The sequence below is a fragment of the Streptomyces sp. NPDC032721 genome (genome assembly GCF_055579625.1).
Map to the genome: position 1 here is coordinate 55,635 of NZ_JBVIMX010000011.1, position 57,671 is coordinate 113,305.

Consider the following 57,671-nt stretch of genomic DNA (forward strand, 5'->3'; position numbering starts at 1 on the left):
CTCGTCCCGCAGGGCGACTGGGTGGGATTCGAGCGGCCGGACTGGCTCGACCCGCGCGGACCCGAGTTCCGAGCGGTCGCGGCCACCTTCTACCGGGTGCAGGAGGAACTGCTCGGCACCAGCACCATGTACAAGATCGACCTGCTGCACGAGGGCGGAAAGCCCGGCGACGTCCCGGTCGGCGAGGCAGCCAAAGCGGTCGAGACGGCCCTGCGCACCGCCCGCCCCGGCGCGATCTGGAACATCCTCGGCTGGCAGACCAACCCCCGCCGCGAGATCGTCGACGCCGTCGACAAGAGCCGCATGCTCATCGTCGACGGCCTCTCCGACCGCTTCCCGAACGTCACCGACCGCGAGGCGTCCTGGGCGGGCACCCCGTACGCCTTCGGCTCCATCTGGAACTTCGGCGGTCATACGACGATGGGCGCCAACACCCCCGACTGGGCCCGCCTCTACGAGCAGTGGCGCACCAAACCCGGCAGCACACTGGCCGGAATCGCCCTGATGCCCGAGGCCGCCGACAACAACCCGGCCGCCTTCGCCCTCTTCTCCGACCTCCCCTGGACCGAGGGCCCGCTCTCCCTGGAGAAGTGGTTCCGCCAGTGGTCGGTGCAGCGGTACGGGGCCAGGGACGCGCACGCCGCGAACGCCTGGGACATCCTGCGCCGCACCGCCTACGGCACCACCCGCGCGGACTCCTGGGCCGAAGGCCAGGACGGCCTCTTCGGCGCCCGCCCCTCACTCACCACGAAGTCGGCCGCCTCCTGGTCGCCGCAGCAACTGCGGTACGACGCCGCCGAGTTCGAGAAGGCACTCACCGAACTCCTCGCCGTGCCGGGTCGCTTGACCCGTTCGTCGGCGTACCGCTACGACCTCATGGACGTGAGCCGCCAGACGGTCTCCAACCGCTCCCGGCTCCTGCTCCCGCGCATCAAGGAGGCGTACGACGCCAAGGACCGCACCCGCTTCGGCGCGCTCACCGGGGAGTGGTTCGGGTGGATGCGGCTGCTGGAGAGGGTGGTGTCCACCGACGCCCGCCACCTCACCGGGCGCTGGATCGCCGACGCCCGCTCCTGGGGATCCGGCCAGAGCGAGAAGGACCGGCTCGCGCACGACGCCCTCTCGCTGCTCACCGTCTGGGGCCACCGCTCCGGCGCCGACGGCGGCGGACTGCGCGACTACGCCAACCGCGAGTGGGCGGGCCTGATCGGCGGGCTCTACACCCTGCGCTGGCAGACGTACTTCACGGAACTGGACGCGGCCCTCGCCGAGAACCGCGCCCCGAAGGCGATCGACTGGTACGCCCTGGAGGACCGCTGGGTGCGGACGCATCCGCCGTACCGGGCGACCCCCACCGGCGACATCGTGGCCCTCGCCAGGGAGGTCAGGCAGGCGCTGTGACGGAACGGCGCGAGGGCCCGCCCCCGTACGAGAAGACGTACGGGAACGGGCCCTCGGGCCGTGCGGGCGACGCGGATCAGAAGCGGCGCGTGATCAGCGCGCGCTTGACTTCCTGGATCGCCTTGGTGACCTCGATGCCACGCGGGCAGGCGTCCGTGCAGTTGAACGTGGTGCGGCAGCGCCACACACCGTCCTTGTCGTTGAGGATTTCGAGACGCTGCTCGCCACCCTCGTCACGGCTGTCGAAGATGAAGCGGTGCGCGTTGACGATCGCCGCCGGGCCGAAGTACTGGCCGTCGTTCCAGAACACCGGGCACGAGGACGTGCACGCGGCGCACAGGATGCACTTGGTGGTGTCGTCGAAACGCTCGCGGTCCTCGGCGGACTGCAGGCGCTCGCGGGTCGGCTCGTTGCCCTTGGTGATCAGGAAGGGCATCACGTCGCGGTAGGCCTGGAAGAACGGGTCCATGTCCACGACCAGGTCCTTGAGGACCGTCAGGCCCTTGATGGCCTCGACCGTGATCGGCTTCTGCGGGTTGATGTCCTTGATCAGCGTCTTGCAGGCGAGCCTGTTCTTGCCGTTGATCCGCATGGCGTCCGAACCGCAGATGCCGTGCGCGCAGGAGCGGCGGAACGTCAGCGTGCCGTCCTGGTCCCACTTGATCTTGTGGAGCGCGTCGAGAACACGCTCCTTCGGGTCCATCTCGACCTCGAAGTCCTGCCACTGGGCATCCTCGGAGATCTCCGGGTTGAAGCGGCGGATCCGGAAGGTGACCGTGATGTACGGAGAGTCGGCGAAGCCCGCCTCGGGCTTGCCGGCGGCCTCCGCCTTGTCCATCGTCGGGGTAGCCATCAGTACTTACGCTCCATCGGCTGGTAGCGGGTCTGGACGACCGGCTTGTAGTCGAGCCGGATCGACTCGGTGCCGTCGTCCGCGACCTCGCGGTACGCCATGGTGTGGCGCATGAAGTTGACGTCGTCGCGGGTCGGGAAGTCCTCGCGGTAGTGACCGCCGCGGGACTCCTTGCGTGCCAGCGCGGACACGGCCATGACCTCGGCCAGGTCGAGCAGGTTGCCCAGCTCGATGGCTTCGAGGAGGTCCGTGTTGAAGCGCTTGCCCTTGTCCTGGATGGACACGTTCTTGTAGCGCGCGCGCAGCTCGGCGATCTTCTCGACGGCCGACTTGATCGTCTGCTCGGTGCGGAACACCATCACGTTGGCGTCCATCGTCTCCTGGAGCTCCAGGCGGAGCGCGGCCACGCGCTCGGTGCCGGTGGAGTTGCGGAGGCGCTCGACCTGCTCCTCGACCAGCGAAGCCGGGTTCTCGGGCAGCTCGACGAAGTCGCTCTTGTGGCTGTACTCGGCAGCCGCGATGCCCGCACGACGCCCGAAGACGTTGATGTCGAGCAGCGAGTTGGTGCCGAGGCGGTTGGCGCCGTGCACGGAGACGCAGGCGACCTCACCGGCGGCGTACAGGCCCGGGACGACGGTGGTGTTGTCGCTCAGGACCTCACCCTCGACGTTGGTCGGGATGCCGCCCATGGCGTAGTGCGCGGTCGGCTGGATCGGGATCGGGTCCGTGTAGGGCTCGATGCCCAGGTACGTACGCGCGAACTCGGTGATGTCCGGCAGCTTGGCGTCGAGCTGCTCCGGCGGGAGGTGCGTGAGGTCGAGGTAGACGTGGTCGCCCTCGGGACCGCAGCCGCGGCCCTCACGGATCTCCGTGTAGATGGAGCGGGACACGACGTCACGGGACGCGAGGTCCTTCATGACCGGCGCGTACTTCTCCATGAAGCGCTCGCCGTCCTTGTTGCGGAGGATGCCGCCCTCACCACGGGCGCCCTCCGTCAGCAGGATGCCCATGCGCCAGATGCCCGTCGGGTGGAACTGGAAGAACTCCATGTCCTCCAGCGGCAGCCCGCGGCGGTAGCACGCGGCCTGGCCGTCACCGGTCAGGGTGTGCGCGTTGGAGGTCACCTTGAAGAACTTGCCGGTGCCGCCCGAGGCGTAGATGACCGACTTGGCCTGGAAGACGTGGATCTCACCGGTGGCCAGCTCGTAGGCGATGACGCCCGCGGACTTCTTGACGCCGTCGACCTCGACGATGAGCTGATCGAGGACGTAGAACTCGTTGAAGAACTCCACACCCTCCTTGATGCAGTTCTGGTAGAGGGTCTGGAGGATCATGTGGCCGGTGCGGTCGCCGGAGTAGCAGGCCCGGCGGACCGGGGCCTCGCCGTGGTTGCGGGAGTGACCGCCGAAACGGCGCTGGTCGATCTCACCCGCGGGCGTACGGCCGAACGGCAGGCCCATCTTCTCCAGGTCGAGGACCGCGTCGATGGCCTCCTTCGCCAGGATCTCGGCGGCGTCCTGGTCGACCAGGTAGTCGCCGCCCTTGATCGTGTCGAAGGTGTGCCACTCCCAGTTGTCCTCCTCCACGTTCGCCAGCGCGGCGGCCATGCCGCCCTGCGCGGCGCCCGTGTGGGACCTGGTGGGGTACAGCTTCGTCAGCACGGCGGTGCGGCTGCGCTTGGTCGACTCGATGGCCGCGCGCATGCCCGCGCCACCGGCGCCGACGATGACGGTGTCGTACTTGTGAATCTTCATGAGTGGTTGCCTCAGCCCCGGGCCTAGCGGATGTTCGGGTCGAAGGTGAAGATCACCAGCGTGCCCAGAAGGACGGTGAACACCGTGGCGGTGTACAGCAGGTTCTTCAGCCAGAAGCGCGTCTTGGGCTTCTCCGCGTAGTCGTTGATGACGGTACGCAGGCCGTTGGCGCCGTGCAGCATGGCCAGCCACAGCATGATCAGGTCCCAGGCCTGCCAGAACGGCGAGGCCCAGCGGCCCGCCACGAAGGCGAAGCCGATCTTGCTGACGCCACCGTCGAGCACCAGCTGGATCAGCAGGTGGCCGATGACCAGGACGACGAGCACGATGCCGGACAGGCGCATGAACAGCCAGCCGTACAGCTCGAAGTTGGTCCGGGTGGAGCGGGGCGTCTTCGAGGTGCGCTTGCGCGGCGGCTCGATGACGGGCGCCGGGTTGTCGGCGTCGTACAGGGTGACGCCCTCTACGGGGCCGACGCCTGCGGAAGTGGTCTCAGCGGACATGTTCTGACTCAGCTCCCGAAGACTTCGCGTACGGCGTGACCGAGCACGGGGTAAAGGGCGCCGACCATCAGGACGATCCAGACGCCCAGCACGGTCCAGAGCATCTGCTTCTGGTAGCGGGGGCCCTTGGACCAGAAGTCCACGGCGATGACCCGAAGGCCGTTCAGCGCGTGGAACAGGATGGCGGCGACAAGCCCGTACTCGAGCAGCGCTACGAGCGGGGTCTTGTAGGTGGCCACGACATCGTCGTACGCCTCGGGAGAGACGCGGACGAGAGCGGTGTCGAGGACGTGTACGAACAGGAAGAAGAAGATGAGGACGCCGGTGACTCGATGAGCCACCCAGGACCACATGCCTTCCCGGCCGCGATACAGCGTTCCAGCCGGCACGGAAATACCCTCCGGGAGCGGGGATTGGGGTCGGCCGGCTTGGTTATGTCGGTCTGACCCGGCCGGGTACGGTCCACCGGCCCCGGTCATCGTAGCGACGAGTTGTCGGTTCCCTCGCCCGGGGGCCTCCGGTGTGATCAAACAGGCAATCAAACAGCCTCGGACGGGCTACTCGGACCGCGCCCAGGGCGTGGCTGCCGGTTGCGCCGGGAATTCGGGTGCGGCCCCCAGTGCCCGGGCGAGCCGTCCCCGGGCGAGCCGGCGCAGTTCGTCGGCGGCCACGGCGCGCTCCTCGTCCGGCTCGTTGCCCAGCCGGAAGCGGATCTGGGCGAGGACCTGGTCGAGCCGCTCCTGTGGGGCGTGGGCGTCCAGGCAGATCACGAAGGCGTGTCCGAAGCGGCTCTCGTACGCGGCGTGCGCGGCGCGCAGGGCGGTGAGTGCGGCGCGCGGCGCGTCCGTTCCCGTCCCGGGCGAGTCCTCGCAGGCCAGCGCGTCCGCGATCTCACCGATCGAGAGGTCGTACGAGGCCTCGTCGGCGGCGGCGAACAGTGCGGCCGGATCGGGGTAGGGGCGGTGTGCGGCGAGCCGCTGGGCCCACCGGTGGCTGCGGCAGCAGGTGAGCAGGACGGCTTCGGCGAGGTGCGCCGGGGCCGTGTTGAACCGGTCCAGCGAGGTCGGTGACGACGGATCGGCGGGCGGGGACGACGGACCGCCACTGCCGCTCGTTGTCAGGGAGACGGAGGAGTGCAGCGTGCTTCCTTTGTTTGGGTGGGGGAGGTGGAGGCCGGGTGGAGGGACACCGGGTGGGGCCGGACCGCAGGGCCGCAAACGCTATCGAGAGGAGGAAGGAAGTGTCCGACGGATGCGCGAATTTCATCCGAACGGGATGTTTTGAGCGCGCGTGGTAGACGGATTTTGCGCCTAGACTCGTACTTTTTGCTGAGTTGGGTGCATAACGCGACAAAAGCGAAGATTGGGCACGGATGAGTAATTCCCAAGGGACGCAGGGGCCGACGCACGGGCAGGGGAGACGGCGGGCCCCCAAGCAGCGGGCGACGGTGTCGCGCGGAGTGCTGGTGGCCGGGGCCGCCGTCGCCATCGCCGCGGCGACCACGGTGACGGTCGCCGCCTGGCCGGATCCGGCGGGAGACGCGTCGTCCTCGTCCGCCGCGTCGTCCGAGTCGCCGGGCGCCTCCCGGGCCGGTGACGCCCCGGACAGCGGCCGCGACTCCAAGCCGCCCGCCCCGTCCACGCCCGCCGCGGAACCGACCAGGCCGGTGACCGGGCCGCCGCGCACGATCCCGTTCGTACGGGAGGTGGACGCGCCGCCGGGCAAGGACAAGGGCACCGGCTGGCGGCCCGCCGCCGGGACGCGCGTCGTGGTCGCCCGGGGCAGCGAGGCCGCGCTCGCCGACGAGGGCAGGCTCCTGGCGGGCGAGCTCAAGAAGGGGTACGCGCAGGGAGTGCCCGCCAGGACCGGCGACGTCGAGCTGGCGATGGGAGCGGCCGGGGCGCCCGAGTCGTACACCGTGACGACGCGCGGCGGCCGGGTCAGGATCACCGGCGCCGACCAGGCCGGGGTCTTCTACGGCACCCGCACCCTCAAGCAGGCGGTCGCCTCCGGCGGCGGGCTCGCGGACGGGGTGCTCAAGGACGCCCCGGCCAAGCCGCGCCGGGGCTTCGCGCTCGACACCGCCCGCAAGCACTTCGACGCGTCCTGGATCGAGGACCGCATCCGCGAGATGGGCGACCTCAAGCTCAACGAGTTCGGCCTGCACTTCTCCGACGACCAGGGCTTCCGGATCGCCTCCGACTCGCACCCGGAGATCGTCTCGAAGGACCACCTGACCAAGGCCGAGGTCCGCCGCATCGTCGCCCTCGCCGCCTCCCGGCACATCCGGGTGGTGCCCGAGATCGACTCCCCGGGACACCTGGGCGCGGTCATCGCCGCCCACCCCGCCCTCCAGCTCCGCAGCGTCTCCGGCAAGCCCTCGCGCGGCGCCGTCGACATCGCGAACCCCGCGTCGGCGAAGATCGTGGACGAGCTGCTGGCCGAGTACGCGGAGCTGTTCCCCGGCTCGTACTGGCACCTGGGCGGCGACGAGTACCGCGCACTGACGGTGAGCAGCCCGGAGGCCACGTACCCGAAGCTGGCGGCCGAGGCCCGGCGGAAGTACGGGGCGCGGGCCCGGGTGCAGGACCTGGCGACCGGCTGGCTCAACGACCGGGCCAAGGCCGTCGCCGAGCACGGCAAGACGGACATCCGGGCCTGGAACGACGGCTTCTTCGCGGGCGGCGTGGTCGACGCGCCCAAGTCCCGCGAGGTCGCGTACTGGACGGGCAAGGAGATCGGCGCCCGCGAGCCGCAGGAGTACCTGAAGGAGGGGCGCAAGGTGCTCAACCTGAACGACGAGTACCTCTACTACGTCCTCGGCGAGCCGAACACCTTCCAGTACCCGACGGGCCGGCGGATCTACGAGGAGTGGACGCCGAGGGTGCTGCGCCACAGCGAGTCGGTCCCGGCGCGCTACGACGCGCAGATCACGGGCGGGCAGCTGGCGGTGTGGTGCGACTACCACAACGCGCAGACCCAGGCCCAGGTGGCGAAGGGCGTACGGCTGCCGCTGCGCGCGGTGGCGCAGAAGCTGTGGGACGCGCGGCAGCCGTCGCTGGACTGGGAGGGCTTCAAGAAGCTGGCGGGGGCGGTGGAGCAGGGAAGCTGACGGACACGCGGGGGCCGGGAGCGGAAGGGGGATTCCGGTCACGACGGGCATGTGATTCGGACCGCACTCGGCATCCGTTGGCAATGACTCCCCGTCATGTGGGCACAATGTGCCAGGACTGTGGTGGATACGTGCGCAACTGGCCGATCGGGCTCAGTCCGGGTGAGGCTGGAGCCTCTTGAGGTCAACGCGTGGGGGGAGTGGAGCAAATGGGTTTCTGGGGTTACTTCGTCGTAGGGAAGAACACCGGGCCGCTCTCGGAGTTGGATGCATTGGCCGAGGTCAGGGACGACCTCGCGCTCTACGACGAGCGTGCGGGCGGCTGGCAGGTGTGGGAGCGGCCCAGTGAGCCGGAGGTCGGCGACATGGGTGCGCTGGCGCGCGGCGTGTGCCGGGACACCGGGGCGCCCGCACTGTTCGCGTTCGTCATGGGAAGCGACTGCGTGGTCGTGGAGGCCGCGGCGCCGGAGGGCGGCTCGTGGTTCGCCTGTCTGGGGCGTGAGGCGATGGCCGGTTACCTCCAGGCGGACGGACTGCTCCTGGAGGACCTCTTCCTGACGGCGCAGGAGGCGGCGGAGAAGGCCGTGTCCTGGGCCGCCGAGACGGGCCGGGACGTGGAGCTGGGCCCGCTGGTCGAGGTACTGAGGTCGGAGGCGGATCCGGTCGCGGAGGAGCTCTTCGGACAGTTCCTGGACGCGCTGGGGCTCGACAGGCAGTGACGTTTCGGCGACGGGTGGGGCCTTGAGTCGCGGAGGCTCCCCCGTGCGCTGCCTGTGACGTAATCCGGCGTCGGTACGCAGACGGAGACAGGGGTCCGCAACCGGCGGTCCCGACTGCCGCCGTGCGCCGTCGTGCGGGCAGCGTGCGGGACGTCGTCGTGTCGAGGAGTGCGCGTGAGTCCGACCTTGGGGGAACTGGCCGAGCGGATCGACCGCGCCGATGAACGAGGTCTCGCGGTGAGCGCGCTCGCCTGCCTGGACCGGTGCCTGCCACTGCTGGAGCCCGCGGTGGGCGTGGACACGGACGCCGCGCTCCGCCCGCTCTGGGAGGCCGCCGAGGGCGGCGACGCGTGGCTCGGCCGCCTGCGGGAAGCCGCCGCCGAAGTCCTCAAACTGCTCGACGGAACGGACCCGGGCGGCCCGCTGGAAGCACTGCGCCGGGCGGCCGACGTGCCCTGGGCGTACGAGAGGGCAGCCCTGCGCCCCTGGGCGAGGGAGTGCTCGGCCGCCGCCCTGGCGGTCCACCGCCACCTGGACGGCGACCGCGACGGCGGCCCCCTGACCACCGGCGAACTCCGCCGCCAGGAACGCCTGCTGGACCTGCTGGCGGCCGACGGGGACGGGCTGCGGGCGGTGCTGGTGCAGTCGGACGAGGGGAAGCGGGTGCTGAGGGCGGGGGTGGCGAGAAGGGCGAGGCGGGGGTAGGGGCGTGCGGGCCGGCGGGCGGTCGCTCGCGCCCGCGCGGCGGAGCCGCAAATCGACACAGCCCCGCGCCCCTGCGCGGCGGCGGTCACCCGCGCCCCTGGGGGGGCGGCGGTTCTCGGTTCTCGGTACGGAAGGACGACCGGGGCCGCCACCCCCAGCCGGAAGCACCAACTCAGGCCCTCGGACCAGGCGTTTTGCCGTCCAGGTCGAGGATCGCTCCTTCTGCCTGGTCCAGCCTCTACCTGGGTGTTTCTGCCTGTTCCTGGGGCCTGTTGGTCACGCGTTGGTCAGGTGCCCGGCCATCTGGCGCGCGGCCCGTGGGTGCGTCATGTGAAAACTCTGTGCTGGCGATACAGCCAGGAGAGGACCGGACTCGGCAGAGTCCGGTCCTCTCCCTGTACGGACGCGAAACCTGGTGGTGGCTTCTCAGCTGCTCCGTCGAGGTGTGAGCTTGTCGAGGTCGAGACTGACCTCGAAGGGAACCGGGCGCTGAAGCGATCCCCGGAAGATACCGGCGGGTGTATAGCTGCCTGTGGGTTCGTCGAGCTCATACACATGGACGGTGGGGGCGCCGTCTTCTTCCTCGATGCACCAGTAGTAGGGGATACCGGCTTCCGAGTATTTGCGGAGCTTGACCGTACGGACGCGATGGGCCGACTCGGGCGAGACGACTTCCACCACCAGCTTCACGTCTTCGGGGGCGTACCAGGTGCGATCCGGGTCGTAGGGCAGATCTGCCAGCAGGAGATCCGGCTCGGGGCGGTTCCGGTCATCGAGGCGGATCGTCACTTCCCGTTCGATCTCGACGCCGTTCGGGTCTTGTGCCACGAGCCTGTTGCACGCTGCGGGGCCGAGACGGTCGGGGGCGAGCGCACCGTCAGTTACCGAAGGCAACTGACGGTACCGCCAGGGTTACCAGGCGTGTGAAACTCGCTAAGTAGATCTGAACACGGGGGAGGGATGTTGACGAGCAGCCATTCCATCGCGGCCCGGCAGGACAGCGCTGCGGCCATGCGGATACTCAAAGCCATCGCCGTGGCTCACCTCCGCAACCAGCGGGCGCAGACGCTGAGCTTGGGAGTCTCGATCGCCTTGGCAGTCGCCGGCCTGCTGACCGGCCCGGGTTCGAGGTACGGCACCGCCGTCACCCTCGGTGGCGCTCTCTGGGCCGCGCTTTACATGGGAGTGATGGCCCCTTGGGCCGAGCGATATCTGCGGATCGCCGCGACTCTTCAGGAGATGTTCGACGCTGACGTACTCGGCCTGCCGTGGAACAGCGTGGCGGTCGGGAACCGGATCGGCAACGAAGAGGTGAGCCGACTCAGCCGGCGCTTTCGCGGTGGCGAGGACCGGGTGCGGGGCTACTATCTCGTGGTGGACGCCGCCGCGCCCTATGACGTGCTCTTCTGCCTGGAACAGAATCTGGCTTGGGGATCCCGGATTCGCCTTCGCTTCGCCCAACTGATGCTCGGTGTGCTGGTGTTGTGGTCCCTGGCGGGTGTCCTGCTTACCCTCGCCACCGGAGGGACGGTGAGTCGGCTGGTCACCGGATGGTTCGTTCCCTCGCTTGGCCTGCTGCTCCTGTGCCTGGAGATGTACCGCACGCAGATGGCGAGCATTCAGGAGAGGCTGCGCGTTCTCGGGCTGGTGCGTGCGGTCATCGACGACCCCACGTCACCAGTGGTCACCACGCCAGACGCGCTGACCCGCTTCTCCCGCCAGGTCCTGGACACGCTCTATCAGATGAGACGGCTCCAGCCGCGGCTGCCGGCCTGGTACTTCCGGCGCTACCACGACCAGGACAAGGGCGATTTCCAGATCAGGATGCGGGAGCTGGAGTCGAGGTTCCCTCGGTCATGACTGTCCTGGAGGAGCTGACCCGAGAGTTCGGAGACGCCGCCGTCGCATCGGCGATTATCGAGTCGTTGCTCGACAACGGCCTCAAAATCCGTAGCGGCACGATTGAGGAACGTAGTCGCGGCTTCACCGGGGCGCAGCTGGCGAAGGCGCAGGTGGAATACGCCACGGGGCGACCTCAACCGCGTTGGTGCATGATCAAGTTCTGTCCGTCGGTGCCGTCGATGCATCAGCGGGAGAGTCGACGGCATTCGGCGGCCCTGCGGGAGGCACCTAAGGAATTCGGCCAGCGGCATCTCGCCGAGATCGCCTTTCCAACGGTCAACTGTCCTCAGGATGCTTTCGTCGTCGGCCAGTTCATGGCCGAAGGCATTCCGCTGGGTAAGGTGGATCTCGGCCAACTCGCAGGCGCCTGCAAGACGATCTGGCGCAGGATGCTATCGGGCTGGACCGGCGACGAGTACGACAGCGACCAAGCGACGGTGGCTGAGTTGCTTACGTGCGAACTGGGCGACGGTTTCAATACCGACGGGTGGCTGCACGACTGGGCACGAAAGCGCGGCCTGCTCTCGCCCGACCTCCTGGAACTGCCGGGCGAGAGCGCGCCGTTGCCCAATCCGTGGCGGCTGTTTACCCAGAACACGCCCGCGACACAGAGGAAGATCCACTATCTGGTGGGCCGGACGCACGGCGACCTGCACGGGGACAACGTCCTCGTACCCCAGCACGACGGGATCGTTGCCGCGGACCGCTTCCGGCTGATTGACCTGGCCACGTATGACGCGCAGGCACCACTGAGTCGGGATCTCGCCACCCTGCTGATCTCGCTCTGCTGGCGGGAGATCGGGAAGTCCTCTCCGGACAGCCAGTCCACGTTTCTCGCCTATCTGGAGCGTGACAAGCGGGAAAAGCACCTCGATGACGGTATGCCGGGCAAGGTGCGAAAGATCATTGACGCGCTGCGGGAGCCCGCGCTCAAGTTCGTTCTCGACAAGCGCGGGGATCCGGAGCAGTGGCACAGGCAGCTGAAGGTCTCCCTGCTCGCCCAGGCGATGCTGCATTGCGCCTACGTGAGCGGTACGCCGGATGCCCGCCGTTGGTGTGCACGGCTGGCGGGGCGGCTTACCCAGGTTCTGCTCGGGCCGGTGGACCCGTCGGCAGCCAGGAGCGAGCTCTTCGACGCGGGAGAGGACCTCGGCACGACCGGCAGGGTAGCGACGCCGAAGGCCGGTCAGCCGAAGCGGGGCACATCAGTCTTCGTCGACCGCACGGATCCGTGCGGTGATCTTCGCGCGGCGCTGGACGACCGGGCCACCTCCGTCATTGTGGTCAGCGGGCCGGCCGGGATAGGCAAGACGGCACTGGTGCGCAAGGTGCTCGTGGGCCTCGGCTGGACGGGTCCGGACGATGAGTCCTCGGCGTTCCGCTGGCACGACGCCACACCGTACGGGGAGATCGGTGTGGCGACCCTGATTGAGGACATCGAACCACCCGGGTCGGGCCGTGCTGCCGGCCCCTACGCGCGGGCACGCCTGGAGATCGCCCTGGATAGCCTTGACGCAACCGGCGGCTTCCGGCGGGTGATTGTGATCGACTCGGCGGAGAACCTTCTCAGGGAAGGACACGTCCTGCGCGACTCGGAGCTCGACCTGGCACTGGAGACTGTGCAAGGTCGGCTGAACCCGCTTGTCAAGGTCGTTTTCGTGACGCAGCAAATACCCGAGGCGACGGCCGGAATGGCGTGGACGGAGAAGGCTGTCCGTATCAGCCTCAGTGGACTCGAACCACCGTCGCTGCGGGAGCATTTCGCCGTACTCGACCCGAGTGACACGCATGGACTGGCGGTTCTGCCGGAGAACGACCTGCGACGCGTTCACGGACGCCTGGCCGGCAACCCGCGTCTCGCCGAACTACTTTCGGGGGTCATCAGCAGCGATCGGCCGGGGCTACAAGTACACGAGATCGGAGCGTGGCTGTCCTCCGTGCCGGCGAGCGAGGTGCATCGGCGTCTGGTGCACAAGTTCGTCGAGCGCCTTCCCGCCGAACAGCAGCGGGTGGCTGAGGGGCTGGCGGCGCTCGGCATTCCGGCCGGTGCCGAATCCGTCATCGGCATCCTGGAACCGTATGTGCCGACGTCCCGGATCGAGCCGGCCCTGCGAGCGCTTGTGACGGCCGGTCTCGTCCTAGAGGGCCGGGACGGCCGCTGGCATCTGCGAAAGAGCGAGATCGAGGCGGTCCTCAGCCGCCTGGCCGCCGGTGATCGCCTGGCGGACGAGCGCGAGCGGCCGACCCGGCGTTCCCTCCTGCTGCGAGCGGCCGTGGTGTTGCAGGGCATGCAGAAGGACGACGACGATGTCCACGACATGGTCGACTTGCACGCGCACTTCGCGCGCATCGACGTCTGGCTCCGGGCTGGACTGTACGACTGCGCATACAGCGTCATCGAGTCGATGGAGGATCTGGTGGACCGCTGGGGCAGTGGGACCGAGCTGCAGGCCCAGCGGGAAGCCGTGCGTGACCGGCTCGGTGACGATCGGGAAGGCGAGATGGTGAACCTCGCCGCTCTGGGGGACATCTACTCGTACGGTGGCGACTTGCGCTCCGCCCGGTCGGCTTACGAGAACGCGCTCAGGATGGCCAAGGAGGACCAGAACCGCGAGGCGATACGCCGTATCCACATCGGCCTGGGCGCCATGTTCTGGGAACACGGCCACCTTGCGGACGCCGAAAAGCACTACATGTGGGCGCGGGGGCTGGCGGGAGAGGACGACGACGACGACGGCGACCGCGCCGCCGCGCTGACCGGACTGGCCGACTGCCGACAGCGGCAGGGCGACTACCGGCACGCGATCAACAACGCCCTCTCAGCTTTCGAAGCCGCCCACGAGAACGATCCCGAACTGGCGTCCGGCGCCGCGCTGCGGCTGGCCCGGTGGTACGCCGAGTTGAACGCGATCCCGGACGCGCGGATCATGCTGGCCAAGTGCGACGAACTGGTCACGGCCCGCCCCGATCCCACGCTCCAGGCGGACCTGCTCAGCGCGAGGGCCGAGCTGTACCTCTATCAGGACAGGTACGGCGAGGCGCGATGGGCGGTCGAGCAGGCGATCGGTATCGCACGCGACCACCGGGACCCGATCAACCTGCGGCGGTCGCTCACCGTACTGGCCCTCGCGCATGTGCACATGGGCGACCTGCCGGCGGCCAGAAGTGCGATCGAGGAGTCTGCCCGCTACCGGGTGGCTGGCAAGGAGACAGCGGAACTCGCGCTGCGGGGGGTCATCGCGCACCGCTCCGGGCTCCCGGGCACCGCGAGGGATCTCTTCCAGCAACTTCATGACGAGACCGGCCAGCGCACTGGGGCGGACGCGCACGATCTGGTCGCGTGGGACTTCACGGGTATCGCCCGGTGTTACTCGGTCCTCGCCGACGACGCGGAACCCGCGTCGGCGCTGGAGGCGTTCCGTCTGGCACGGCCTGAGCCGGCCGAGCGGACGCCCGGGCTGGACGACCGGCTGAGGTTCATGGTGGAGATCCTGGCCAACGGCGACCCGCGCCTCGAACCGGTACTCACGCAGCTCGCGAGCTTGCGGCCGGGTCGCGCCGGCTAGTTCTCGAACCAGCCCTTGTCATGCGCCAGCATGATGGCCTCCAGGCGGGTACTGACACCGATCCGCTGATAGAACGCTCGGAGCAGCCGGTACATCGCTCGCTCCGAATAGCCGGTGTCCGAGGCCAGCCGGGACACTGTCCAACCGTCGGAGAGCCGACGTAACCAGGCGATCTGCTCGGCGGAGGGAACCGAGCCGCGCGGGGCCCGGCCGCCCCGGCCGCTCACCAGGAGATCGGCCACCTCGATCGGCATCACCGCCTCGCCGTCGAGGGTCGCGGATACCGCCCGCTGCAACGCCGACACGGTCGCTTCGCGCGCCACCACCGACCGGGCACCGGCCCGCATGGCCCGTATGCCCATGGAGGCGTCGTTGGCGGAAGGCAGCGCGACGACGAGCGGGCGGGGCCGTAGGCGGCACAGAGCGGTCAGCAGGTCCAGGTCCTCTGCGGAGCGCAGGGTCATCAGCACTACCCCGCCCGGGCGCTCACGCAGCCAGGCTTCGGCGTTTGTGGGCTCCTCGACGAGGTGCCCCAGGCTCGACAACGACGCTGCGACGCCATGCCGGAATACCGGCAGGGGGTCCAGGACCGCGACATGAACGGTTGCCGTGATCTCTGTCCCTCCCTGTGATCGTCGCGCTACCGGTTGGAACGCAGCCGTCAGCCTAGGGCGGGTCAGGAACCTGCCAGCGGAGGGTCATGGATGCGCACGATCAGTCATGGACCTGCAACGCTCCGCTGCCCTAGCGTCGGATCATCCATCGACGCTTGGGGGAGGCGCGCGTGGTTTACTCCGACAACTCCGGTCGCCGAATCCGTCGGCGCGTCAAGCGCCGCAGGCAACCAGCCGGCAGTAAACCCGACGAGGCCAAGACCCGGTATATCCGCGAGGTCGCGGAGGAGAACCCGAGGTTCACGCCCGAAGAGGTGTACGCGGTGATCTATTACATCCGGGGCCGCCACGACATTCCCAAGGACATGGTGCGCAAGGTTCTCGGCGAGCCCCGCATCAGGATGCCGTGGTGGCCCTTCGGCCGTTGATGATGGCCTGAGGTCCGACGGCTTCCTGCGTGGAGTGGTAAACAACCCCAGGTTGATCAGGGCGAGCAGGGCCTGACGTGTGGCGGACAGCCGCCACTACCGTCTCCCGGCCTCCTGCTGCCGAGTGGGTTCGTTATTGCGTGGGTCAGCCCGACTCACGGTCGGTTACATCGGTTTGGAAAAGGCTCACCGGTCGGACCGTGCCAGGGTCCCGGGACGATTGGCGCCCAATCGAAGAGCCGCAGATCCTCATCTGGACGGTTCAGTGCCAGGAGCACACGAGGCGTTTGGCAGGTTGGTCACGCGTTGGTTACCGCTGCTGTGTATCTGACCAGGTCAGATGAGGTAAAACGGAAGGACGACCGGGGCCGCCACCCCCAGTCGCAGAGACCCTCTGACCTGCAAGTTTTCCGTCCAGGTGCGGGTTCCTGACTTCCGACTGCCTCGGTCTGGTCCGAGGTGTTTCTGTCGGTTCCTGGGCGCTGTTGGTCACGCGCTGGTCATGCGATACGCCCAGCTTGTCCGAGTGTCCGCCATGGTGGCGTCGACGCCCGTATCGATCACCTCGTGGCACGAGCGGCGGCCGAACTGGGGTTTGAGGAAGGCGGCCTCGACCCACCGATGTAGTCCAGCCGCCTCGATCGCATCAGCCTCACGTCGCCCAGCAGTTCTTGCCAGAGGTCGTTGGGAACGCCTACCCGCCTGTGCTCCCACTGGTAGATGTGACTGCGGTCGGCAGCAATACGAAGACCGCGGCGTTGCGCGGCCAGGTCCCTGTTGGTCACGCGCACCCCGTTGGGTTAATGCCGGGGCGAGCGGCCAGCTCCTGCGTTAACGCCTGGAGAGCGCAAGACGAGCGCGGCGCTGCAGCGATGGCGGGGCGACACTTCCGACTCGCGCTGGAAGGGCCTGGCTCTTGTCATCAGGAGCAGTGCCTGTCAGTCACCGGACGAGGAACTCGGGCGAGAGCATGGCGCAGCTGCTCTCCGATCTCGGGAACCGGCATTCCCAAATCTGATAGCCACCGTGTGATCTGTCCGAGATCCGCGTTCAACTTCGTGCTGCGAAGCAGTAGGCCTTGCCACGTGAGCTCATCACGTACGGACATATAGGTCTCGTCGTATTCCGATTCAACGAGGAGCTCGCGTGCGGTGGTTGCCGAAAGTCCGGCTGGCATATCCGGGCAGGAGACTGTGAGCCCGTAAGTCACCATGCGATCGGCGAGTTCGGCTGGTGACCGAAACAGGGACCGCGCAGCTACTACCAGATACGCGAAAGGCATCGTGTCACCAACGAAGAGGTCGAACCAGGAATATGGCCCGTAAATGGACAGAAGCTGCTCATCCAGCTCGTCAGGGCGATGCGGTGCTTTGAACGGCACATCGAAACCATATTCTCGGAACCTCTGGATCGTTGCTCCCAGGCGATGGACGCCCGGTGCCAGAAGCAACTCGTAGGGCAGTGGGCCTGGAGGCGCGAGGTGTAGCGCGTCGTCGAACCACTGGTTGTCGAGCAGCGCAAGGTCGTCGGTCGTAGCGTCATCGGGAAACGTGCTTGGCGGGTCGAATCCGAGATCGCGGTACCTGCGCAGCGCCTCGGTCGGCGTTATGTCCAACTTGCTTGCGGCATGGAGTAACTGGATGGGAGCCATCAGGTCTGTGCGAGCCAGCCAGGCTCCCTTGTCCCCGCATCCACTCCGCAAGATAATCGGCAGTAGATGATCCGGCCGTTCGGGCAGTGCAACTCGATCGGGGCGCAGGCCGTGAGTCTCGTATCGGGCACAGACCTCGCTGACGGTGATATCGAGGTCGAGGCAGGCTTGGGCGATACGACCGGGAGGGACTGTCTCTCCGGGCGAGAACCACTCTGTCGGATGCTGTGGGTCGTGCACCAGTAGTGCATTGCGCCATGCGGAATCGGCCAAGGCATCCACTCCACCGGGTACGTCGATCCCGAGGCCCCGCCACAATGCGACCACCTCATTTGGTTCTTTCCCGGTCTCGACGGCCTTGCTCACCAGTTCGCTGACAGTGACGTCCGTTGACCGTTGCAGAGGCTGCCCCGAGGCGTCGCAGAGCAGTCGGAGGTCCGGCCCCGACGCTTTCAGCACGGCGGAAATCCCTTCAGCTCGCAGATCGTGTAGCCCCAGCATCGCTGCACGGTGGAGTACGACATCCAGCGTCATCTCTCCGCGCGGATGTGTCGGCAGGAAATGCCCTCGGGAAGTGCGGCCCGTGGCCCAACTCCAGTAAGTCATGCCGTAAGGCCCTGGGGGTTCAGCCAGCAACAGCTGATCGGACGGCATAGCCGGGAGTACCGACTGCGGATCATCCAGTTCAGGGCAGAACGGTGTGAGTTTGCTCAGGATTCGCTCATCCTCATGCGCGAGAAGGCGCCACAGGTAAATGTGGCCCGGCGGTTCCCCGGAGAACTTCCAGGGGACATCGTCCCGGCCCGCCTCATGCCCACGAGGGGGGAGCGTATTCATGTCCGAAGGCAGTACCCCGCACCTCGCAACGTCAAGTACACCGCTCCCGTACGGAATGGGACGTCCCGCGCGGATCAGCGCGTTCGTCACGAGGTCGGCGAGTTCGGTGCTCCCTTGCGCGACGCGGCAGAGCCAGGCGAAGTCCGGTAGAGCCGGACAGTCGGCTGCGACAAACGCATCCACTGCCTGCACCAGAAGCTTGTGAAGAACCGGCCCGATGTCGTCGAGGACCTCGGCCCGCTCGGCGGAAAGCTGGGCAGGCGCATATGGGCCCGAGAGATTCACCACGACGCCGGTCAGTCCCGATGCGGTTGAGGATAGGACCCCCTTGTGCTGTGCGGGCTGCACCACCAACCCATCGACGAGCAAGGCGCCGCCGTGCTCGGTCCAGGTGAGCTGTACGCCTGGTGGCGCCTCCTGCCAGGCCGTCCGGACACCGTGTGCATCAAGGCCGAAGCGTTCACCATTCGGCTGCTTTCGTTCCTGCACCACGCCTGCTGTCCAGTGGGACCGACGCGACTCGTCCTGGGCAGAGGTGGCGAACTCCGCTGCACCAAGGAGACGTTCGAGTACATCGACACTCGCGAGTTTCCCGTCCTCACGCAGGTAGAGCCGTACCCGCGTCCCCGGCTCGACGCTCTGCTCGGTGGTGGTGACGATAGGGAAGAGATGGCCGGGGCCATGGATCGAAGCCCGCAGCACGGGTCCCGGCTTTCCGTCGAGGCCCATTCGGCACGTCGTGACGGTGAACTCGTCAGCCAGCATGAAATAGCTCAGCACTCCGATACCGAAGCGGCTGTTGGGGTGCATCTCCACTGCCGGGTCCACCTCACGCCATGCCGCGTGCTCAAGCTTGAAGTCGCTCTGCTCGGCGAACCGCGCGCCTGCCTGTGAGAAGACGCCGCGCAACTCGGCTTCGCCCATGCCGATGCCATTGTCACGGCATTCCAGATACGCACGCCCTTCGACGTCCCGTCCTTGCTCGAAATCGATCCGACCAGTGAAGGCGTAGGAGGCCCCGCCGCCGATCCGGTCCAGGTACTGGGCCCGCGCGCGGCGGTAGCGACAGGCGTCGAGCGCGTTCTGGTAGAGCTCTCGCACTGCCAAGTCCCGGTCCTTGTAGAGCTGGACTCCCATCAGCAGTTCTCGGACACGGCCTTCGTCCAGACGGAACCCTGCCCAACCGTCAAATGCGCCCTCGGCCGGGCGTACCTCGTCGGCCGAGAGGTTCGTGGGGAACCTCGGCATGGGTTGCGGCAGCCGGTCGCGTGCGGTTCGGTCGACGCTGTGCAGGACTTCGTTGGCGCGTGCGACGTACTGCCGTAGTCCTTCGATGACTGCTTCGTGGTGACAGCAGGCCCGCAGTGCAGGGTGGGTCGACTGACCGCCCCAGGTCGCCAGTTCGATAGTCTCGCGAAGCTGTCCGATATCGACGGGGTGAGGGATGCCGACATGCTCGACGACGACATCGGGCAGCGCTGCCATATCGAGGCAGGTTCCGTACGCGAGGGCCAGCAGGAGGGCGATTCTGCGGTCGTGTACCCGTTGCCGGGTCGGTACGGCAGGTACTCGAATCTGGTCCTCGCCACTCAGGCGGTCCAGGAATTCGGCGTTCGTCACATTCGGGCCGCGCCGTACCGCATGAAGAAGTGCGGTCACCCGCCCGGGTTCCAGAATCTCCCCGAGGTCCTGAACCAGATCCGGGTCCTTGATTTCATGTAGTAACTCCCGTACTGGGCCCGCCTCCGCGTGTTCCCCGCGTTCCAGCAGCCAACGGTGGAACAACCACCAGCCGATGGGGTATGCGGCATCGGGCCGCAGGGCCGCGCGCTTGACTAGTCGGCCGTGTCCCCCTGCGAACGCCTCGAAGGCGCGTCGGTCCTCGTCTGCATCGGGTAGAGGGCCGATCCGGTACGGTTCGACCCGTGCCCAGCCGGAGGCAGTCTGAGCCCTGTTGGCGCCGTACAGGAAAGGTACGAGGACCAGCAACGCCGCCTCTGCGGGGTAGAGGTCGAGTGGTTTCCCGTCGGTCGGTTCGCCCAGCAGCCATTCGACCCGATCGATGAATCTCACAGCAGTGCCCGGGTCCTGCCACGGATCCGTAGTGAGTGTGTTCTGTGCGGCATCGCGCACACACGCCAGTTTGGCGATGACGGAACACGCATGAGCCCTGAGTTTCTGTGCGCCTTGTTCATCGGTGACGTGGTTCCACACAGTGGACCGTTCCGCGGCTCGCACCCACCCGTCGCCGATGTTCTCTGTCGGCAGCGGGGCGGTCGGCGCCTCAGCCCCTACGTATACGTGGAAGGTCCCGCCCTGCATGACGGCGCTTTGTGTGCCCCCGGAAACCAGGTTGTGCACCTCGCCCACGGTATTCACGTCATCCATGTCCCGGAGCTTATGGGCGAAGGGCCAGGGCGGGGGGCGACTTCCTGACAGCCGTTGCCTCATGCGGAAGTACATGATGGCCAATCCGAGTACGACGGATCTTGCCGAAGTAGACTTAGACTCAATGTGACGAGGTTGATGTGCTGGGAGAGTGCATGAAGAGTCTGCTGGCCAAGCCGGACGACGTGGTCGACCGGAACCGGGAATGGGGCCTGCTCACGGAGTTCCTCACCGACCCGGACCCGGCCATGCGTCTCGGCATCGTGTCGGGGCGGCGTCGACACGGGAAGTCGTACCTTCTGCAGGCCCTGTCCGAGCAGGTCGACGGCCTGTACGTCACAGCGGTCAGGGAGGAGGGGCGGCTCCCCGCGATCCAGCGGTTCAGCGATGCGGTCGCCGCCCACGCGGGCCTGCGGCCGGGGAGCCTGCGTCTGAACGACTGGCGTGATGTCCTGTCCAACGCTCTTGATGTGACCGCCCGTTCGGCACGCCCGCTTCTGGTGATCGACGAGCTGCCGTACTTGCTGCAGCACTCGCCCGAAATCCCCGGGCTCCTGCAACAGCTCTACGACGAACGCCAGCGGGGCGCCCGGGCCGGTGACGCGCCGGGGCCGCGGCTGATTCTGTGCGGCTCCGCGATGAGCGTCATGCACGAACTGCTCTCGGGGACCAAGCCACTCCGCGGACGGGCCGTGATCGACCTACGGCTGGGTGCCTTCGACTACCGGGACAGCCGGGCCTTCTGGCAGATCGACGACCCGCTGACCGCGCTGAAGGTGCACTCGGTCCTGGGCGGGGCCCCCGGCTACCGGTCGGTGGCTGCCCGGCCGCACCCGGACGACGGTTTCGACACCTGGCTCACCCGGACGCTGCTCGACCCGGGGCGGGCGGTGTATTCACGTACCGAGACCGAGTACCTGTTGCGCGAGGACCCGAGGATCACGCAGCACACGTTGTACTACGACACCCTCACCGCGATCGCGCAGGGCGCCACCACCCCCAGCAAGATCAGTGCCGCCCTGGAACGCCCGCGCAATGCCGTCGCTCACCCGCTCGGAGTGCTGGAATCCACGGGCTACATCCAGCGGGAACAGGACATCCTCCGTTCCAGGCACCCCGTCATCACGCTTGCCGACCCCGTCATTCGCTTCAACCAGCTCATCACTCTCCCGCAGGCCGCCGCCGTGGAGCAGGGATTCGCCGAGCAGGTGTGGCGGCAGGCCGCTCCGACCTTCAACTCCAAGATCCTCGGGCCGCACTTCGAGGACTTGGCCCGCGACTTCACCCGCCGCTACGCCCACACCCTGTTGCCCGGTGGACTGCCCGGCCCGGTCGGTACCACCGAGGTCGCCGACCAGGCCGCCCGTACGAAGCATGAGGTCGATGTCATTGCCCTGGCTGCCGGCGAGCGCCCGCAGGCTCCCCGCGCGAGGATCGCGCTGCTGGGCGAGGCCAAGGCGACCGCCGCCCGCCGCGGCACCGGTGACCTGGAGAGGCTGGAACACATCCGTGCTCTGCTCGCGAATCAGGGCTACGACACCACAGCCGCCACTCTGGCCCTGTACTCCCTGCACGGCTTCTACCCCGATCTGATCGACCTGGCCAACAAGCGTGACGACCTCCTCCTCGTCGATCTGCCCACCCTTTACGGCAGCTGACACTGAGAGTCGCCCGACGGGGCTTGGGGAGGATCTGGCGAATGCCCGGCTCTGTTGGTCACGCGTTGGTCATGCAGAGACCGCGCGACCCGTGTTTTGCCTGTTCAGAAGGGGTGCTACGGAAGGACGACCGGGGCCGCCACCCCCCACAGGAGTGACCCCGGCCGTCTGTCCGCACGGGCTGTGCGACGAGCCCGTACTCCCTTCAGCGTCGCGAGTGCGTTTTCTGTCACACCTCGCTGGGTCAGCAGCTAGTTGCACGTTGTACTGGTCATGGACGAATCGCCCTTCGACGCCGTAGCGTGCACTTTCGCGCTGGGGTTGGGGCGCCAGGACAGACCAGCATCGACTGGGGACAGGTTGAGGTAGTGCTGGGGGACGACGCGGAGCTGACCGCCGCGGTGCTCGCCGCGCAGGACGGGAACGAGCAGGCCTTCCGGACTGTGTACCGCGCCGTGCACCCACGGCTGCTGGGCTACATACGCACGCTGGTCGGCGAACCCGAGGCCGAGGACGTCGCCTCCGAGGCGTGGTTGCAGATCGCTCGCGACCTGCACCGCTTCAGCGGCGACGCCGACCGCTTCCGGGGCTGGGCCGCCCGCATCGGCCGCAACCGCGCCCTCGACCACATACGGATGCGCGGCCGCCGTCCCGCCATCGGCGGCGACGACACCGAACTCACCGACAAACCCGCAGAATCGGACACCGTGGGCGAAGCCCTGGAGTCCCTGGCCACCGGCCACACCATGGCCCTCATCGCCCAGCTCCCCCAGGACCAGGCGGAAGCCGTGGTGCTGCGCGTCGTCGTCGGCCTGGACGCGAAGAGCGCGGCGCAGACCCTGGGCAAGCGCCCGGGTGCCGTACGCACGGCCGCCCACCGAGGCCTCAAGCGGCTCGCCGAACTCCTCGGCAGCCACCCCGACCCGGCCGGTCCCGCCGCCTCCGCCGGCCGGACGAACCCGCACCCGGCGGAACTGGACGGCGTACCTCCGCAGCGCGGCCGTCGGCCCGCCGCCGCCGGCGCGGCGCTCGGCCTCCACCGCCGAGACGGTGTGACGCAATCGCGCGCGCGGACGCAGAAGGAACTGTGATGGCCGACGAGCGCTACGAGTGGCTTGATGACGACGCGGCAGAACGGCTGCTGCGCGGCGACGCGGGCATGGACGGCGATGCCGAGCGGCTGGCCGCTGCCCTCGACGGCCTCCGGGCGGGTGTCGGGACCGGTCCCGACACCGGTGCTGTGAGTGCTGAACTGCCGGGTGAGAGTGCTGCGTTGGCTGCCTTCAGGCAGTCCAGGGCCGGTACCGCCCCGGCCCGCCGGCACTCCCGCTGGGGGCGCCCCATGCGCCTCGGACTCGTCACCGCCCTCGCCGCCGGTGCCCTCGGCGGAGTGGCCGTGGCCGCCGGTGCCGGTGTGCTGGCCACCCCCTTCCCGTTCGGGAAGTCCGGGCCCGAGCCCGCCGTCTCCGTCTCGGCCGCCGCCTCCCCGGAGGAGGAGATGGACGCCGACGGCGACCACTCCGACGCCCGCGCGGACTCCGACCCGGAACGCGTCGGCGACCCCGAAGAACCCTCGGACGGCCGCTCCCCGGGCACCGTCAAGGACGACCCCTCCGCCAGTACGGAGACGCCCGACGGCGGCAACCCCCGCGAGGGCCACGGTGCCGCGAACGCCGCGTCCGGCGGCTCGGGCGGCGACCACTCCGGTTCCTCCGGTACGTCGTCGGACCCCTCGGGCTCCGCCGACGCGGGCGGTTCCCCCGACACCTCCGAGAACTCCGGCAGCCAGGGCAAGCCCTCCGGCGACTGGCGCCGGCGCACCGTCCAGGCCTGCAAGGACTACCGCGTCAACCGCCTGCCCGACCACCTCAAGCGCTACCTGGAGACCCAGGCCAAGGGCGCGGACGAAGTGAACCGCTTCTGCGACCGGCTGCTGGGCGGCGGAAGCGGCGGCGGAAGCGGGAACGGGAACGGCGGTGGCAACGGCACCCGCCCCGACCCGAACCCGACCAAGGGCGGCGACGGCGGCAACGCCGATGGCGGCGGTGACGACGGCCAGGGCGGAAACGCACCCGGCAGCGGCGAGGGCCAGGCCGGGAACGGAGGCGGGAACGGCGGCGGGAACGGCCGCTCCGTCCGGAGCAGCAGCGGCCCCCACCATGCCCCCGCCACCGTCCGCGCCCCCCTCCACCGCAGCGTGCTGATCACACCGGCCACCCCCGCCACCCGGGCCGCGGAGCCCGTGTACGCCTAGGGCGGGGAATGCCCGCACCCCGTGTGACGTGCGGGGTGTGACGTTTTCCGAGGCGGTGGCGCTGAAGAGAGTGAGCCGACTGGTCATCGGCCGCGCACGAGCCGGGGTTCCCCCCGTACCTACGGCTCGGCGCAACTGGCGCGGGCGGGATTCGTTCCCCCGGTCCCGTCCGCGCCTCCCTCCTCCCGCGATTCCCTACCGGACCGTCCGGCCCGTGCTTGACGGTCGTCGCCGTGCCCGGTTCTAATGGCGGCGTGCAGCGGGACGTCGGCTACTGAGCAGTGGGCCGGCCGGCAGTTCAGCCAGCACCTTCACCGTGAGCCTCCGCCTGAGCGGAGCCGAGCAGTCTCACGCAGTGGCGTGTCCAGTCCACCGCCACCCCTCCCCCCCGCTTCTTCTTCGTCCTGCCGTCGCGCCCACCGACGCCCCGTGTCTGTCCCGGTGGCTGCCGGTGAGCGCCGCGCGCGGCCATTTCCGTACGGGAGACACCACCCACATGACCAACCCCTTCCCCTTCAACCAGTCCGTCATCGACGAGTTCCGCGCCAACGGCGGCCGGGTCGGCGGACCCTTCGAGGGCGGCGACCTGCTGCTCCTCACCACCACCGGCGCCAGGTCCGGCAAGCGGACCACCAGCCCTCTCGGGTACGTCCGCCACGGCGAGCACCTGATGGTCGTCGGCTCCGCCGGGGGCGCGGACCGGCACCCCGCCTGGTACCACAACCTCCTCGTCCGCCCCACGGTGACCGTGGAGATCGGCACCGAGGAGTACGAGGCGGTCGCCGTGCCCGCCGAGGGCGCCCGACGCGACGAACTCTTCGCCGTCATAGGGGAGTTGGAGCCCGGGTACGCCGAATATCAGCGCGGGACCGCCCGCACCCTTCCCGTCGTACTCCTCGAACGCGTCGACCACTTCCCGGAGTCGGGGCCGATCGCCGTCCGAACGATGGCCGACAAGGTCCTGGAGATCCACACCTGGCTGCGCGGCCAGCTGGAGCACGTCCGGGCGGAGGCGGCTGCCCACTTCGCGGCCCAACAGGCCCCAGGGGCGCCGACGTTGCCCGGGCTCGGGCTTCAGATCCGCCAGCACTGCCTGGCCTTCTGCGAGACCCTCGAATTCCATCACCGCAGCGAGGACGCGGGCCTCTTCCCCGGCATCGAGCAGTACCACCCGGAGCTGCGGGAGACCCTCGACAGGATGCGCGTGGAGCACGAGGAGATCGCCCGGCTGAAGGGCGAGCTGGTACTCCTCCTCGACGGCCACGCGCAGGCGGATCCGGCGCGCTTCCTCGCTGAACTGGGCCGCATGTCACGGGAGTTGACCGCACACCTCGACAGTGAGGAGGAGTGGCTGCTGCCGGTCCTGGCGGAGGTCCCGATGCCGGTGCCGGGCGGTGGGCCGGAGTAGCGGCGGGCGTCCGTGCTCAGTGGTGCCAGGCGTCGCCCCGCACGTTGTGGATCATCCGCTGGAGGACCTTCAGGGCGGCGACGTACTCCGCGTCCGTGATGCCCTCGTGGGTCTGCTCGCGCATCTCCACCTGGCGGGCCGCCGCCCTCGCGTACAGCTCCCCGCCCGCCTCGGTCCGCCGCAGGTGGCCGCTCGCGTCCTGGTCGGCGAGCCCGTTGGCGACCAGCCCGTCGATGTCGCCGGGCAGGTCGTCGCCCGGCGACGGGTAGTACGAGAGGAAGCGGATCAGCTCCTCGCGGTCGCGCCCCTCGGGGTGCTCGCTGAGCTGGTGCAGCGCCCACCAGGCCGGCTGGGTCAGGCCGAGGTCGGCGAGGGCGGTGCGGATGTTCTGGACGACTGCCTGTCCTGCCGCGTTGGCCCAGTAGCCGATGGGCTGGGTGGCGAGGGCGGCGTCGTCGTGGGAGGGGGCGAAGGTCTTGCTCGAAGTGGTCATGTGGAGAACGTAGAAGCTCAACTCCGCTTGAGGTCAAGCGTGCTCGGTGAAAGGGTTCTCAGCCGGTGAATCCCGGTACCACCAGGCCGGATTCGTATGCGATCACCACCGCGTGCGTCCGGTTCTGGGCGTGCAGTTTGGTCAGTACGTTCCCGACGTGGGTCTTCACCGTCTCCAGGGTGACCGTGAGCGACCTCGCGATCTCAGGGTTGGAGAGGCCGGTGGCCATCAGGCGCAGGACTTCTTCCTCGCGGCCCGTCAGCGCCGCCTTCGGCAGTGCGTCGGCGGAGTCGAGCGGGCGGGCCGCGACCATCCGGCGCAGCGCCGTCGGGAAGAGGATGGCCTCGCCCGCCGCCACCACCCGTACCGCTTCGGCGATTTCCCTGACCGGGCGCCGCTTGAGCACGAAACCGCTGGCTCCGGCGCTGAGGGCGGCGGTGACGTAGCTGTCGTTCTCGAAGGTGGTGATCACGACGACCTTGGGCGGATCCGCCAATCCCCGTGATTCGGCGAGGAGTTGGCGGGTCGCTTCGATGCCGTCGCGGCGGGGCATCCGTACGTCCATCAGGACCACGTCCGGCCGCAGCAGCATCGCCCGGTCGACCGCCTCGATCCCGTCGGCCGCCTCCCCGATCACCTCGATGCCCGGCTGGGCGCTGAGCAGCATGCGCAGACCACCCCGGGTCACCTCTTCGTCGTCGGCGATGAGGACGGTGAGGGGTGCGTCCGTGGCGGAGGGGGAGCCTGAGGGGGTGGCCGTCATGGGGACAAACGTACTGGCAGGCGGACCGCCAGCCGCCAGCGGTCGGGGCCGTCCGGGCCGGACTCGATCTCGCCGTGCAGGAGGTGTACGCGCTCGGCCAGGCCGGACAGTCCGCGGCCGGACTTGGGAAAGGGGGCCCCCGTTCCTGCGCCTGTCCTTGGTCCCGTTCGGTTGGTCACGGTCAGGTCCAGGCCGTCCGGAGCCGCCGCCACCCGGACCTCGACCGGGGCCTCGCCGCCCGCCCCGTGGCGCAGCGCGTTCGTCAGGCCCTCCTGGACGATGCGGTACGCCGCCCTTGACAGCGTGCCGTGCACCTGCGCCAGGTCGCCGGAGAGGTCCGGCTTCACCACCGCGCCCGCGTGCCGCATCCTGTCGAACAGTTCCGGCAGGTCGGCGAGGGTGCGGGTCGGGGCGGTGTCCGGTGCCGATGCGGATGCCGCTCCGGGCTTCGGCTGCGGCCTGTCCTCGCGCAGTGCGCCCAGTACGTAGTCCAGGTCCTCCAGCGCCGCCCTGGCCGACTCCTCGATGCTGCGCAGCGTGGCCCGTGCCGTCTCCGGGTCGGCGGTGAGGAGCTCGCCGGCCACCGCCGCCTGGATGGTGGTGGCGGTGAGGGTGTGGCCGATGGAGTCGTGCAACTCGTGGGCGAGGCGGTTGCGTTCGGCCAGTGCGCGTTCGCGTTCCGACGCCAGCGCGAGCCGTTCGGCGGCCGAGGGGCCGAGCAGGCGCGGGGCCAGCCGGCGCAGCGCACCCGTCACTCCCACGCACACCACCGCAGCCACCAGTACGCACCCGAACGCGACCGCCCAGCTCAGCCAGCCCCCGTTCACCCGTACCGACCAGTCGAACAGGACCAGCTCCGCCTCACTGTCCAGCCAGCCCCCCGGCAGCGTCAGCCCCGCGAGGAACAGCACCCCGCTCAGCAGCGCCGCCACCCACCCCAGCGCCACGTGCAGCAGGAGCCAGAGCGGGGTGCGCCAGCGGTCCGGCGCGCCCGTTGAACCTCGTACGCCAACGCCAACGCCAACGGCAACCGGATCCGGCAGCGCCACCCCCAGCAGCCGCCGGGCCACGGGGACCACCAGCTTCCGCGTCGCAGGGACGAACCCGGCCGCCCCGATCAGCACCGCCCACACCACCAGCGTCACGACCGCCTGCACCACGTAGGGAGCCGACCGCAGCGCCATCGTCGGCACCATCGCGAGCAGCAGCGGCGGGACGCTCGCCAGCGCACCGCCCAGGGCGAAGAGCGCCCCCGCATATGTGGAGCCGCGCAACAGCGGCCGAATTCCCCTGATGATCACAAACGGTAATTATGGGCGGGCTGCCCGGCCACGGCCTCCCCCGATCGGGGGAGCGACATCTCCCGCCTTTCCGCGATGTGCTCACGGGCCCCCGGAAACCATGATCGAGTCCTGCCCGGTCGACGGAGAGCCGACCGAAAACGGAAGGACGGCAGCAGATGGAGATGGTCACGACGGGATCGCCGTATCCCAGCCGGACGGGCCCCACCGGGACGGAAAAGAAGAACGGTCCGGCCGTCGCCGCCCTGGCCCTGGGCGTCATCGGCCTCCTCTGTTCGCTCGTCCTCGTCGGCGGCGTACTCGGCGCCATCGGCCTGGCCCTGGGCTGCATCGCCCTGCGCACCGCCAAGCGGAACGGGGTCGGCCTCGCCATGGCGGTCACCGGAATGGTGACGTCCGTCCTCGCGATCGTCGTCTCCGTGCTGCTCGTCCTCTTCCTCGCCTGGTACGCGGACAACACGCAGGAGTGCTATAGGCCGGACAGCCTCCAGCAGTACGTGCAGTGCGTTCAGCAGCAGCTCAACAGCAAATGAATTTCCGCCGATTCCAAAGGAGTTGACCCATGTTTGAGCAGCAGCAACAACAGCAAAAGCAAAAGCAACAGCAACGGCGTTCCTGGCGAGCCGCCACCGCCGCAGTCACCGGTGCGGTCGCCGTGCTGACCGTCGGCTTCCTGGCGATGGGCACCCTCGCCCCGCCCGCCACGGCCACCGCGCCCGCCGCATCCGCCACCACCGCCAAACCCGACCCCGTACAGCAGAGCCTGAACGGCCTCGTCCGTACCTACGGCCTGCCCGCCGCCCTCGCCACCGTCAAGGACCGCGACGGCCGCACCCGTACCTACACCGCCGGGGTCGGCGACCTGACCACCGGCGCCAAGGTGCCCAAGGACGGCCAGGTGCGCATCGGCAGCAACACCAAGGCCTTCACGGCGGTGGTCGTGCTGCAGCTCGTCGCCGAGGGCAAGGTCCGCCTCGACGCCCCGGTCGACGCCTACCTCCCCGGTCTGGTGCGCGGCAAGGGGATCGACGGCCGCCGCATCACCGTCCGCCAGCTCCTCCAGCACACCAGCGGCCTGCCCGACTACGGCAACGCGGTCGACGACGACGTCATCCAGCACCGCTACTTCGAGCCCCGCGACCTCCTCGACAGCGCCCTCACCCGCAAGGCCGATTTCAAGCCCGGCACCAAGTGGGCGTACAGCAACACCAATTACATCGTGGCCGGCCTCCTCATCCAGAAAGTCACCGGCCGCCCGTACGCCGAGGAACTCGACCGCCGCATCATCAAGCCCCTCGGCCTGCGCCACACCTACTTCCCCGCAGCCGGTGACCGCACCATCCGCGAACCCCACCCCAAGGGTTACCGCCAGGACTCAAAGGGCGGCCCGTTCCGCGAGGTCACCAGGATCGACCCCTCCGGCGGAGGGGCCGCCGGCCAGCTGATCTCCACCAACACCGACGTCAACCACTTCTACGGCGCCCTCCTCGGCGGACGCCTCCTCCCGGCCGCCCAGCTCGCCGAAATGCGCACCACCGTCCCCATGGGCAACACCGGTGCGCGGTACGGACTGGGGCTCGTCAGCCGCCCCCTGTCGTGCGGCGGCGTCTCCTGGGGGCACGGCGGCGACATCCTCGGCTACGAGACCCGGGGCGGCGTCACCGAAGACGGCCGCGCCGCCAACATCGCGGTGACCGCGGTCCCGGGCGACCCGGCCACCACCGAACGCGTCCAGAAGGCCGTGGACACGGCACTGTGCCGGGCGGGCGGCCAGGGGAAATCCTGATCGGTCAGTCGGTCTCCGCGAACACCGCCGGATCGTAGGCGCGCACGCCCTCCTCCGGCGTCCACACCGCCGCCAGCGGCATCAGGTCCTTGATCCAGACGCTTCGTACGCCCTCGGGCGTGGGCAGCAGGACCCGGATGTCCGGGTGGTAGTCGAAAAGGATCTGCCGGTCCCGGCCGCACGGGCCGACCGGGCCGCGCCCGCCGTCCCCGACCGCGACGATCGTCGTCAGCTCGCGGGCGCCGGACGCGCGGGCGTGGCCGAGGGCGACCAGTTCGGCGCAGGGACCGCCGAGGAAGTGGAAGAGGTTGATGCCCGCGTACATCCGCCCGTCGGCGGCGCGTACCGCCGCACCCATGGTGTGGATGCCGTCGCCGTTCTCGTCGGCGTCGGTGTGGGTGTCGACGGTCTCACGGGCGAGTTCGATGAGGGCGTGGTCGTCGGGGGTGAGGGGGCGCAGTTCCATGGGGTGGAGCGTACGACGCCGGGTCAGACGGCCCCGATCCCCATTCCGCGCAGGGTACTTACCGGACCCGTACTCCGTACAAGCGCGCTACGTCCGTCCCGGTGCCGGTGCCGGGGTCGCGGTGTCGGTGATGGGCCGTGGTGAGGGCGACTCCAGGGCTTGCAGCATCGGTATTTGCAGGGCCAGCGCGATGACGGCGGCGATCAGGTGTCGTCGGGGGACGTACGTGGACATGGTGGAGCTCCCCTCGCTGATAGCGGTGCGGTGCGGTGCGATGGCGGCAGTGGTGCTTGTGGTGCTGCTGGTGGGCGTTTTCCGGTACGTCGAAGGTAGGGCGGCGAGGGGGGTCCTGGCGTCACACCACGGGGTCAACTCCCTTGCCATACTTGAGTAGCAGGGCGGCTACGGAGATGGGGTGACTCGCCGGTACGGCGATACCTTGGGCGCGACGGCCCGGCCGCGGGCGGTCGAGGGAGGCGATTTCCCGTGCCCCGATTCCCCTCGCGAGGGTCCTCCGACCCGGACCATGAGCCCCGCAGCAGCCCCACCCCCAAGCCCCGCCCCGGACTCTTCCTCGCCGGACTCGCCCGTCAGCGCAGCGTCCAGCTCACCGTCGGCGGTGCGGCTCTCCTCGTCGCGCTGCTGTTGCTGCTCGCGCGGGACGCGCTGCCCTTCGACTGGCCTGCTCCCGGGGCGTCCCGCACCGTTTCCGGGCGGCTCGGGGACGCGGCGCTGGCGTTCGTCGAGTTCGTGCTGCTCAGCCTCGTCGTGTACGCGCTGACCCGGAAGCGCGAGATTCCCGGCATCGCCGCCCGCGCCCCCGAGCGGGACCTGGCCCGCCGCGAGACCCTGCTTCTCCTCGCGTACGGCGCTCTCGGACTCGCCCTCGGGTACGGGCTCGCCAAGGTCCTCGGCTGGCACGCCTTCGGGTTCCACCTCGCCGGGTCCATCTACGGCACCCACGAGCACGTCGCCGTCGGCGAGGCCATCGGCTGGGCCGCGTACAACCTCGTCGTGTACGCGGTCCTGCCGCTGCTGTACTTCGGCCGCAGGTACACCGCCGAGCAGCTCAACCTACGGTCCAGCAACCGCCGTTCGGACGTCACCGTCATCCTCGTCGTGCTCGTGCTGGAGACCGTCGTGCAGGTCGCCGCGCTCAAGCCGGAGATCTTCGACCTGAGTGGACGGCAGCTGCTGCTCGGCGTGCCGCTCACCTTCGTGCTGTATCTGGCGGGGGCCGTCCTGCCCGCGATGGTCTTCGTCTACGCGATCCTCGTGCCGCGCTTCCTCAGGCTCACCGGATCGGCCGCGACCACCGTCATCCTCGGCGGGCTGACGTACACCGCCCTGCATCTGTGGGACGCCTGGACACTCTTCGACTCGCCCGGCGACGCCCTCCTCTCGCTGGCGTTCCTGCTGGTCACGTACTTCGTACCGGGAATGTTCAAGACCGTACTGACGCTGCGGACCGGCAATGCGTGGGTGCACGTGTGGGCGTACCACGCACTCGCCCCACACACCCTCGCCGATACGCCGAGCATCGTGCACATCTTCGGCATCAAGCCCTGAGGGCCGGGTGACGAGGGTCAGGCCGTGAGTCTGCGCACGCGTCGTGCCATCCTCCGCACCGTCGCATTGCGCGGTACGAACGCGAGGCGGCGGGGCAGGCCGCCCGGCAGGGCCAGAGCGGTCAGGCGGCGGCGTTTGAAGTAGCGGCGGGGGGAGTGGGTGCGCAAGTAGCTTTCCGCGTGCGGGCGTTGGGAAGCGAGGATCTGGGACTGCATGGCGTAGCCGACCGCCAGGACCAGGGGCTCCGGGTCGACGGGGGGCGGGGCCGGGGAGGTCGACTCCAGGTCCGGGAGGAGGGCGTCGGCCAGGGTGACGGGGATGCGGTTGCTGTTCTCGTACGGGGTGAGGCGTTCGAGGAGGAGTTCCGTGCCCACCCGGGCCACCGGAATCCCGTAGAACGCGTGTGCCGTGAAGAGTGCCGTCGAGAAGCAGCCGACCACCAGGGCCGGGCGGAGCCGGCGGTACAGCACTTCGGCGAGCAACGGGGCGTCGTAGACCGAGAGTTGGGCGCCGAGGAGGTGTGCCTCGCGCTCCAGGAGGTGCGACCAGCGGGCCGGGGCGGAGGGGTGCGGCTTGAAGATGACGCGCCGATGGCCCCGGGCCACCGCACCCCGCAGCATGCGGACGTGCAGCTCCTCCTCTTCCTCCGGGGTGAGGATCGAGAGGGCCGAGAGGTACTGGCCGAGGAGCAGGACGGGGGGCTCGGACGGCTCCACCAGGTCGGCGCTCTCGTCGGTGAGTTCGGTGAGGACCTTGAGGAAGCTGGCGGTGGGGACGATGTCCGGCTCCACGTCGAACTCGCGCAGCAGGAGCGGGCGCAGGCCGGGGACCAGGTCCAGGTGGAGGAGGCGGCGCACCCGGCCGCCGATGAGGGGGTCCAGCTTGTTGCGGGTGGGGCCGTAGCTCATCAGGCCGTCCGCGTAGACGTGGATCGGGGCGTCCGGGAAGAGCTGGGCGATCGCCTGGGCCGGGGCGACCTGGAGGGATTCCAGGACCAGGGTGAGGTGCTCGTCGGGAGCCAGGCCCCATTCGCGCCTCAACTGGCGTTCCCAGAGCGGGACGTCGTCGGGGCGGGGGGTCCAGCCGACCGGGTGCATCGGGGCGATCGTCGCGTTCCAGTCGCGTACGTCGTCGAAACGGGTGCGCAGCCGGTCGAAGCCGGGGGAGTCGGTCAGGGGCGGGGTGGTCTCAGGCGTGGCCGCGTTGTTGCTGGTCAGGAGGATGCGGCGGTCGGCGGGCGGGAAGCTGCCGCTGTCGATGGCGGCGGCGAGGGTGGCCGTGCCGTACGGGGTGGAGGCCAGGAAGATCTGAGTGGTGGTGGCGGTAGCGGTGATGGTGGTGGTGGTCGTCGTCGTCATCAGGCGGCCGTCCTCGTTGCCGTTTCCGTTCCCGTCCCCGTCCTCGTGCCCGTACCTGCCCCGGTTCCCGCCAGGCCCCTGCGCAGTCTGCGCAGGCGGCTCGCCCGGTCCGTGTCCATCGAGTTCAGGGCGTCCGCCAGGATTTCCTGGGGCATTCGCCGCAGTGCCGCCGCGCTCATCGCCCGCAATTTCCGCGCGACCGCCGGTTCGAATCGTTTCGAATCCTCCGCGTTGGCCACATGGTGGGAAATGATCGCGCAGTAGGTGCGTACCGCCTTCGGAAGAAGGGAACTGGCATCCGCATCCCGTGCGGTTTCCTCCAGTACCTGATCGAAAGCGCGGATGAAATCCAGTTGTCGTACGTCCCCGATCTGGGTGAGCGAAGAGGAAATTCCCCGGCGGTAGAAAACTCCGAGGAGCCCCACGACGGCGAAGGATTCCGCCTCCCTGTGCAGCCGCCAGATCCACGGCCGGTCCTCCGCCGTGCGCAGCCCGTCCGTGAAGTGGAGCAGCCCCCGGTTCAGGAGCCGGCGGTGGTAGATGCCCGCCCAGGCGTACGCGTAGTCGACCGCCGTGGAGCGGGTGGCCGGCAGGATCGCCTCGCGCGGCGACATCGACTCGCCCCGCCTGCCGTGCGGCACCCGCTGCACCGTGCGCGCGCGGCCGGTGCACACGACGTGGTCGGTGCGGACGAAATCGCAGCCCAACTTCTCGATGGTGTCCACCAGTTGGGTGTAATAGCCGGGGGCCAGCCAGTCGTCCCCGTCCAGGAAGGTGAGGTACTCGCCGCGCGCCGCGTCGAGTCCTGTGTTGCGGGCCGTCGCCAGTCCGCCGTTGCGCTCGTTTCTGAGCAGGACCGCACCCGGCAGTTCACGTTCCGCGCGGCGCAGGAGCTCCGGGGTCTCGTCCGTCGAACAGTCGTCGACGAGAAGGAATTCGAAGTCGTCGCGCGCGTTGGCGCGCAGACTTCGCAGGGCATCTGGGGCGTATGTCTGCACGTTGTAGAACGGCACGACGACGGAGAGCTTGACCACCCGCCGGACATTAGGGCGCGGGGACGGATCAGGGGTGAACTGCTCATGACCCGAAGGTGAATCACCTCGTGGAAATCCCCTTCACTTTCCCGTCGGAGCGGGCTGTCGATTGCTGTTAACCCGCTGTTGCTGCCGAGTTGGGCCGAGAACCGGAACCGTTCCCTAGTTTTCTCGTCGTGCAAGCCAGAACAAGAAGCGGTAATTCGCTGCGAGTTGCCGTACTCGCGGATTCGGACACCCGTTGGAAATGGGGTGCGCTCACTGCCCGGAGGACAGTCGGTGACGACCCCGGGGCATCCATCACCGGTTTCCTGCTGCGCGGCCGGGCAACCCCCACCGCGCGCCAGCTCACCGAAGTGGCCAGTGGGGTGGAGGCGCCGCACGAGGTGACCGGCACCGAGTTCATCGACCGCGTGCGCACCGACCCGTACGCCTTCGACGTGATCGTCCTCGCCCTGGTCGGCGGCTCGGTGCAGGCACTGCTGCACGGACTCGCCCGCCTCTGGCCGCACCCCGCCCGCCGCCCGGTCCTGATGACCGGATACGTCGGAGTCGTCTACGAGAAGCTCGCCGACGGGCTCCTGCTGCGGCACGGCGCGGACCTCGTGCTCGCCAACTCCCCGTACGACGCGGACAGGTTCAGGGAGGTGTACGACGGCGTAGGTGCCGACTCCGGCTGTGTCACCGAGGCCGCCCTGCCCTTCCTGGGCGGCACCCCGTACGGCGGCGTCGCCGACGCGGTCGTCTTCGCGGCGCAGCCCTCCGTGCCCGAGAAGCGGGCCGACCGCGCGTACCTGCTGCGCCGGCTGGTCGGCCACGCCCGGCAGCACCCCGGCCGCGAGGTCGTCCTCAAACTGCGCAGCAAGCCGGGCGAACACACCACGCACATCGAGGAGCTGCCCTACCAGCGGCTCGTCCGCGACCTCGCGCCGCCGCCCAACTTCCGGCTCGCGTACGGCCACATGGGCGAGGTGCTCGACCGGACCGGGCTGCTGGTCACGGTCAGCTCCACCGCCGCGCTGGAGTCGATGCACCGGGGCATCCCGACGGCCGTACTGACCGACCTGGGCGTCCGCGAACCCCTCGGCAACCACTACTTCCTCGGCTCCGGCTGCCTCACCTCCTGGGACCGCCTCGACGCGGGCCACCGCCCGGCCGCCGACCCCGGCTGGCTGCACCGGCACGGAGTGGCGCCGCGACCCGACCCGTACGACGCCGTGCGCGACAGGATCACCGGCCTGCTCGCCCGGCCCCAACTCCCGCCCCCCGCCCCCTACTACACCCCCGCGACGGCCACCGGCTACCTCCCCGGCATCCTCGCCCGCCACCGCCTCGACGAGGCCCCGCCGGAGCAGCTGACCGGGATGCGCAGGGTCGTCCGCGACGCACTGCGGGACGCGGCCAGGGGCGCCTACCGGCACGGGGTGCAGCGGGTGGCCCCCGTAATCCGACGCATGGGAGAGCTATGAGTACCCGAGTCCTGGCCGTGATCCCCGCCCGGGGCGGCTCCAAGGGCGTCCCCGGCAAGAACCTGGCCGCCGTCGGGGGAGTGCCCCTGCTGGTCCGCGCGGTACGGGCCTGCCTGGCCGCCCGCCAGGTCACCGAGGTCGTGGTCTCGACCGACGACGACCGCATCGCGGAACTCGCCCTGTCCGCGGGGGCGCAGGTGGTGCGCCGCCCCGCGCTGCTGGCCGGGGACACCGCGACCACCGAGGCGGCGGTGCTGCACGCACTGGACGCACGCGAGGGCGTCCACGAACTCCCGTACGAAGTCGTGCTGTTCGCGCAGTGCACGAGCCCCTTCCTGTCCCGCGAGGACGTGGAGGGGGTCGCCGGAGCGGTCCTGGAGGGCGCGGACACGGCGGTGACGGTGGCGCCGTTCCACGGCTTCGTGTGGCGGGAGGCGGGCGCCCCGGACGCGACGGACACCGCGTCCGCCGCCCCCGCCTCGTACGGCGTCAACCACGACAAGACCACCCGCCCCCGCCGCCAGGACCGCCCCCAGGACTTCCTGGAGACCGGCGCCGCCTACGCCCTGCGCGTCGACGGGTTCCGGGAGCACGGGCACCGGTTCTTCGGACGCACCGCACTCGTCCGCACCGACCCCGCCCGCGTCCTGGAGGTCGACGACCCCTGCGACCTCGACCGGGCGCGCGCCCTCGCACCCCTCCTCGACCCTCCCGCGCACCCCACCCGCGCCGACGTCGACGCCGTCGTCATGGACTTCGACGGTACGCAGACCGACGACCGCGTCCTGGTCGACGCCGACGGACGCGAGACCGTCGCCGTGCACCGGGGCGACGGGCTCGGCATCGCGGCCCTCCGGAAGGCCGGGCTGCCACTGCTCACGCTCTCCACCGAGCGCAACCCGGTCGTCGCCGCCCGCGCCCACAAGCTCCGCATCCCGGTCCTGCACGGCATCGACCGCAAGGACCTCGCACTCAAGCAGTGGTGCGAGGAGCAGGGCGTCGACCCCGCCCGGGTCCTCTACGTCGGCAACGACGTCAACGACCTGGCCTGCTTCGCCCTCGCGGGCTGGCCCGTCGCCGTCGCGAACGCCCACGACAGCGTCCGGGCCGCCGCCCGCGCCGTGACCACCACCCCGGGCGGCAGCGGAGCCATCCGCGAAATCGCCACCTGGCTCCTCGGCCCCACCCTCCAAGCCACAGCCCCACAGCCCCCGGACCCACAGACCCCGACCCGACTCCACACCCCGCCCGACACCTCTCTCCACACCCCGCTCAGCACCCCCACACCCCCCAACCCCCTCTAAGGACGCCCCACATGAGCAACACCGGCAACGCCACCACCGCCCGCCTCCGCACCCTCGGCGGCAAGACCGCGGGGCCCGGGCAGCCCGTCTACATCACCGGTGAGATCGGCATCAACCACAACGGTGACCTCGACAAGGCCCTCGCCCTGATCGACGCCGCCGCCGAGGCCGGCTGTGACGCCGTGAAGTTCCAGAAGCGCACCCCGGAGATCTGCACCCCGCGCGACCAGTGGGACATCGAGCGCGACACCCCCTGGGGCCGCATGACCTACATCGACTACCGCCACCGCGTCGAGTTCGGCGAGGACGAGTACCGCAGCATCGACGCGCACTGCAAGAAGCGCGGCATCGACTGGTTCGCGTCCCCGTGGGACACCGAGGCCGTCGCCTTCCTGGAGAAGTTCGACGTCCCCGCCCACAAGGTGGCTTCCGCCTCGCTCACCGACGACGAGCTGCTGCGCGAGCTGCGCGCCACCGGCCGCACCGTCATCCTCTCCACCGGCATGTCCACCCCGGCCCAGATCCGGCACGCCGTCGAGGTGCTCGGCAGCGCCAACATCCTCCTCTGCCACGCCACTTCGACCTACCCGGCCGTCGCCGACGAGCTCAACCTGCGGGTCATCAACACCCTCCAGGCCGAGTACCCCAACGTGCCCATCGGCTACAGCGGCCACGAGACCGGCCTCCAGACCACCCTGGCCGCCGTAGCCCTCGGCGCCGCCTTCGTCGAGCGGCACATCACCCTCGACCGCGCCATGTGGGGCTCCGACCAGGCCGCCTCCGTCGAGCCCGGCGGCCTCACCCGCCTCGTCCGCGACATCCGCACCATCGAGGCGTCCCTCGGTGACGGGGTGAAGCGGGTGTACGAGTCGGAGCTCGCGCCGATGCGCAAGCTGCGCCGCGTCCCCGGCGTGGTCGCCCAGTCCGCCGACACAGAGCCCGTGGGGGTCTGACTGCCATGACCACCCGCAGCGGAGCCCCCCGCCCCCCACGCGCCTCCCGCTCCACCGGCACCGGCACCCTCGCCTTCGTCGAGAGCCCCGTCCAGCTGCTCAACGTGCTGGAGTGGGCCCACACCGCGACGTACGACATGACGGAAGTGACCGTCGTGGTGCTGTCGCCCACCGACCCCATGTCGCGCGGCCAGCTCCGCCGGATGGCCGAGCTGGCGCGCGACGAGGGGTGCGCGGTGCGCTGGGAGGACGCCAGGGACGGGGCGGGGGCGCCGCTGCGCACCGTCGGCGGCCTCGCGGGCGCCCTGCGCAGGGCGGAGCGCGTCGTCATCGGCGACCCGTTCTCCCGCTACGTACAGCTGCTGCTGACCCTGGTCAGGGCGCCGTCACTGGTGGTCGTCGACGACGGCACGGCCACCATGGAGTTCGCGGGCCAACTCGCACGCGGCGAGCGCCTGGTGCGCTGGCACCGGCGCGGCGGCCGGCCGGGGGCGCGCGAGCTGCTGCTCGCCCCCGTCACCACCTCCGCGCGCCGCCGCCTCGCCCCCGGCCCCCGGCGCACCGTGGAACTCTTCACCGCGATGCCCGTCGCGGAGTTCGCGGACTCCCTGCCCGGCATCACCGTCACCGCCAACGACCTGGCCTGGACCCGCGCCAGGTTCGGCCCGCCCCGCCTCACCCGCACCGCCGACCTGGTCGGTACGTCGCTGGTGGAGACGGGCGTCGTCGACCCGGACCACTACCTCCGCGCGGTCCGCTCGCTCACCCGCAGCCACGGAGCCACCCGCTACTTCGCACACCGTCGGGAGAGCGCGGACAAACTGCACCGGCTGGCCGTGGAGACCGGGCTCGAAATCGTCCGCCCGGACCTCCCCCTGGAACTCATCGCCCGGCGCGGTCCCATCGGACGTACGATCCTGAGCTTCCCGTCCACCGTCGTACACACGCTCCCCAGGGCGCTCGTCGGGACCGATGTGAAGGTCGCCGTGTGCGACATCGACCCCGAGTGGCTGTCGGCCAATGCCTCTCCGCGCGCCCGCGGATTTCTCTCAGGGGTGGCGGAAACCGCCCGTGACGTGCGCAAACTTCGGGTGCTGCCGGTGACGTAAGGGACCAGTGGAAGAACCACGGGGCACAGAGCAAACCCCTTTTCTACCCGTCTCACATCGTGGGCACACCTCACTCCGTCATTTTTCTTACGCCTATCGGGCTGAAGTTTTGTTGATGGGTAGGCAGTTGGGGGTGAAGTGGGCCTACCGTTGACGGGGTGAACCAGTTGATCTCCCTCGTGTCCGAAGCCGGTCCCGACGCCGGAGACGATCTCCCCGGCACGCTGCCCGAGGCGCTGCGTGCCGAACTGATCGCATTCCGGCGGGACTTGCACATGCACCCCGAGCTGGGCAACCAGGAGTTCCGCACCACCGCCGCGATCAAGGCCCGTCTGGAGCAGGCGGGCCTCGCCCCGCGCGTGCTCGACTCCGGCACCGGTCTCGTCTGCGACATCGGTGAGTGGGACGGCGTGACGCCGATGCTCGCGCTGCGCGCCGACATCGACGCGCTGCCCATTCCGGACGCCAAGGTCGGTGTGCCGTACCGCTCGACCGTCCCGGACCGGGCGCACGCCTGCGGGCACGACGTGCACACCACCGTCGTCCTCGGTGCCGGACTGGTCCTGGCCGAGCTGCACAGCAAGGGTCAACTGCCGCGTGCGGTACGGCTGCTGTTCCAGCCCGCCGAGGAGGTCCTGCCGGGCGGTGCGGCGGACGCGATCAAGTGCGGGGTGCTCAAGGGCGTCGGACGCATGATCGCCGTGCACTGCGACCCCAAGGTCGACGCGGGACGTATCGGCCTCCGTACGGGACCGATCACGTCGGCCTGCGACCGGCTGGAAATCGCCCTTGACGGGCCCGGCGGCCACACGGCCCGCCCGCACCTCACGACCGACCTCGTGACGGCGGTGGCGAAGGTGGCCACCGAGGTGCCCGCGGTGATCTCCCGCCGGGTCGACGCCCGCACCGGCCTCTCCATCACCTGGGGCCGCATCGAGTCCGGCCACGCCTGCAATGTGATCCCGATGCACGCCGAACTGGCCGGCACGGTCCGCTGCCTGGACCTGGAGACCTGGCGCGACGCCCCCGACCTGATCCACGCGGCCGTCGCCGACATCGCCGACCTGCACGGCGCCAAGTCGCAGATCAACTACATCCGCGGCGTCCCCCCGGTGGTGAACGACGGCAACGTGGTCGACCTCCTGGTGAGCGCGATGGCCGCCCGCCGCGGCCCGTACTCCATCGAGGACACCGAACAGAGCCTGGGCGGCGAGGACTTCTCCTGGTACCTCGAACACGTCCCCGGCGCGATGGCCCGCCTGGGCGTCCGCACCCCCGGTGACACGGTCAAGCGCGACCTGCACCGGGGCGACTTCGACGCGGACGAGCACGCGATCACGGTCGGCGTCGAACTGTTCACCGCGGCGGCATTGATGGACGCACGACCCTAGCCCTACCAGCGGAGATGTGGGAGAAGTAGGGGAGCGAGAGACCGGACGAAGAGCGTCCCCGGTGACCGGAAGGCATCGGGGGTGCCCCCTTGCTGCCGTTTGTAGCTTCCTCCAAGACGGGTGGCTATGTCCGTTGTGAGTATGTACATTGCTTATGTACGACACACCCTGGTGATTCGAACGCGCGTCGATCCGGTAACGACTGATGAACAGGTCTTTACGCGACATCTACGCGCGTTACGATCGCCGCGAAACCAGCGCCGTTCAGAGGCGCTTCGGTCAGGTTGAAGGAGCGTCCCGTGCGCCGGGTATCCAAGATCGCTGCTGCGAGCATCGCCTCTGCGGCCCTCGCATTCACCGCCACCGCGTGTGGCGAGTCCTCCACCGGGAGCTCCAGCTCCTCCAGTGAGGGCGGCAAGCTCAAGGTCGGCATGGCCTACGACGTCGGTGGCCGGGGCGACAACTCGTTCAACGACTCCGCCGCGCGCGGCCTGGACAAGGCCAAGAAGGAGCTCGGGGCGGAGACCAAGGAGCTCACGGCCAAGGCCAGCGAGACCCCGGCCGACCGCGAGGCCCGCCTCGCGTCCCTCGCCGAGGGCGGTTTCAACCCGGTCGTCGCCGTCGGCTTCGCGTACAAGGACGCGGTCGACAAGGTCGCCAAGAAGCACCCCAAGGTGACCTTCGGTCTGGTCGACTCGATCTCCGACATGAAGAACGTCAACAACATCGTCTTCACCGAGGAGCAGGGCTCCTACCTCGCGGGTGTCGCCGCGGCGCTGAAGTCCAAGTCCGGCGAGGTCGGCTTCATCGGCGCGGTGGACACCCCGCTGATCAAGAAGTTCGCCGCCGGCTTCCAGCAGGGCGTCAAGGAGACGAAGCCGTCCGCCAAGGTGCAGATCCAGTACCTGGGCACCGGCTCCGACATCACCGGCTTCGGCAGCCCCGACAAGGGCAAGCAGGCCGCCAAGGGCATGCTCGACAAGGGCATGGACGTCATCTACACCGCCGCGGGCGGCTCCGGCGCCGGCGCCATCGAGGCCGTCGCGGGCAAGCCGGGCAGCTGGGCGATCGGCGTCGACTCCGACCAGGCGCTCGACCCGTCGCTGTCGAAGTACAAGTCGTCGATCCTCACCTCCGTCGTGAAGAACGTCGACGTCGGTGTCTTCGAGCTCGCCAAGTCCATCAAGGACGGCAAGCCGCGCACCGGCACCACCACCTTCTCCCTGGCCGAGAACGGCGTCACCCTGACCACCACGGGCGACCACATCAAGGACATCCAGGCCAAGCTGGACGAGGCGAAGGCCAAGATCGCCGCCGGCACCATCAAGGTCAAGTCCACGCTCTGACCGACCCCTTGCAGTGAACGGGGCCCGTAGACGCAGCTTCGGCTGCGCTCCGGGCCCCGCTTCTGCGCCCTCGCTGCTTCACTTTTGGGCCTGGCTGTTCCACAATTTGGCGGAGCTACGCGCGTAGCTCATGCGGCGCGCGGTAACTTTCCGCCACACGCCCGGAATCGTCCCGGAACCGCCCCGGCACCCGCCAGGCCCAGCCCCTCCGCCTCAGCTCCTCCGCCTCCTGCCTAGGAGAGTGCGCCATCAAAGCGTCCAGCAGTCCCCATGCCGCAGACAGCCCCGCTGTAGAACTGCACGGCATCACCAAGCGATTCCCCGGTGTCGTGGCCAACCACGACATCGCCATCACCGTGCGCCGCGGCACCGTGCACGCCCTCGTCGGCGAGAACGGCGCGGGCAAGTCCACCCTGATGAAGATCCTCTACGGCATGCAGAAGCCGGACGAGGGCACCATCGCCATCAACGGTGAACAGGTCACCTTCAACAGCCCCGGCGACGCCATCGTGCGCGGCATCGGCATGGTGCACCAGCACTTCATGCTCGCGGACTACCTCACGGTCCTCGAAAACGTCGTGCTCGGCTCGGAGAAGCTGTACGGCATCGGGGACAGGGCGCGCGCGAAGATCAAGGAGATCTCGGACGCGTACGGGCTGAACGTCCGCCCGGACGCCGTCGTCGAGGACCTCGGGGTCGCCGACCGCCAGCGCGTGGAGATCCTCAAGGTCCTCTACCGGGGCGCCCGCATCCTCATCCTCGACGAGCCGACCGCCGTGCTCGTACCGCAGGAGGTCGACGCGCTCTTCGCGAACCTGCGCGAGCTCAAGGCCGAGGGCCTCACCGTCATCTTCATCTCGCACAAGCTCGGCGAGGTCCTCTCCGTCGCCGACGACATCACCGTCATCCGGCGCGGCACCACCGTCGGCACCGCAGACCCGGCGAACACCACGCCCAAGCAGCTCGCCGAGCTGATGGTCGGCAGCGAGCTCCCCTCCCCGGAGACCCGGGAGTCCACCGTCACCACCGTGCCGATGCTGACCGTCTCGGACCTGCGCCTGAGCGCCACCGACCCGGACGGCGTGGTCCGCTCCGTGCTCGACGACATCGCCTTCACCATCCACAAGGGCGAGGTCCTGGGCATCGCCGGCGTCGAGGGCAACGGCCAGGCCGAGCTCGTCGAGGCCATCATGGGCATGCGCGCCCCGGACGCCGGAGCGCTCACCCTCGACGGCGCCGACATCTCCGCCACGCCCACCCGCAAGCGGCGCGAGGGCGGCATCGGGTACATCCCCGAGGACCGCCACAAGCACGGCCTCCTCCTGGAGTCCCCGCTGTGGGAGAACCGCATCCTGGGCCACGTCACCGAGAAGCCCAACAGCGGCAAGGGCATCCTCGACCTCAAGGCCGCCCGCGCCGACACCCAGCGCATCGTCCGCGAGTACGACGTCCGCACCCCCGGCATCGACGTCACCGCGGCCTCCCTCTCCGGCGGCAACCAGCAGAAGCTGATCGTCGGCCGCGAGATGAGCCACACGCCCAAGCTGCTCATCGCCGCCCACCCCACCCGCGGTGTGGACGTCGGCGCGCAGGCGCAGATCTGGGACCAGATCCGCGAGGCCCGCCGCGAAGGACTGGCGGTCCTCCTCATCTCCGCCGACCTCGACGAACTGATCGGCCTCTCGGACACCCTGCGGGTGATGTACCGGGGCCGCCTGGTCGCCGACGCCGACCCCGCCACCGTCACCCCGGAGGAGCTGGGCTCGGCCATGACCGGCGCGGCCTCCGGCCACCTGGAGGCAAGCGCCGAGGAACTGGCGCAGGCCCAGGCGGACGCCGCCGCCGGCACCGTCGCCGCCCCCGCCGCCGGACGCCAGGACGCCCCCGGCGCCCCGGCAGCCAACGATCCGGCCGACACCCACCCCCGGAACGGGGGAGAGGACCGATGAAGAAGTTCGACAAGGAGCGCCTGCTCCTGGGCATCGCGGCCCCGCTGCTCGCGATCGTGGCCGCATTCCTGGTCACCGCCGTGGTGCTGCTCGCCACCGGCAAGGAGCCGTTCAGCGCCTTCGGCATCATGTTCGACTACGGCACCAAGTCGGACAGCCAGGTCTACATCCTGAACAAGGCCACCACGTACTACCTCGCAGGTCTCGCGGTCGCCATCGGCTTCCGGATGAACCTCTTCAACATCGGCGTCGACGGCCAGTACCGCCTGGCGGCCTTCTTCGCCGCCGCCGTCGGCGGCGCGCTGACGCTCCCCGGCTTCCTGCAGATCCCGCTGATCATCCTCACCGCGATGATCGTCGGCGCCATGTGGGCCGGTATCGCCGGTGTCCTCAAGGTCACCCGGGGCGTCTCCGAGGTCGTCTCGACGATCATGCTCAACATGATCGCCACCGCGATCATCGGCTACCTCCTCCAGCAGGGCCGCCTCGGCCACCTGGACAGCGCGGGCACCAAGGTCGCCACCAAGCCGATCCCGGAGTCCTCGCACTTCTTCTCGATCCCGACCCAGCCGGACGCCGACCCCATCTGGGGCTTCATCGTGATCGCCGCGATCGCGGGCGTCGCGTACTGGTACATCCTGTCGCGCACCCGCTTCGGCTTCGACCTGCGCACCGTCGGCCAGTCCGAGTCGGCGGCCGAGGCGAGCGGCGTCAACGTCAAGAAGATGGTCGTCACCTCGATGGTGATCTCCGGCCTCGTCGCGGGCCTGGTCGGCATGCCGACCCTGCTCAACGACTCCTACGAGTACGGCGGCGACTTCCCCACCGGCATCGGCTTCACCGGCATCGCCATCGCCCTCCTGGGCCGCAACCACCCCGTCGGCATCGCACTCGGCGCCATCCTCTGGGGCTTCCTGGAGCGAGGCAGCGGCAAGCTCGAATTCGAGGGGTACGACAAGGAGATCGTCGGCGTCATCCAGGGCGTCATCGTCCTGTGCGTCGTCATCGCGTACGAAGTCGTCCGCCGCTACGGGCTCAAGCGCCAGCAGCGCCAGGTGGGCGAGAAGCTCGCCGCCCAGGCCAACAACTCCCAGAAGCAGGAGGTGTCGGCGTGAGTACGGCGACTTCCACCCCGGCGGCCCCCAAGGCCTCCCGGGGCAAGAAGACGGGCAAGTCCCGTCTCTCGCTCCCCGTCGTCCTGCTGATCGTCGCGGGCGCCCTCATCGCGCTCTCGGCGGTACGCGCCATCACCGGCGCGCAGGACATCACCGCGGCCGGACAGATCGGCGCCGCGCTCTCCATGGCCGTCCCGATCGGCCTCGCCGGACTCGGCGGCCTGTGGGCCGAGCGCGCGGGCGTCGTCAACATCGGCCTCGAAGGCATGATGATCCTCGGCACCTTCTTCGGTGCCTGGGCAGGCTGGCAGACCAACCCCTGGATCGGCGTGCTCGCCGGTGTCGTGGGCGGCATGTTCGGCGGTCTGCTGCACGCCGTCGCCACCGTCACCTTCGGCGTCGACCACATCATCTCCGGCATCGCGATCAACATCCTGGCGCTCGGCGTCACCACGTACTTCGCGAAGCTCTGGTTCAACAGCGGTGAGGCGGCGGCCAAGGGCGGCAGCCCCAAGCAGTCCCCGCCGGTCGACGACATCGCCACCGTGACCCTGCCCGGGGTCTCGGACTGGCTCTCCTCGATCGAGAAGCACCACTGGTTCCTCGTCTCGGACGTCGCGGGCATCCTCGGCGGCCTGGTCAGCAACGTCTCGCTGCTGACGATCGTCGCCGTCCTCCTCTTCGCCCTGACCTTCTGGGTGCTCTGGAAGACCTCGTTCGGCCTGCGCCTGCGCTCCTGCGGCGAGAACCCGATCGCGGCCGAGTCGCTCGGCGTCAACGTCTACAAGTACAAGTACATCGCAGTGATCGTCTCGGGCGGCATGGCCGGCCTCGGCGGCGCCTTCCTCTCCCTGGTCACCTCGCACATCTACAACGAGGGCCAGACCGGCGGACGCGGCTACATCGGCCTCGCGGCGATGATCTTCGGCAACTGGCGGCCCGGCGGCCTCGCCATGGGCGCGGGCCTCTTCGGCTTCGCCGACGCGCTCCAGCTCCGCAACGGCGGCTCCTCCGTCCACGCCCTTCTCCTGCTCCTCGTCGTCCTCCTGGTGGGCCTGGCGCTGTGGAAGGCGTACAAGAAGGCGTACATCGCGGCCGCCATCTCCGCGGTCATCGCCGCGGGCATGCTGGTCTGGTACCTCGGCACCGACACCGTGCCCAACGAGTTCGTGAGCGCCACCCCGTACATCGTGACGCTCCTCGTCCTCTCCCTGTCCGCACAGCGGCTGCGGATGCCCAAGGCCGACGGCATGCGCTACCGCAAGGGGCAGGGCAAGTGACGGCCGCCCCGGTCGACTGGGAAGCGCTGCGGGTCGCGGCCCGGGACGCGATGTCCCGTGCGTACGTCCCCTACTCGGGCTTCCCGGTCGGTGCGGCGGCACTCGTCGACGACGGCCGCACCGTCTCCGGCTGCAACGTCGAGAACGCCTCGTACGGCCTCTCGCTGTGCGCGGAGTGCGGCCTGGTCTCCGCACTCCACGCCACCGGCGGCGGCCGCCTGACGCACTTCACCTGCGTCGACGGCCAGGGCCAGAACCTGATGCCGTGCGGGCGCTGCCGCCAGCTGCTGTACGAGTTCGGCGGGCCCGAACTCCTGCTGGAGACCTCGACGGGGGTACACACCCTCGGCGAGATGCTGCCGGACGCCTTCGGTCCGCAGCACCTGGGCTGACAGCCGGAGAACAGACGAACGACGTGAACCGTCCCCCACCCAGGTGGGCCGGACGGTTCACGTCGTTCGTCGTTTCCCGTAGTGGTCCCGTGGCTGTCCGAAAGCGCGGCCTGTTGTGGTGGCGTCGGCGTCGTTACGGTGGTCGGCGGCCGACTTGCCGTGAGCCGACGCGGCGGACTGGAGGACGGGTGGACGCGCGGAACGCTCAGGGCGGCGTCGCAGGCCCGGGGGAAGGCCGCGGCGAAGCGGTGCGTCCGGTACGGCAGCTGAAGGCGACCGGGATCGGAGCGGTCGCCGTCCTGCTGTGGGCGTCGCTGGCGCTCTTCACCACGCTCACCGGGCGGATACCGCCGTTCCAGCTCACCGCGATGGCGTTCGCGGTCGGCGCCGTCATCGGGCTGCCCCGGGCCCTCCTCGGAGGCAAGGCACTCCTGCGCGGACTGCCCGTCGGTGCCTGGGTGCTCGGGATCGGCGGACTGTTCGGCTACCACTTCTTCTACTTCCTGGCCCTGCGCAACGCCCCGGCGGTCGACGCCGGTCTCATCGCCTACCTGTGGCCGCTGCTGATCGTCGTGTTCTCCGCGCTGCTGCCGGGCGAGCGCCTGCGCTGGTGGCACACGGTGGGCGCGGTGCTCGGGCTCGGCGGCACCTTCCTGCTGGTCACCGGCGGGCAGGGGGTGCAGCTGCGCGGTGAGTTCCTGCTCGGGTACGCGGCAGCCGTCGTCTGCGCGCTGGTGTGGTCGGCGTACTCGGTGGCCAACCGCCGGTACCCGCAGGTCCCCACGGACGTGGTCGCCGTCTTCTGCCTGGCCACCGCCGTGCTCGCGGCCGTCTGCCACCTGCTGTTCGAAACCACGGTCCGGCCCGACGGATGGCAGTGGCTCGCCGTCCTCGTGCTGGGCCTCGGCCCGGTGGGCGGCGCCTTCTACGTCTGGGACCACGGCACCAAGCACGGCGACATCCGGCTGCTGGGCACCCTCTCGTACTTCGCGCCGCTGCTGTCCACCGTGCTGCTGGTCGCGACCGGGCGGGCTGCCGCGAGCTGGCCCGTCGCCGCCGCCACCGTGCTGATCGCCGGGGGCGCCATGATCGCCTCGGTGGACGCCCTGCGCTCGCCGCGCCGCGCAGGGGCCGAGCCCGGCCGCCGCGCAGGGGCCGAGCCCGGCCGCCGCGCAGGGGCCGAGCCCGGCCGCCGCGCAGGGGCCGAGCCCGGCCACCACGACTGAGAGCCTGTGTCCGGCCGCTCCCGGCCCTGTCAGGCGTCCACCGGCCAGGTTCCCCGGCGGACCATTTCGGTCACCTTGTCGGCGCCGTTGGCGCGCACCAGAAGCTCCAGGCGCATCCGTCGCAGCGTCTTGTCGGCGGAGCCGCCCACAGGGCCTGCGGTGCAGGACACGTATTCCGTGCCGACGGGGTCCGCCACCGCTGGTCGCTGGTCGGGGAGGCGGTCACTCGATCGGGTGATCGCCCGCAGGGTGCCTGCGGGCTGTGTGGCGGGTGGCTATGTTCGGTTTCGTGAAGCTGGTGGTGCAGGTCAAGCTGATGCCGGATGCCGTGCAGGCACCGGCGTTCGAGCGGACCCTGCCCGCCCTGAACGAGGCTGCCACTTGGGTGTCGGAGGTTTCCTTCGAACACTTCGCCCTGCGGGGCGGGGTGCGGGAGCTGCGGAAGCGCTGTTACGGCGAGCTGAGGGTGCGGGGGTTCGGGGCGCAGGCCGCCCAGCACCTCATCAAACGCGTCGCCGACAGCTACGCCACCCTGCGGGCCGCCATCCGGGCCGGAACCCTCGGCACGGCCACGTCGAAGCGCCGCCAGAAAGCGGAGTCGAAACCGGTCGCCTTCCGCCCGCACGCCGCCCACACGTTTGACGACCGCAATCTGTCGTGGAACTACGACGCCCAGACGGTAAGCATCTGGACATTGAACGGCCGGGTCCGGGGCGTCCGCTTCGTCTGCTCACCGAAGGCCCTCAAGCAGCTCACCGAGTACCGGCGGGGCGAGTCCGACCTTGTCTTCCGGGACGGGAAGTGGTTTCTGTACGCCACCATCGACGTCCCGGACCCGGAGGTCTACGAACCGGCCGACTGGATCGGGGTGGACCGGGGCATCGTCAATCTCGCCACCACCTCGGACGGCACCAACCACCAAGGCCGCCGCCTGGGCCGTTACCGCCGCTGGCAGGCGAGCAAACGCGCCGAACTCCAGGCCAGGAAGACCCGCTCCGCCACCCAGCGTCTGAAGAAGCGGGCGAAGAAGGAAGCCCGGCACGCCACCCACCTCAACCACAGGATTTCCAGAACAGTCGTTGCGGTCGCCCAACGCACCGGACGCGGAATCGCCCTCGAAGAACTGAGGGGTATTCGCGACCGGGTCACGGTTCCCCGCGACCAGCGCGCACGACTGTCCTCCTGGCCCTTTCACCAGCTCGGGGCGTTCATCGCCTACAAGTGCCGACGCGGCGGGGTGCCGTTCGTCGAGGTGGACCCGGCTTACACCTCGCAGCACTGCCCGCGCTGCGGCCACACCGAGCGCGCCAACCGCCGTACTCGGGATCACTTTGAATGTCGTCGGTGCGGCCTCGCTGGGCCCGCCGACCACGTCGCCGGGGTCAACGTGCGCAACCGCGCACGCTCGGCGTGGGTATTCGTCAACATGCCCGACCCCGCCCCGGCCTAACAGGCCACGCGGGTAGATGTGCCCCGTGACCGCCCTGCCGTAGGGGGCAGTCGGGAGCATAAACAAAGCCGTACCGACTGAGTCAGCAAGCTCAGTCGTTTTACGGCCGAGTAGTTGACAGCGTTGCCCAGTTCCCGCCTTCCGGCCAGACCTCCGCGACTCAATGGCGTGAACCACCGCATGACGCCGTCAGTGGATGCCGCCCCGGGGAAGCCCGGCGAGGAACGCCGTGCAGGCCTCGGCCCGTACGACGAAGGAGGGGCGGCGGCACACCTGGGAGCCGCCGGAGCGCCGCTCGGCGCAGGACGGGGCATCGGGGCCGGCCCCCGGGCAACCTCCCGCCCGGGGAAGGGCGCTGGAGGTGGCACCGCCGCTCCCCGCGAGACCCGCACGAGGCCGCGTTCCCGTGGCTGCGGCGACCCGCGCCGGAAGCGCTGCCCGGTGGCTTCGTCGGGGGCGGTGGCGGATTCGTTATCCGCGCCGTCCTCGTACTCCGCGTGACGCGCGTAGATTTACGCCTACAGCCGTACGGCCGGACCCAGGACCACCGGGAGGAACCCCCATGGACGTCATCTCCGTCATCCGCACCAAGCGCGACCGAGGCGAGCTCAGCCCCGAGCAGATCGACTGGGTCATCGACGCGTACACGCGCGGTGCGGTCGCCGACGAGCAGATGTCCGCGCTGGCCATGGCGATCCTGCTGAACGGCATGAACCGCGCCGAGATCGCCCGCTGGACCGCCGCGATGATCGCCTCCGGCGAGCGGATGAACTTCGACCAGCTCTCCCGCCCGACCGCGGACAAGCACTCCACCGGCGGCGTCGGCGACAAGATCACGCTGCCGCTGGCGCCGCTGGTCGCCGCGTGCGGCGCGGCCGTACCGCAGCTCTCCGGCCGGGGTCTCGGCCACACCGGCGGCACGCTCGACAAGCTGGAGTCGATCCCGGGCTGGCGCGCGCTGCTCTCCAACGCCGAGATGCTGGACGTACTGGAGTCGACGGGTGCCGTGATCTGCGCGGCCGGTGACGGTCTCGCGCCCGCCGACAAGAAGCTCTACGCGCTGCGCGACGTGACGGGGACCGTCGAGGCCATCCCGCTGATCGCGTCGTCGATCATGTCGAAGAAGATCGCGGAGGGGACGGGGTCGCTCGTCCTGGACGTCAAGGTCGGCTCCGGCGCCTTCATGAAGAACATCGAGGACGCGCGCGAGCTCGCCTCGACCATGGTCGGCCTGGGCACGGACCACGGGGTCAGGACGGTCGCGCTGCTGACCGACATGGCGACCCCGCTGGGTCTGACGGCCGGCAACGCGCTGGAGGTACGGGAATCGGTCGAGGTCCTCGCGGGCGGCGGTCCCGCCGACGTCGTCGAGCTGACCCTCGCGCTGGCCCGCGAAATGCTGGACGCGGCCGGCCTGAAGGACGCCGACCCGGAGAAGGCGCTGCGCGACGGCTCCGCGATGGACGTGTGGCGGCGCATGATCCAGGCGCAGGGCGGCGACCCGGACGCGGCCCTTCCGGTGGCCCGCGAGCAGCATGTGATCAACGCCTCGTCGACCGGCGTGCTGACCGAGCTGGACGCGTACGCGGTCGGCGTCGCGGCCTGGCGGCTCGGCGCGGGCCGGGCCCGCAAGGAGGACGTCGTCCAGGCGGGCGCGGGCATCGAACTGCATGCCAAGCCCGGTGACCGCGTGGTCGCCGGCCAGCCGCTGATGACGCTGCACACCGACACCCCGGAGAAGTTCGCGTACGCGCTTGAGGCGCTGGACGGCGGGGTCCTGACCGCCGACGAGGGCAGCGAGACCGCGCGTGACTTCGTTCCGGCGCCGATCGTGCTGGACCGGATCGCCTGAGTCGGGGCACTCTGTGAGTGCCTAGCTCTGTGACGCATGGGGCCGGTGGGGTGTGTGTATGCACCCTGCCGGTCCTGTGCCGTTCCTGTGCGTTGTCCGCGTTGTGGCGGGTGGGGGGAACGCTTCGCCGCGTCCCGGCCGTCTTCCGTACGGGACGCCCTTCGCGTACGCATGTACGACGGAGTGGCACCTGTGCGACGGGGTGGCACCCCGGTACGTCGAACGCCCGCACCAGTCGCAGTACCCGTACGCCCCTCGAAACGCCCAGGAGAGCCGGACCATGACCGTCGCGCCACCGCCGCAGCGGACCGGGCAGCAGCCGCCGCCGTCCGGCACGGGCCGCAGGCCCGCCGCGCCCGACGCACGGGCCACCGGCACGGGCCGGTTCCCGGGCTTCCTGCGCTCGCCCCTGCTGCGGCTGAGCGGTGCCGACCGTGACGTGCTCTGGCTCTACCTCCTCACCCGGGTCGGGCTGTGGGTCACCTCGTACAGCGTCGCCTGGGTCTTCCCGGCCGACGGCGAGGCCAAGAACGCGCCGTCCGCGCTGTCGCGCTGGGCGCAGTGGGACTGGACGCACTTCCTGCACATCGCCCAGGACGGCTACTTCCCGCCCGGCTCCGGCCCCGGCACGGAGGGCTGGGACAACAGGGAGGCCTTCTTCCCCGGCTTCCCGCTGCTGCTGCGGGCCGTGCACGTCGTCGTCCCGAACTGGACCCTGGCCGGGCTGCTGATCTCGTTCGTGGCGGGCGCGGTGGCGGTGCTCGCCCTGGCCCGAATAGCCAGGCTGCACCTGCCCGGGGAGAGCAGTGCTCCGGGTTCGGTGCGGCGATCCGGTCGTCGTGTTGAGAGCAGTGCTCGTGTTCCGGAGCAGCGATACGAGGGTGGAAGTGTCGCTCTCGAAGCGGTGCAGCGCTCAGCCCAGGAGAGCAGTGCTCACGCTCCGGAGCAGGCAAAGCAGGAGCCGGAGCCGGAGCCGAAGCCGAAGTCCAAGGCCGGGCAGCGAACCGTCCTCTTCCTCCTCCTCTCGCCCTGCGCGGTGTTCCTCGCCGCCGGGTACACCGAGACCCTCTTCCTCGCCTTCGCACTGCCCGCCTGGCTGGCGGCGCAGCGCAACCACTGGGCGGCCGCCGGAATCCTGACCGCGCTCGCCACCACCGTCCGGATCAGCGGCCTGTTCGTCGCCGCCGCGATCGGCGTGCACTTCCTGATCACCGCCTGGCGGGCCCGCTCGGCGAAGGCCTGGCGCCCGCTCGGCTGGACGCTCGTGCCCGCACTGCCCGCCCTCGCCTACAGCGCCTACCTGCACTCCCACACCGGCGACTGGATGGCCTGGAAGCACGCCCAGGAGCGCGGCTGGTACCGCGAGTTCCACGCCCCCTGGGACGCCTGGCGGACCACCTGGAACGCGGCCTTCGACGGCGCCTACAGCACCGGCTACGCCTACATGTGGCAGGCCGAACTGGCCGCCATGGTCGTCGGCCTGCTCCTGCTGGGCGTCCTGCTGTGGCTGCGGCGCTGGCCGGAGGCCGTGTACATCGGCCTCAGCCTGTGGGCCCTGGGCACCTCGTACTGGTTCACCTCGGTACCCCGGGCGACCCTCCTGTGGTGGCCGCTGTGGACCCTCCTCGCGGCCTGGAGCCTGCGCCGCCCCCGAGTGAAGACGGCCTATCTGGCGGTGGCGGCACCCCTGATGATCCTCTTCACCGTCTCGTTCCTCTCCGGCCGCTGGACGGGCTGACCCGGCCACCGGGTCCAGGCCGACCGCCTTCCCGCTACGGCTTCCAGCCGGGGTCGCGCCCGGTCGTCGCCAGCACCACGTCGAAGTCGGACGCGTCCTCCGGCACCGCCACCGGGGCGCCGTAGACCCCCGCCTCCCTGGCCCCGGGAGCGATGGCCGCGACCGCCGGAGCGAGATCGGCGACGACCGCCGGGTCCGGGTCGTACGGCCGGCCGGTGGCCCTGGCAAGGTCCCAGGCGTGCAGGGTGAGGTCGCCGAGCACCATCTGGCCGACCGTCCTGGCTGGGAAGCCCATCTGGCCCGAGGTCCCCTCCTCGGCTCCGGGCGCGTCCCACGCCGCGACCAGCAGTCCGACCTCCGCCGCGAACCGCTCCCGCCAGTCCGGCCCCCGGCCGACGTAGTCGACGCTCTCGGAGAAGTCCGCGTCCTTCTTGGCCGCGAGGGCCTGGAACTGGACGACCACCTGGAAGAGGTGGTTCACCAGGGTGCGCACGTCGTACTCGGCGCAGGGCGTGCGGTCGCCGAGCTGTCCGTCCGCGATGCCGTCGAGCACGGCGACGGCCCGGCTGCCGGACGCTTCGAGCAGTTCACTGATCTTCGGGGCGCTGGTGTTCGGGGCGCTGGTCTCCTGGGTCATGACACGACGGTACGCAGCCCAGGCGCCCCACCTCTTGTAAAAACGCGCCAACCCGGCCGCCCCCGCGGGACCCCCGGGGTCCTAGAATTCCGGCATGGCAGCGCCCCGCAGGGACACCAGAGGCATCGTCGACGCGGCGGGACTGATGGCCCGGGTGCGCTTCCGGCGCCATGAACCGGCCCCGGAGCTCCGCCCCTTCCTTGAGCACTACTGGTTCATCGACTGGGATCTCACCGAGCCGTACGCCTCCCACCTGGTCCCGCACCCCTCGGTCAACATCGTGTTCCAGCGCCAGGCGGACGAGCCGGGCTCCGGTCAGGGGGCGCTCGCCGGGGTCGGCCGGGGCCTGTTCACCCGGAAGCTGGCGGGAGTGGGCCGGGTCTGCGGGGTCCAGTTCAAGCCCGGCGGCTTCGGTCCTTTCCTGCCAGGCCGCCCGGTGTCCCGGTGGACGGGGCGCCAGCTCCCGCTGGCGGACGCGTTCCCCGGCCTCACCGGCGACCCGGCCGCCGCGGTCCTCGAACCGGCCGACGACCCCGCCCGGGTGGCGGCGCTGGATGCCTTCCTGCTGTCCCTCGGCCCGGAACCCGACCCCCGCACCGAGCTCGCCATGGCCCTCGCCGACCGCATCCGCCACGACCGCACCGTCCGCCGCGCCGGTGACCTCGCCCGCAGCGAGGCCCTGTCGCTGCGCACCCTCCAGCGCCTCTTCGCCGACCGGGTGGGCGTCGGCCCCAAATGGGTGATCCTGCGCTACCGCATCCACGAGGCCCTGGAACACGCCGAGTCCGAGGCGGCCGTCGACTGGGCCGGGCTCGCGGCCGGCCTCGGCTACACCGACCAGGCACATCTCGTACGCGACTTCACGGCGACGGTCGGAGTGCCGCCGACGGCCTACGCGCAGGGGCGCTGAAAGCCGGCTGAGGACCGCCGGAACGCGTACACCGATGAGTTTTGGCCCTGCGGCCGGTCCTAGCCCGTGTGGAACACTCTGCGACGAACCACCCCATGGCGATCGTCGGCCCCGTGACCAGGGACGACGTACCGCACCTGTGCGAGCGGCTGCACGCACTCGTCCTGTCCTCGGGCGCGACGGAAATCGTCTGTGACGTCTCCGCCCTCACCGATCCCGGGCTGCCCGCCGTCGAGGCGCTGGCCCGGATGCGCCTGACCGCCCGCAGGCTGGGATGCCGGCTCCTGCTCTGGCACCCCAGCCGCGAGCTGACAGGCCTACTGGACCTGGTCGGCCTGACCTTCACCCCCGGCAGCGGCTCCGGCCTCGGCGGCGGCAGCCGCAGCGGCGGCCGCGGCGGCGAAGGCAGCTTCGAATCCGGAGATCCCCCCGGGGGCGGCGAGCGGACCGGGGGACCCGTCCGCCTCGATCCTGGCCGGGAGGTCGAACAGCGGGAACCACACCTTGGTGTCGAGGAACGTGTTGATGTGGGAGATCCGGCCGTCTGAGATCTCGATGACCTGGAGCGCCCACGGCTCGAAGTGACCGTCGGGCGTCGGGTGGTACTGGGCGAACGCCGGAGTGCCGTTGGCGACCGTGGCCAGCATCCGCGAACCGTTGCAGGCGGCGCCGTGCGTGAGCATGAAGCCGGTGATGTCCTCGGCACCGACCAGCCACAGGTCGAACGGGGGCATGGACATGATGGCGTCTTCGTGGAGCAACGCGGTCAGTGCCTTCATGTCGTAGCCCTCGAAGGCGGCCACGTACCGTTCGAGCAGTTTCTGCTGCTCCTCGTCCATCGGCTTCACGGTGTCCGACTCGGCGGTCTTCGACTCGGCGAGCGTCGCCCGGGCGCGCTGGAGCGCGGAGTTGACCGAGGCCACGCTCGTTTCGAGCAGTTCCGCGACCTCGCTGGCCTTCCAGGCCAGCACCTCGCGCAGGATCAGTACGGCCCGCTGCTTCGGCGGCAGGTGCTGAAGCGCGGCGACGAACGCCAGCCGCACCGACTCACGCGCGACGGCGGTCTCCGCCGGGTCGGCGACGGCGGTCAGCACCCGCCCGTCCGGAACCGGCTCCAGCCAGGTCGCCTCGGGCTGCGGGTTCAACTGCGCCTGCGCGAGCGGCCGGGAGTCCGTGAAGTCCATCGGCCTGGCCCTCTTCTTGCTGCTGCCCAGCATGTCCAGACACACATTGGTCGCGATCCGGTACAGCCAGGACCGCAGCGAGGAACGCCCCTCGAACCGGTCCTGACTGCGCCACGCGCGCACCATCGTGTCCTGGACGGCGTCCTCCGCCTCGAAGGCGGATCCGAGCATCCGGTAGCAGAACCCGGTCAACTCGGTCCGGTAGTCCTCCAGTTGTGCATCCACACCTGGCGTCGCGACATCACTCACAGGGTCCACCCCACCCGCTCATCCACCCACTGCTCCTGTGCTGTGGAACTTTACGGGAGGGGTCTGACAACGGTCCCCGGAATGCCGTGAACTGCCCTGCCCCGGCTCGGAGTCACGTCCCCGGCTTGCGCCCGTACACGAAGACCCACGTGCCCTTGCGCAGCAGCCCCCAGTACTTCTTCGCGTCCGCCTTGCGCATGTTGACGCACCCGTGCGAGCCCGGCGGGGCCGACATCGGCAGGCTGGCCGCGTGGAAGGCGATGCCGCCGTCGAAGAACTGCGAGTACGGCATCGGCACGTGGTAGATCGTCGAGTAGTGGTTGATGCTGCGGTAGTAGATCCGCTTGAGCCCGGTCCGCGTCTCGTACCCGTTGCGCCCCGAACGGATGGGCACCGGACCGTACTTGATCCTCTTGCCGTCCTGTATCCAGCTCCGCTGCCTGGTCAGGTCGACACAGGCGATCCGCCCCCGGTTGGTCGGACACTTCCCGGCCGCGTTCGGCCCGACGGCCGCGGCTTCGGTCACGACTGCGGCGGTGGCCGCGGGTGCCGTCCGTGCGGGGGCGGCGGCGGCCCCCGTGGTCAGTACCGCCGGGATCACCATCGCGGTGACCCCGACGGCTATCCCGGTACGGGTGCGCAGCGCTCTCCGTGCTGTGGGCACCATGGATTCCATGGGCGTTCCCTTTCCCCGGCCGTGCGGCACGCGTCTGTGTGTGCGTACCGCACGGTTATGTCTCTTCAGACGTACGGGGAACCGAACCAGTTGTACGGACAAGGGGGTTGAAGTGTCATGAATTCGCGACAACGAGGGAGTGGCGGCGTTCGACCCGCGCGCACCGCGTCCCGTACAGCGTGATCCCGGCGACGCCGGCCACCGCCAGCAGCCCGAGCAGCACCGTCGCGTCCCAGCCGCCCGCGTGGAACGCCATCGCGCCGAGCGTGCCGCCCGCGCTGGAGCCGAGGTAGTACGCCGACTGGTAGAGCGCGGAGGCCTGGGCGCGGCCCGACTTCGCGGTGTGGCTGACCGACGAGGAGGCGACCGCGTGTCCGGCGAAGAAGCCCGCCGTGATGAGCACGAGCCCGGCCAGTACGCCCACCAGGGAGTCGGACAGCGAGAGCAGCAGTCCGGCGGTCGTGGTGCTCGCCGCCAGGTAGAGCGCCCCGCGCCGTCCGGTACGGGCGACCAGCTTGCCCGCGCCCGCCGACGAAACCGTACCCACCAGGTAGACCAGGAAGATCGAGCCGACGACGCCCTGCGGGAGGCTGAACGGCGCCTCGACCAGCCGGTAGCCGATCACCGTGTAGACGGCGCCGAAGACGGTCATGAAGAGCGCGCCGATCGCGTACAGCCGCCGCAGCAGCGGATCGGACAGGTGCCCGCCCACGGTCTTGGCCAGCACCCTCGGATTCAGCGTCCCGGGGCGGAAGTTGCGCGCCCTGGGCAGCAGCAGCCGGAAGACCGCCGCGCACACCAGCGCCATCAGCGCGACGGCCGCGAGCGCCGCCCGCCACCCCCACAGCTGGGCCACCCACCCAGTGACGATCCGGCCGCTCATGCCGCCGATGGAGTTGCCCGCCACGAACAGCCCGA

General features: G+C 69.8%; 48 protein-coding genes and 2 pseudogenes (2 of these 50 cut by a window edge). 30 read left to right on the forward strand and 20 right to left on the reverse strand.

What is annotated here, in order from left to right; translation table 11 throughout:
- Window positions 1–1,401, forward strand: the 3' portion of a protein-coding gene (locus ACZ5PB_RS23305) for an alpha-N-acetylglucosaminidase (protein WP_468693654.1). The gene continues 780 nt to the left of window position 1, outside the view; 1,401 of the gene's 2,181 nt are visible here — the last part of the coding sequence; its start codon lies off the left edge, out of view; the stop codon is at window positions 1,399–1,401.
- A 76-nt stretch (window positions 1,402–1,477) separates the two neighbouring features.
- Here ACZ5PB_RS23305 and ACZ5PB_RS23310 read toward each other — a convergent pair whose 3' ends face one another.
- The 5 genes from ACZ5PB_RS23310 to ACZ5PB_RS23330 all read right to left on the reverse strand — a co-directional run bounded on the left by ACZ5PB_RS23310 (window position 1,478) and on the right by ACZ5PB_RS23330 (window position 5,632).
- Window positions 1,478–2,254: a succinate dehydrogenase iron-sulfur subunit gene (locus ACZ5PB_RS23310; protein WP_468693655.1), complete on the reverse strand. Its 777-nt coding sequence runs from the start codon at window positions 2,252–2,254 to the stop codon at window positions 1,478–1,480.
- Window positions 2,254–4,008, reverse strand: coding sequence for a succinate dehydrogenase flavoprotein subunit (gene sdhA, locus ACZ5PB_RS23315; protein ID WP_468693656.1), 1,755 nt, complete (start codon window positions 4,006–4,008; stop codon window positions 2,254–2,256). Before sdhA ends, ACZ5PB_RS23310 begins: the two co-directional genes overlap by 1 nt.
- Before the next feature lie 23 nt (window positions 4,009–4,031).
- Window positions 4,032–4,511 (reverse strand): succinate dehydrogenase hydrophobic membrane anchor subunit, encoded by a 480-nt coding sequence (locus ACZ5PB_RS23320; RefSeq protein ID WP_468693657.1) that lies wholly within the window; start codon window positions 4,509–4,511, stop codon window positions 4,032–4,034.
- 8 nt (window positions 4,512–4,519) lie between these two features.
- Entirely contained in the window at window positions 4,520–4,900 is a 381-nt protein-coding gene (gene sdhC / locus ACZ5PB_RS23325) for a succinate dehydrogenase, cytochrome b556 subunit (RefSeq protein ID WP_399437334.1), read from the reverse strand.
- A gap of 168 nt (window positions 4,901–5,068) precedes the next feature.
- The gene (locus tag ACZ5PB_RS23330) at window positions 5,069–5,632 is read right to left on the reverse strand and encodes a 2-oxo-4-hydroxy-4-carboxy-5-ureidoimidazoline decarboxylase (protein ID WP_468693879.1); all 564 of its coding nucleotides are present in this window, start codon (window positions 5,630–5,632) and stop codon (window positions 5,069–5,071) included.
- A 251-nt stretch (window positions 5,633–5,883) separates the two neighbouring features.
- Here ACZ5PB_RS23330 and ACZ5PB_RS23335 point away from each other — a divergent pair, with 251 nt between their 5' ends.
- The 3 genes from ACZ5PB_RS23335 (at window position 5,884) to ACZ5PB_RS23345 (ending at window position 9,047) form a co-directional block, all read left to right on the forward strand.
- Window positions 5,884–7,623 (forward strand): beta-N-acetylhexosaminidase, encoded by a 1,740-nt coding sequence (locus ACZ5PB_RS23335; protein ID WP_468693658.1) that lies wholly within the window; start codon window positions 5,884–5,886, stop codon window positions 7,621–7,623.
- Window positions 7,624–7,832: 209 nt separating this feature from the next.
- Complete coding sequence (locus ACZ5PB_RS23340; protein WP_468693659.1) at window positions 7,833–8,342, forward strand: hypothetical protein; 510 nt, start codon at window positions 7,833–7,835, stop codon at window positions 8,340–8,342.
- 174 nt (window positions 8,343–8,516) lie between these two features.
- Window positions 8,517–9,047: a hypothetical protein gene (locus ACZ5PB_RS23345; RefSeq protein WP_468693660.1), complete on the forward strand. Its 531-nt coding sequence runs from the start codon at window positions 8,517–8,519 to the stop codon at window positions 9,045–9,047.
- A 426-nt stretch (window positions 9,048–9,473) separates the two neighbouring features.
- Here the strand turns inward: ACZ5PB_RS23345 and ACZ5PB_RS23350 are convergent.
- A pseudogene (locus ACZ5PB_RS23350) lies at window positions 9,474–9,872 on the reverse strand (Uma2 family endonuclease); the annotation flags it as partial.
- A 135-nt stretch (window positions 9,873–10,007) separates the two neighbouring features.
- Here ACZ5PB_RS23350 and ACZ5PB_RS23355 point away from each other — a divergent pair.
- Window positions 10,008–10,907, forward strand: coding sequence for an S-4TM family putative pore-forming effector (locus ACZ5PB_RS23355; protein ID WP_468693661.1), 900 nt, complete (start codon window positions 10,008–10,010; stop codon window positions 10,905–10,907).
- The gene (locus tag ACZ5PB_RS23360) at window positions 10,904–14,515 is read left to right on the forward strand and encodes a hypothetical protein (RefSeq protein ID WP_468693662.1); all 3,612 of its coding nucleotides are present in this window, start codon (window positions 10,904–10,906) and stop codon (window positions 14,513–14,515) included. The genes ACZ5PB_RS23355 and ACZ5PB_RS23360 overlap by 4 nt, the downstream gene beginning before the upstream one ends.
- On the opposite strand, the gene ACZ5PB_RS23365 is transcribed toward ACZ5PB_RS23360, so the two are convergent.
- On the reverse strand, window positions 14,512–14,979 hold the full coding sequence (locus tag ACZ5PB_RS23365) for a hypothetical protein (protein ID WP_468693663.1): 468 nt from the start codon (window positions 14,977–14,979) through the stop codon (window positions 14,512–14,514). The two genes, ACZ5PB_RS23360 and ACZ5PB_RS23365, sit on opposite strands and share 4 nt — an antisense overlap.
- A gap of 320 nt (window positions 14,980–15,299) precedes the next feature.
- Between ACZ5PB_RS23365 and ACZ5PB_RS23370 the strand changes: the two genes are divergently transcribed.
- Entirely contained in the window at window positions 15,300–15,557 is a 258-nt protein-coding gene (locus ACZ5PB_RS23370; RefSeq protein ID WP_468693664.1) for a hypothetical protein, read from the forward strand.
- A gap of 922 nt (window positions 15,558–16,479) precedes the next feature.
- On the opposite strand, the gene ACZ5PB_RS23375 is transcribed toward ACZ5PB_RS23370, so the two are convergent.
- The gene (locus tag ACZ5PB_RS23375; RefSeq protein WP_468693665.1) at window positions 16,480–20,433 is read right to left on the reverse strand and encodes an HD domain-containing protein; all 3,954 of its coding nucleotides are present in this window, start codon (window positions 20,431–20,433) and stop codon (window positions 16,480–16,482) included.
- A 155-nt stretch (window positions 20,434–20,588) separates the two neighbouring features.
- Between ACZ5PB_RS23375 and ACZ5PB_RS23380 the strand changes: the two genes are divergently transcribed.
- From ACZ5PB_RS23380 to ACZ5PB_RS23395, 4 genes are all read left to right on the forward strand, one after another.
- On the forward strand, window positions 20,589–22,091 hold the full coding sequence (locus tag ACZ5PB_RS23380; RefSeq protein ID WP_468693666.1) for an AAA family ATPase: 1,503 nt from the start codon (window positions 20,589–20,591) through the stop codon (window positions 22,089–22,091).
- A 368-nt stretch (window positions 22,092–22,459) separates the two neighbouring features.
- Window positions 22,460–23,182, forward strand: a complete 723-nt coding sequence (locus ACZ5PB_RS23385; protein ID WP_468693667.1) for an RNA polymerase sigma factor — start codon at window positions 22,460–22,462, stop codon at window positions 23,180–23,182.
- Window positions 23,182–24,345, forward strand: a complete 1,164-nt coding sequence (locus ACZ5PB_RS23390) for a hypothetical protein (protein WP_468693668.1) — start codon at window positions 23,182–23,184, stop codon at window positions 24,343–24,345. The genes ACZ5PB_RS23385 and ACZ5PB_RS23390 overlap by 1 nt, the downstream gene beginning before the upstream one ends.
- A gap of 496 nt (window positions 24,346–24,841) precedes the next feature.
- Entirely contained in the window at window positions 24,842–25,753 is a 912-nt protein-coding gene (locus ACZ5PB_RS23395) for a nitroreductase/quinone reductase family protein (protein ID WP_468693669.1), read from the forward strand.
- Between the two features lie 16 nt (window positions 25,754–25,769).
- On the opposite strand, the gene ACZ5PB_RS23400 is transcribed toward ACZ5PB_RS23395, so the two are convergent.
- Genes ACZ5PB_RS23400 through ACZ5PB_RS23410 form a run of 3 tightly spaced genes read right to left on the reverse strand, consistent with a single transcriptional unit; the run spans window position 25,770 to window position 28,283 of the window.
- Window positions 25,770–26,246 (reverse strand): MarR family winged helix-turn-helix transcriptional regulator, encoded by a 477-nt coding sequence (locus tag ACZ5PB_RS23400; RefSeq protein ID WP_468693670.1) that lies wholly within the window; start codon window positions 26,244–26,246, stop codon window positions 25,770–25,772.
- A gap of 58 nt (window positions 26,247–26,304) precedes the next feature.
- Window positions 26,305–27,009 (reverse strand): response regulator transcription factor, encoded by a 705-nt coding sequence (locus ACZ5PB_RS23405; protein ID WP_468693671.1) that lies wholly within the window; start codon window positions 27,007–27,009, stop codon window positions 26,305–26,307.
- Complete coding sequence (locus ACZ5PB_RS23410) at window positions 27,006–28,283, reverse strand: sensor histidine kinase (RefSeq protein ID WP_468693672.1); 1,278 nt, start codon at window positions 28,281–28,283, stop codon at window positions 27,006–27,008. Before ACZ5PB_RS23410 ends, ACZ5PB_RS23405 begins: the two co-directional genes overlap by 4 nt.
- A 185-nt stretch (window positions 28,284–28,468) precedes the next feature.
- Between ACZ5PB_RS23410 and ACZ5PB_RS23415 the strand changes: the two genes are divergently transcribed.
- Window positions 28,469–28,843, forward strand: a complete 375-nt coding sequence (locus ACZ5PB_RS23415; protein ID WP_468693673.1) for a DUF4190 domain-containing protein — start codon at window positions 28,469–28,471, stop codon at window positions 28,841–28,843.
- 29 nt (window positions 28,844–28,872) lie between these two features.
- A complete protein-coding gene (locus ACZ5PB_RS23420; RefSeq protein ID WP_468693674.1) occupies window positions 28,873–30,096 on the forward strand; it encodes a serine hydrolase domain-containing protein in 1,224 nt (407 codons plus the stop codon).
- 4 nt (window positions 30,097–30,100) lie between these two features.
- Here the strand turns inward: ACZ5PB_RS23420 and ACZ5PB_RS23425 are convergent, their stop codons facing one another.
- On the reverse strand, window positions 30,101–30,562 hold the full coding sequence (locus tag ACZ5PB_RS23425; RefSeq protein ID WP_468693675.1) for a cytidine deaminase family protein: 462 nt from the start codon (window positions 30,560–30,562) through the stop codon (window positions 30,101–30,103).
- An 87-nt stretch (window positions 30,563–30,649) separates the two neighbouring features.
- The gene (locus ACZ5PB_RS23430; protein WP_468693676.1) at window positions 30,650–30,796 is read right to left on the reverse strand and encodes a hypothetical protein; all 147 of its coding nucleotides are present in this window, start codon (window positions 30,794–30,796) and stop codon (window positions 30,650–30,652) included.
- A gap of 252 nt (window positions 30,797–31,048) precedes the next feature.
- Between ACZ5PB_RS23430 and ACZ5PB_RS23435 the strand changes: the two genes are divergently transcribed.
- On the forward strand, window positions 31,049–32,131 hold the full coding sequence (locus tag ACZ5PB_RS23435) for a hypothetical protein (RefSeq protein WP_468693901.1): 1,083 nt from the start codon (window positions 31,049–31,051) through the stop codon (window positions 32,129–32,131).
- A gap of 17 nt (window positions 32,132–32,148) precedes the next feature.
- Here the strand turns inward: ACZ5PB_RS23435 and ACZ5PB_RS23440 are convergent, their stop codons facing one another.
- Window positions 32,149–33,489: an alpha-2,8-polysialyltransferase family protein gene (locus tag ACZ5PB_RS23440; protein WP_468693677.1), complete on the reverse strand. Its 1,341-nt coding sequence runs from the start codon at window positions 33,487–33,489 to the stop codon at window positions 32,149–32,151.
- A complete protein-coding gene (locus tag ACZ5PB_RS23445) occupies window positions 33,489–34,523 on the reverse strand; it encodes a glycosyltransferase family 2 protein (RefSeq protein ID WP_468693678.1) in 1,035 nt (344 codons plus the stop codon). Before ACZ5PB_RS23445 ends, ACZ5PB_RS23440 begins: the two co-directional genes overlap by 1 nt.
- Before the next feature lie 206 nt (window positions 34,524–34,729).
- Between ACZ5PB_RS23445 and ACZ5PB_RS23450 the strand changes: the two genes are divergently transcribed.
- The 11 genes from ACZ5PB_RS23450 (at window position 34,730) to yddG (ending at window position 48,057) form a co-directional block, all read left to right on the forward strand.
- Window positions 34,730–35,992 carry a DUF6716 putative glycosyltransferase gene (locus tag ACZ5PB_RS23450; RefSeq protein WP_468693880.1) on the forward strand — a complete coding sequence of 421 codons (1,263 nt, stop codon included), beginning with the start codon at window positions 34,730–34,732 and terminating at the stop codon, window positions 35,990–35,992.
- Window positions 35,989–37,296, forward strand: coding sequence for a cytidylyltransferase domain-containing protein (locus ACZ5PB_RS23455; RefSeq protein WP_468693679.1), 1,308 nt, complete (start codon window positions 35,989–35,991; stop codon window positions 37,294–37,296). The genes ACZ5PB_RS23450 and ACZ5PB_RS23455 overlap by 4 nt, the downstream gene beginning before the upstream one ends.
- An 11-nt stretch (window positions 37,297–37,307) precedes the next feature.
- Complete coding sequence (locus tag ACZ5PB_RS23460) at window positions 37,308–38,249, forward strand: N-acetylneuraminate synthase family protein (protein ID WP_468693680.1); 942 nt, start codon at window positions 37,308–37,310, stop codon at window positions 38,247–38,249.
- Window positions 38,250–38,254: 5 nt separating this feature from the next.
- Window positions 38,255–39,358 carry a hypothetical protein gene (locus ACZ5PB_RS23465; RefSeq protein ID WP_468693681.1) on the forward strand — a complete coding sequence of 368 codons (1,104 nt, stop codon included), beginning with the start codon at window positions 38,255–38,257 and terminating at the stop codon, window positions 39,356–39,358.
- 158 nt (window positions 39,359–39,516) lie between these two features.
- A complete protein-coding gene (locus ACZ5PB_RS23470; protein ID WP_468693682.1) occupies window positions 39,517–40,749 on the forward strand; it encodes an amidohydrolase in 1,233 nt (410 codons plus the stop codon).
- A 299-nt stretch (window positions 40,750–41,048) separates the two neighbouring features.
- Window positions 41,049–42,095 carry a BMP family lipoprotein gene (locus ACZ5PB_RS23475; RefSeq protein WP_468693683.1) on the forward strand — a complete coding sequence of 349 codons (1,047 nt, stop codon included), beginning with the start codon at window positions 41,049–41,051 and terminating at the stop codon, window positions 42,093–42,095.
- Window positions 42,096–42,343: 248 nt separating this feature from the next.
- A complete protein-coding gene (locus ACZ5PB_RS23480; protein WP_468693881.1) occupies window positions 42,344–44,044 on the forward strand; it encodes an ABC transporter ATP-binding protein in 1,701 nt (566 codons plus the stop codon).
- Window positions 44,041–45,159 (forward strand): ABC transporter permease, encoded by a 1,119-nt coding sequence (locus ACZ5PB_RS23485; RefSeq protein ID WP_468693684.1) that lies wholly within the window; start codon window positions 44,041–44,043, stop codon window positions 45,157–45,159. The genes ACZ5PB_RS23480 and ACZ5PB_RS23485 overlap by 4 nt, the downstream gene beginning before the upstream one ends.
- Entirely contained in the window at window positions 45,156–46,439 is a 1,284-nt protein-coding gene (locus ACZ5PB_RS23490) for an ABC transporter permease (RefSeq protein ID WP_468693685.1), read from the forward strand. The genes ACZ5PB_RS23485 and ACZ5PB_RS23490 overlap by 4 nt, the downstream gene beginning before the upstream one ends.
- Window positions 46,436–46,831, forward strand: coding sequence for a cytidine deaminase (locus tag ACZ5PB_RS23495; protein WP_468693686.1), 396 nt, complete (start codon window positions 46,436–46,438; stop codon window positions 46,829–46,831). Before ACZ5PB_RS23490 ends, ACZ5PB_RS23495 begins: the two co-directional genes overlap by 4 nt.
- A 188-nt stretch (window positions 46,832–47,019) precedes the next feature.
- Window positions 47,020–48,057: an aromatic amino acid exporter YddG gene (yddG, locus tag ACZ5PB_RS23500; RefSeq protein WP_468693687.1), complete on the forward strand. Its 1,038-nt coding sequence runs from the start codon at window positions 47,020–47,022 to the stop codon at window positions 48,055–48,057.
- A 29-nt stretch (window positions 48,058–48,086) separates the two neighbouring features.
- On the opposite strand, the gene ACZ5PB_RS23505 is transcribed toward yddG, so the two are convergent.
- On the reverse strand, window positions 48,087–48,254 hold the full coding sequence (locus ACZ5PB_RS23505; protein ID WP_468693688.1) for a hypothetical protein: 168 nt from the start codon (window positions 48,252–48,254) through the stop codon (window positions 48,087–48,089).
- A gap of 104 nt (window positions 48,255–48,358) precedes the next feature.
- Here ACZ5PB_RS23505 and ACZ5PB_RS23510 point away from each other — a divergent pair, with 104 nt between their 5' ends.
- The 3 genes from ACZ5PB_RS23510 (at window position 48,359) to ACZ5PB_RS23520 (ending at window position 53,097) form a co-directional block, all read left to right on the forward strand.
- Window positions 48,359–49,507 carry an RNA-guided endonuclease InsQ/TnpB family protein gene (locus tag ACZ5PB_RS23510; protein ID WP_468693882.1) on the forward strand — a complete coding sequence of 383 codons (1,149 nt, stop codon included), beginning with the start codon at window positions 48,359–48,361 and terminating at the stop codon, window positions 49,505–49,507.
- A gap of 562 nt (window positions 49,508–50,069) precedes the next feature.
- The gene (locus ACZ5PB_RS23515) at window positions 50,070–51,359 is read left to right on the forward strand and encodes a thymidine phosphorylase (RefSeq protein WP_468693689.1); all 1,290 of its coding nucleotides are present in this window, start codon (window positions 50,070–50,072) and stop codon (window positions 51,357–51,359) included.
- 280 nt (window positions 51,360–51,639) lie between these two features.
- Entirely contained in the window at window positions 51,640–53,097 is a 1,458-nt protein-coding gene (locus ACZ5PB_RS23520; protein ID WP_468693690.1) for a mannosyltransferase family protein, read from the forward strand.
- Between the two features lie 34 nt (window positions 53,098–53,131).
- On the opposite strand, the gene ACZ5PB_RS23525 is transcribed toward ACZ5PB_RS23520, so the two are convergent.
- A complete protein-coding gene (locus tag ACZ5PB_RS23525; RefSeq protein ID WP_468693691.1) occupies window positions 53,132–53,734 on the reverse strand; it encodes a TIGR03086 family metal-binding protein in 603 nt (200 codons plus the stop codon).
- Window positions 53,735–53,828: 94 nt separating this feature from the next.
- Between ACZ5PB_RS23525 and ACZ5PB_RS23530 the strand changes: the two genes are divergently transcribed.
- Window positions 53,829–54,644: a DUF6597 domain-containing transcriptional factor gene (locus ACZ5PB_RS23530; RefSeq protein ID WP_468693692.1), complete on the forward strand. Its 816-nt coding sequence runs from the start codon at window positions 53,829–53,831 to the stop codon at window positions 54,642–54,644.
- 95 nt (window positions 54,645–54,739) lie between these two features.
- A pseudogene (locus tag ACZ5PB_RS23535) lies at window positions 54,740–54,922 on the forward strand (STAS domain-containing protein); the annotation flags it as partial.
- Between the two features lie 39 nt (window positions 54,923–54,961).
- Here the strand turns inward: ACZ5PB_RS23535 and ACZ5PB_RS23540 are convergent.
- The 3 genes from ACZ5PB_RS23540 to ACZ5PB_RS23550 all read right to left on the reverse strand — a co-directional run.
- Complete coding sequence (locus ACZ5PB_RS23540; protein ID WP_468693693.1) at window positions 54,962–56,077, reverse strand: sigma-70 family RNA polymerase sigma factor; 1,116 nt, start codon at window positions 56,075–56,077, stop codon at window positions 54,962–54,964.
- 112 nt (window positions 56,078–56,189) lie between these two features.
- Window positions 56,190–56,753, reverse strand: coding sequence for a L,D-transpeptidase (locus ACZ5PB_RS23545; protein ID WP_468693694.1), 564 nt, complete (start codon window positions 56,751–56,753; stop codon window positions 56,190–56,192).
- Between the two features lie 115 nt (window positions 56,754–56,868).
- Window positions 56,869–57,671, reverse strand: the 3' portion of a protein-coding gene (locus tag ACZ5PB_RS23550) for an MFS transporter (protein WP_468693695.1). It continues 544 nt past the right edge of the window; only the last 803 of its 1,347 coding nucleotides appear in the window; its start codon lies off the right edge, out of view; its stop codon occupies window positions 56,869–56,871.

Bases quoted from the DNA above. Each gene is read 5' to 3' on its own strand.
- ACZ5PB_RS23310 (WP_468693655.1), bottom strand. From the start codon at position 2,254: ATGGCTACCCCGACGATGGACAAGGCGGAGGCCGCCGGCAAGCCCGAG.
- sdhA (WP_468693656.1), bottom strand. From the start codon at position 4,008: ATGAAGATTCACAAGTACGACACCGTCATCGTCGGCGCCGGTGGCGCG.
- ACZ5PB_RS23320 (WP_468693657.1), bottom strand. From the start codon at position 4,511: ATGTCCGCTGAGACCACTTCCGCAGGCGTCGGCCCCGTAGAGGGCGTC.
- ACZ5PB_RS23335 (WP_468693658.1), top strand. From the start codon at position 5,884: ATGAGTAATTCCCAAGGGACGCAGGGGCCGACGCACGGGCAGGGGAGA.
- ACZ5PB_RS23340 (WP_468693659.1), top strand. From the start codon at position 7,833: ATGGGTTTCTGGGGTTACTTCGTCGTAGGGAAGAACACCGGGCCGCTC.
- ACZ5PB_RS23355 (WP_468693661.1), top strand. From the start codon at position 10,008: ATGTTGACGAGCAGCCATTCCATCGCGGCCCGGCAGGACAGCGCTGCG.
- ACZ5PB_RS23360 (WP_468693662.1), top strand. From the start codon at position 10,904: ATGACTGTCCTGGAGGAGCTGACCCGAGAGTTCGGAGACGCCGCCGTC.
- ACZ5PB_RS23365 (WP_468693663.1), bottom strand. From the start codon at position 14,979: ATGACCCTGCGCTCCGCAGAGGACCTGGACCTGCTGACCGCTCTGTGC.
- ACZ5PB_RS23375 (WP_468693665.1), bottom strand. From the start codon at position 20,433: ATGGATGACGTGAATACCGTGGGCGAGGTGCACAACCTGGTTTCCGGG.
- ACZ5PB_RS23380 (WP_468693666.1), top strand. From the start codon at position 20,589: ATGAAGAGTCTGCTGGCCAAGCCGGACGACGTGGTCGACCGGAACCGG.
- ACZ5PB_RS23390 (WP_468693668.1), top strand. From the start codon at position 23,182: ATGGCCGACGAGCGCTACGAGTGGCTTGATGACGACGCGGCAGAACGG.
- ACZ5PB_RS23395 (WP_468693669.1), top strand. From the start codon at position 24,842: ATGACCAACCCCTTCCCCTTCAACCAGTCCGTCATCGACGAGTTCCGC.
- ACZ5PB_RS23400 (WP_468693670.1), bottom strand. From the start codon at position 26,246: ATGACCACTTCGAGCAAGACCTTCGCCCCCTCCCACGACGACGCCGCC.
- ACZ5PB_RS23405 (WP_468693671.1), bottom strand. From the start codon at position 27,009: ATGACGGCCACCCCCTCAGGCTCCCCCTCCGCCACGGACGCACCCCTC.
- ACZ5PB_RS23415 (WP_468693673.1), top strand. From the start codon at position 28,469: ATGGAGATGGTCACGACGGGATCGCCGTATCCCAGCCGGACGGGCCCC.
- ACZ5PB_RS23420 (WP_468693674.1), top strand. From the start codon at position 28,873: ATGTTTGAGCAGCAGCAACAACAGCAAAAGCAAAAGCAACAGCAACGG.
- ACZ5PB_RS23425 (WP_468693675.1), bottom strand. From the start codon at position 30,562: ATGGAACTGCGCCCCCTCACCCCCGACGACCACGCCCTCATCGAACTC.
- ACZ5PB_RS23430 (WP_468693676.1), bottom strand. From the start codon at position 30,796: ATGTCCACGTACGTCCCCCGACGACACCTGATCGCCGCCGTCATCGCG.
- ACZ5PB_RS23440 (WP_468693677.1), bottom strand. From the start codon at position 33,489: ATGACGACGACGACCACCACCACCATCACCGCTACCGCCACCACCACT.
- ACZ5PB_RS23455 (WP_468693679.1), top strand. From the start codon at position 35,989: ATGAGTACCCGAGTCCTGGCCGTGATCCCCGCCCGGGGCGGCTCCAAG.
- ACZ5PB_RS23460 (WP_468693680.1), top strand. From the start codon at position 37,308: ATGAGCAACACCGGCAACGCCACCACCGCCCGCCTCCGCACCCTCGGC.
- ACZ5PB_RS23465 (WP_468693681.1), top strand. From the start codon at position 38,255: ATGACCACCCGCAGCGGAGCCCCCCGCCCCCCACGCGCCTCCCGCTCC.
- ACZ5PB_RS23485 (WP_468693684.1), top strand. From the start codon at position 44,041: ATGAAGAAGTTCGACAAGGAGCGCCTGCTCCTGGGCATCGCGGCCCCG.
- ACZ5PB_RS23515 (WP_468693689.1), top strand. From the start codon at position 50,070: ATGGACGTCATCTCCGTCATCCGCACCAAGCGCGACCGAGGCGAGCTC.
- ACZ5PB_RS23520 (WP_468693690.1), top strand. From the start codon at position 51,640: ATGACCGTCGCGCCACCGCCGCAGCGGACCGGGCAGCAGCCGCCGCCG.
- ACZ5PB_RS23525 (WP_468693691.1), bottom strand. From the start codon at position 53,734: ATGACCCAGGAGACCAGCGCCCCGAACACCAGCGCCCCGAAGATCAGT.
- ACZ5PB_RS23530 (WP_468693692.1), top strand. From the start codon at position 53,829: ATGGCAGCGCCCCGCAGGGACACCAGAGGCATCGTCGACGCGGCGGGA.
- ACZ5PB_RS23545 (WP_468693694.1), bottom strand. From the start codon at position 56,753: ATGGAATCCATGGTGCCCACAGCACGGAGAGCGCTGCGCACCCGTACC.